The sequence below is a fragment of the Pseudomonas sp. SAS7 genome (genome assembly GCF_052112345.1).
GTDB lineage: Bacteria > Pseudomonadota > Gammaproteobacteria > Pseudomonadales > Pseudomonadaceae > Aquipseudomonas > Aquipseudomonas putida_Q.
The window spans coordinates 112,409-170,079 of record NZ_JBEGGO010000011.1; the positions used below are offsets into that span (position 1 = coordinate 112,409).

General features: G+C 61.1%; 50 protein-coding genes (1 of these 50 cut by a window edge). 39 read left to right on the top strand and 11 right to left on the bottom strand.

Annotated elements, in window-relative coordinates:
• Window positions 1–403 carry the 5' end (the start) of an amino acid permease gene (locus tag ABI582_RS18670; RefSeq protein ID WP_338744811.1) on the bottom strand. 1,010 nt of this gene lie to the left of the window's left edge, so 403 of the gene's 1,413 nt are visible here — the first part of the coding sequence; the start codon lies at window positions 401–403; its stop codon lies off the left edge, out of view.
• 310 nt (window positions 404–713) lie between these two features.
• Window positions 714–1,238: a hypothetical protein gene (locus ABI582_RS18675; RefSeq protein WP_338747525.1), complete on the bottom strand. Its 525-nt coding sequence runs from the start codon at window positions 1,236–1,238 to the stop codon at window positions 714–716.
• Window positions 1,239–1,453: 215 nt separating this feature from the next.
• Between ABI582_RS18675 and ABI582_RS18680 the strand changes: the two genes are divergently transcribed.
• Window positions 1,454–2,452 (top strand): sensor domain-containing diguanylate cyclase, encoded by a 999-nt coding sequence (locus ABI582_RS18680; RefSeq protein ID WP_442119902.1) that lies wholly within the window; start codon window positions 1,454–1,456, stop codon window positions 2,450–2,452.
• A gap of 229 nt (window positions 2,453–2,681) precedes the next feature.
• On the opposite strand, the gene lpdA is transcribed toward ABI582_RS18680, so the two are convergent.
• The 4 genes from lpdA to ABI582_RS18700 are packed head-to-tail and all read right to left on the bottom strand — an operon-like array spanning window position 2,682 to window position 7,628.
• Entirely contained in the window at window positions 2,682–4,061 is a 1,380-nt protein-coding gene (gene lpdA / locus ABI582_RS18685; RefSeq protein WP_442119903.1) for a dihydrolipoyl dehydrogenase, read from the bottom strand.
• 2 nt (window positions 4,062–4,063) lie between these two features.
• Complete coding sequence (locus ABI582_RS18690; RefSeq protein ID WP_338744808.1) at window positions 4,064–5,335, bottom strand: dihydrolipoamide acetyltransferase family protein; 1,272 nt, start codon at window positions 5,333–5,335, stop codon at window positions 4,064–4,066.
• Window positions 5,336–6,394, bottom strand: a complete 1,059-nt coding sequence (locus ABI582_RS18695) for an alpha-ketoacid dehydrogenase subunit beta (RefSeq protein WP_016488476.1) — start codon at window positions 6,392–6,394, stop codon at window positions 5,336–5,338.
• Between the two features lies 1 nt (window position 6,395).
• The gene (locus ABI582_RS18700) at window positions 6,396–7,628 is read right to left on the bottom strand and encodes a 3-methyl-2-oxobutanoate dehydrogenase (2-methylpropanoyl-transferring) subunit alpha (protein ID WP_016498508.1); all 1,233 of its coding nucleotides are present in this window, start codon (window positions 7,626–7,628) and stop codon (window positions 6,396–6,398) included.
• 198 nt (window positions 7,629–7,826) lie between these two features.
• Here ABI582_RS18700 and bkdR point away from each other — a divergent pair, with 198 nt between their 5' ends.
• The 3 genes from bkdR to ABI582_RS18715 all read left to right on the top strand — a co-directional run bounded on the left by bkdR (window position 7,827) and on the right by ABI582_RS18715 (window position 11,299).
• Window positions 7,827–8,312, top strand: coding sequence for a Bkd operon transcriptional regulator BkdR (bkdR, locus tag ABI582_RS18705; RefSeq protein WP_012273540.1), 486 nt, complete (start codon window positions 7,827–7,829; stop codon window positions 8,310–8,312).
• 275 nt (window positions 8,313–8,587) lie between these two features.
• Window positions 8,588–9,829: a glutamine synthetase family protein gene (locus tag ABI582_RS18710; protein ID WP_442119947.1), complete on the top strand. Its 1,242-nt coding sequence runs from the start codon at window positions 8,588–8,590 to the stop codon at window positions 9,827–9,829.
• 129 nt (window positions 9,830–9,958) lie between these two features.
• A complete protein-coding gene (locus ABI582_RS18715; RefSeq protein ID WP_338744805.1) occupies window positions 9,959–11,299 on the top strand; it encodes an MFS transporter in 1,341 nt (446 codons plus the stop codon).
• A gap of 65 nt (window positions 11,300–11,364) precedes the next feature.
• Here ABI582_RS18715 and ABI582_RS18720 read toward each other — a convergent pair whose 3' ends face one another.
• The 5 genes from ABI582_RS18720 to flgA form a co-directional block, all read right to left on the bottom strand.
• Entirely contained in the window at window positions 11,365–11,928 is a 564-nt protein-coding gene (locus ABI582_RS18720; RefSeq protein ID WP_338744804.1) for a hypothetical protein, read from the bottom strand.
• Window positions 11,929–12,041: 113 nt separating this feature from the next.
• The gene (locus ABI582_RS18725) at window positions 12,042–12,785 is read right to left on the bottom strand and encodes a flagellar brake protein (RefSeq protein WP_338744803.1); all 744 of its coding nucleotides are present in this window, start codon (window positions 12,783–12,785) and stop codon (window positions 12,042–12,044) included.
• Between the two features lie 79 nt (window positions 12,786–12,864).
• Entirely contained in the window at window positions 12,865–13,332 is a 468-nt protein-coding gene (locus ABI582_RS18730) for a flagella synthesis protein FlgN (RefSeq protein ID WP_019471387.1), read from the bottom strand.
• A 49-nt stretch (window positions 13,333–13,381) separates the two neighbouring features.
• Complete coding sequence (gene flgM / locus ABI582_RS18735; RefSeq protein WP_338744802.1) at window positions 13,382–13,696, bottom strand: flagellar biosynthesis anti-sigma factor FlgM; 315 nt, start codon at window positions 13,694–13,696, stop codon at window positions 13,382–13,384.
• 162 nt (window positions 13,697–13,858) lie between these two features.
• A complete protein-coding gene (gene flgA / locus ABI582_RS18740) occupies window positions 13,859–14,611 on the bottom strand; it encodes a flagellar basal body P-ring formation chaperone FlgA (protein WP_041167646.1) in 753 nt (250 codons plus the stop codon).
• A 77-nt stretch (window positions 14,612–14,688) separates the two neighbouring features.
• Here flgA and ABI582_RS18745 point away from each other — a divergent pair, with 77 nt between their 5' ends.
• The 35 genes from ABI582_RS18745 (at window position 14,689) to ABI582_RS18915 (ending at window position 57,597) form a co-directional block, all read left to right on the top strand.
• Window positions 14,689–15,618 (top strand): chemotaxis protein CheV, encoded by a 930-nt coding sequence (locus tag ABI582_RS18745; RefSeq protein ID WP_258653544.1) that lies wholly within the window; start codon window positions 14,689–14,691, stop codon window positions 15,616–15,618.
• A gap of 50 nt (window positions 15,619–15,668) precedes the next feature.
• Window positions 15,669–16,496 carry a protein-glutamate O-methyltransferase CheR gene (cheR, locus tag ABI582_RS18750; protein WP_426811030.1) on the top strand — a complete coding sequence of 276 codons (828 nt, stop codon included), beginning with the start codon at window positions 15,669–15,671 and terminating at the stop codon, window positions 16,494–16,496.
• 508 nt (window positions 16,497–17,004) lie between these two features.
• Entirely contained in the window at window positions 17,005–17,415 is a 411-nt protein-coding gene (flgB, locus tag ABI582_RS18755) for a flagellar basal body rod protein FlgB (protein ID WP_016498517.1), read from the top strand.
• A gap of 2 nt (window positions 17,416–17,417) precedes the next feature.
• Entirely contained in the window at window positions 17,418–17,861 is a 444-nt protein-coding gene (gene flgC, locus ABI582_RS18760) for a flagellar basal body rod protein FlgC (RefSeq protein ID WP_026034446.1), read from the top strand.
• A gap of 12 nt (window positions 17,862–17,873) precedes the next feature.
• On the top strand, window positions 17,874–18,575 hold the full coding sequence (gene flgD / locus ABI582_RS18765; protein WP_059394769.1) for a flagellar hook assembly protein FlgD: 702 nt from the start codon (window positions 17,874–17,876) through the stop codon (window positions 18,573–18,575).
• Window positions 18,576–18,603: 28 nt separating this feature from the next.
• Entirely contained in the window at window positions 18,604–19,926 is a 1,323-nt protein-coding gene (flgE, locus tag ABI582_RS18770; protein ID WP_338744799.1) for a flagellar hook protein FlgE, read from the top strand.
• A gap of 132 nt (window positions 19,927–20,058) precedes the next feature.
• Window positions 20,059–20,241: a hypothetical protein gene (locus ABI582_RS18775; protein ID WP_338744798.1), complete on the top strand. Its 183-nt coding sequence runs from the start codon at window positions 20,059–20,061 to the stop codon at window positions 20,239–20,241.
• A 160-nt stretch (window positions 20,242–20,401) separates the two neighbouring features.
• Window positions 20,402–21,142 carry a flagellar basal body rod protein FlgF gene (locus tag ABI582_RS18780; protein WP_442119904.1) on the top strand — a complete coding sequence of 247 codons (741 nt, stop codon included), beginning with the start codon at window positions 20,402–20,404 and terminating at the stop codon, window positions 21,140–21,142.
• Between the two features lie 47 nt (window positions 21,143–21,189).
• Entirely contained in the window at window positions 21,190–21,975 is a 786-nt protein-coding gene (gene flgG, locus ABI582_RS18785; protein ID WP_012273525.1) for a flagellar basal-body rod protein FlgG, read from the top strand.
• A 36-nt stretch (window positions 21,976–22,011) separates the two neighbouring features.
• Window positions 22,012–22,707 carry a flagellar basal body L-ring protein FlgH gene (flgH, locus tag ABI582_RS18790; RefSeq protein ID WP_016488460.1) on the top strand — a complete coding sequence of 232 codons (696 nt, stop codon included), beginning with the start codon at window positions 22,012–22,014 and terminating at the stop codon, window positions 22,705–22,707.
• A gap of 12 nt (window positions 22,708–22,719) precedes the next feature.
• The gene (locus tag ABI582_RS18795) at window positions 22,720–23,829 is read left to right on the top strand and encodes a flagellar basal body P-ring protein FlgI (protein WP_025753854.1); all 1,110 of its coding nucleotides are present in this window, start codon (window positions 22,720–22,722) and stop codon (window positions 23,827–23,829) included.
• 11 nt (window positions 23,830–23,840) lie between these two features.
• Window positions 23,841–24,995, top strand: coding sequence for a flagellar assembly peptidoglycan hydrolase FlgJ (flgJ, locus tag ABI582_RS18800; RefSeq protein WP_442119905.1), 1,155 nt, complete (start codon window positions 23,841–23,843; stop codon window positions 24,993–24,995).
• A gap of 12 nt (window positions 24,996–25,007) precedes the next feature.
• The gene (gene flgK / locus ABI582_RS18805; RefSeq protein WP_442119906.1) at window positions 25,008–27,050 is read left to right on the top strand and encodes a flagellar hook-associated protein FlgK; all 2,043 of its coding nucleotides are present in this window, start codon (window positions 25,008–25,010) and stop codon (window positions 27,048–27,050) included.
• A gap of 13 nt (window positions 27,051–27,063) precedes the next feature.
• Window positions 27,064–28,626, top strand: coding sequence for a flagellar hook-associated protein 3 (locus tag ABI582_RS18810; protein ID WP_442119907.1), 1,563 nt, complete (start codon window positions 27,064–27,066; stop codon window positions 28,624–28,626).
• A 379-nt stretch (window positions 28,627–29,005) separates the two neighbouring features.
• Window positions 29,006–29,935 carry a ketoacyl-ACP synthase III gene (locus ABI582_RS18815; protein ID WP_012273519.1) on the top strand — a complete coding sequence of 310 codons (930 nt, stop codon included), beginning with the start codon at window positions 29,006–29,008 and terminating at the stop codon, window positions 29,933–29,935.
• A 552-nt stretch (window positions 29,936–30,487) separates the two neighbouring features.
• Window positions 30,488–31,912 (top strand): flagellin N-terminal helical domain-containing protein, encoded by a 1,425-nt coding sequence (locus ABI582_RS18820; protein WP_442119948.1) that lies wholly within the window; start codon window positions 30,488–30,490, stop codon window positions 31,910–31,912.
• Window positions 31,913–31,988: 76 nt separating this feature from the next.
• Entirely contained in the window at window positions 31,989–32,345 is a 357-nt protein-coding gene (locus ABI582_RS18825; RefSeq protein WP_442119908.1) for a flagellar protein FlaG, read from the top strand.
• Window positions 32,346–32,428: 83 nt separating this feature from the next.
• Window positions 32,429–33,817: a flagellar filament capping protein FliD gene (gene fliD, locus ABI582_RS18830; RefSeq protein WP_442119909.1), complete on the top strand. Its 1,389-nt coding sequence runs from the start codon at window positions 32,429–32,431 to the stop codon at window positions 33,815–33,817.
• A gap of 127 nt (window positions 33,818–33,944) precedes the next feature.
• Window positions 33,945–34,346 carry a flagellar export chaperone FliS gene (gene fliS, locus ABI582_RS18835; RefSeq protein ID WP_442119910.1) on the top strand — a complete coding sequence of 134 codons (402 nt, stop codon included), beginning with the start codon at window positions 33,945–33,947 and terminating at the stop codon, window positions 34,344–34,346.
• Complete coding sequence (locus tag ABI582_RS18840; RefSeq protein WP_442119911.1) at window positions 34,315–34,656, top strand: flagellar protein FliT; 342 nt, start codon at window positions 34,315–34,317, stop codon at window positions 34,654–34,656. Before fliS ends, ABI582_RS18840 begins: the two co-directional genes overlap by 32 nt.
• 168 nt (window positions 34,657–34,824) lie before the next feature.
• The gene (gene fleQ, locus ABI582_RS18845; RefSeq protein WP_442119912.1) at window positions 34,825–36,300 is read left to right on the top strand and encodes a transcriptional regulator FleQ; all 1,476 of its coding nucleotides are present in this window, start codon (window positions 34,825–34,827) and stop codon (window positions 36,298–36,300) included.
• 332 nt (window positions 36,301–36,632) lie between these two features.
• Window positions 36,633–37,403 carry a glucose-1-phosphate cytidylyltransferase gene (gene rfbF / locus ABI582_RS18850; protein ID WP_442119913.1) on the top strand — a complete coding sequence of 257 codons (771 nt, stop codon included), beginning with the start codon at window positions 36,633–36,635 and terminating at the stop codon, window positions 37,401–37,403.
• Window positions 37,394–38,461: a CDP-glucose 4,6-dehydratase gene (rfbG, locus tag ABI582_RS18855; protein WP_442119949.1), complete on the top strand. Its 1,068-nt coding sequence runs from the start codon at window positions 37,394–37,396 to the stop codon at window positions 38,459–38,461. The genes rfbF and rfbG overlap by 10 nt, the downstream gene beginning before the upstream one ends.
• Complete coding sequence (gene rfbH, locus ABI582_RS18860) at window positions 38,454–39,776, top strand: lipopolysaccharide biosynthesis protein RfbH (protein WP_442119914.1); 1,323 nt, start codon at window positions 38,454–38,456, stop codon at window positions 39,774–39,776. The genes rfbG and rfbH overlap by 8 nt, the downstream gene beginning before the upstream one ends.
• Window positions 39,776–40,015: a hypothetical protein gene (locus tag ABI582_RS18865; protein WP_442119915.1), complete on the top strand. Its 240-nt coding sequence runs from the start codon at window positions 39,776–39,778 to the stop codon at window positions 40,013–40,015. The genes rfbH and ABI582_RS18865 overlap by 1 nt, the downstream gene beginning before the upstream one ends.
• The gene (locus tag ABI582_RS18870; protein WP_442119916.1) at window positions 40,012–41,910 is read left to right on the top strand and encodes an N-acetylneuraminate synthase family protein; all 1,899 of its coding nucleotides are present in this window, start codon (window positions 40,012–40,014) and stop codon (window positions 41,908–41,910) included. The genes ABI582_RS18865 and ABI582_RS18870 overlap by 4 nt, the downstream gene beginning before the upstream one ends.
• Before the next feature lie 26 nt (window positions 41,911–41,936).
• Entirely contained in the window at window positions 41,937–43,742 is a 1,806-nt protein-coding gene (locus tag ABI582_RS18875; RefSeq protein ID WP_442119917.1) for a thiamine pyrophosphate-binding protein, read from the top strand.
• Window positions 43,743–43,875: 133 nt separating this feature from the next.
• Complete coding sequence (locus ABI582_RS18880; RefSeq protein ID WP_442119918.1) at window positions 43,876–44,856, top strand: hypothetical protein; 981 nt, start codon at window positions 43,876–43,878, stop codon at window positions 44,854–44,856.
• On the top strand, window positions 44,844–46,133 hold the full coding sequence (locus ABI582_RS18885) for a hypothetical protein (protein ID WP_442119919.1): 1,290 nt from the start codon (window positions 44,844–44,846) through the stop codon (window positions 46,131–46,133). The genes ABI582_RS18880 and ABI582_RS18885 overlap by 13 nt, the downstream gene beginning before the upstream one ends.
• Window positions 46,133–47,047: a hypothetical protein gene (locus ABI582_RS18890; RefSeq protein ID WP_442119920.1), complete on the top strand. Its 915-nt coding sequence runs from the start codon at window positions 46,133–46,135 to the stop codon at window positions 47,045–47,047. The genes ABI582_RS18885 and ABI582_RS18890 overlap by 1 nt, the downstream gene beginning before the upstream one ends.
• An 86-nt stretch (window positions 47,048–47,133) precedes the next feature.
• Complete coding sequence (locus ABI582_RS18895; RefSeq protein ID WP_442119921.1) at window positions 47,134–48,453, top strand: FkbM family methyltransferase; 1,320 nt, start codon at window positions 47,134–47,136, stop codon at window positions 48,451–48,453.
• Window positions 48,454–48,545: 92 nt separating this feature from the next.
• Window positions 48,546–49,607 carry an NAD-dependent epimerase/dehydratase family protein gene (locus ABI582_RS18900; RefSeq protein ID WP_442119922.1) on the top strand — a complete coding sequence of 354 codons (1,062 nt, stop codon included), beginning with the start codon at window positions 48,546–48,548 and terminating at the stop codon, window positions 49,605–49,607.
• Between the two features lie 100 nt (window positions 49,608–49,707).
• On the top strand, window positions 49,708–54,813 hold the full coding sequence (locus ABI582_RS18905; RefSeq protein ID WP_442119923.1) for a glycosyltransferase: 5,106 nt from the start codon (window positions 49,708–49,710) through the stop codon (window positions 54,811–54,813).
• Between the two features lie 211 nt (window positions 54,814–55,024).
• Complete coding sequence (locus ABI582_RS18910) at window positions 55,025–56,242, top strand: sensor histidine kinase (protein WP_442119924.1); 1,218 nt, start codon at window positions 55,025–55,027, stop codon at window positions 56,240–56,242.
• Complete coding sequence (locus tag ABI582_RS18915; protein WP_442119925.1) at window positions 56,242–57,597, top strand: sigma-54-dependent transcriptional regulator; 1,356 nt, start codon at window positions 56,242–56,244, stop codon at window positions 57,595–57,597. Before ABI582_RS18910 ends, ABI582_RS18915 begins: the two co-directional genes overlap by 1 nt.
• Window positions 57,598–57,671: the final 74 nt, after the last annotated feature.

The window sequence follows — 57,671 nt, forward strand, 5'->3', positions numbered from 1 at the left end:
CCATCAGTGTCACCAGCATCAGGAAGGCGCCTGCCCAGATCGGCAGCCAGGGTAGAAAGTCATGCAGGATGGCGCCTAGCAGCACTGCTTCGAGGGTGATGGTCATCATTGACTTGAACCAGTACAGCCAGCCGACTGCAAAACCTGCCCAGTCGCCGAGCCAGGTGTTGGCGTAGGTCGAGAATGACCCGGCATCCGGGTTGCGGCAGGCCATTTCGCCGAGCATGAACATGACCAGGGTGACCACCAGGCCACCGATGAAATACGACAGGATGGCCGCAGGCCCTGCCGATGCGATCAGTGAGCCTGAACCCATGAACAGGCCTGCGCCGATCACCCCGCCCAGCGCGATCATGGTGATGTGCCGCTGCTTGAGGCTTTGCTTCAAACCGTTGGATTGCATTTCCTTGTCCTCTCTTATTGTTGGAGGGATCCGACAACGTCCCCCAACGCAGGCATCGTCATGCGCCTGCGTCCACGCGTGGCAAATAGCTACCAGCCTGCCACCCTGGACAATAAGGCCAAGGACCTCAAACGAATTCTCTGCACAACATCCTGCCGATTTTTCCTAAGGCCGGTGATAGCGCCGGTAACGGTGCAGTTGAGGAAACCTGCACCATCTGAGCATCGACACCGCCGGACACCTTCAAAACGGTAAGGTTGGGGAGCCTTGGACGAACCGCAGCGCTACCTCATCGACCGCCGCCGCTCTTTCATACTGTGCCGGCCGCTTGTTGCTCTTCATCCAGTCCACCGTCCATCTTCGCGACCTGTTCTTGCGCTTTCTCCTCGATCTTGCGCTCGATGTCTTCTTTCATGCGCTGGGCGATCAATTCGTCGACCTTTGCTTTCACTTCTGGCGGCAGGGCGTCGTACTCTTCTTTGGTCAGGCCTATTTCAAGCAGCAATTTTTCCTTGATCATCTCGCCGGGTGACTTGGACATGAAGTCGTGAAATTCCTGCCGGGCAGTCTTGGGCGGCACTTGTTCTCCGATCACCTGGTCGGTAGTCGCAGAACCCAGGTTTTGCAGCATCACCTTGAATTTGGCAAAGGCTTCCTCACGAGCATCCTCAGCGTTTTGCTGAGCGGTATTGCCTTGCTGCTGTTGGGTTGCCGTGTTGGCGGTGGTTATTGGCGTGGGGGCTGGCGCAGTCTCGGCCACCGTCTGCTCATCGTTGGCGTGCGGAGGCTGCTGGAGCGTGGGCTGCCAGCTGACGCCGTTAGGGGCAATTATCATGTTTCCTCCTTGGAAATCTTGTGGGCAGGTACCAAGCGCAAAAACCATGCCAGCGCTGTGCCGGTCGAAATCAGGCCTTTGGCGCTATTTCGGTTGCGCGCTGGCGGGCATATGCTTGCCCGTCAAAGGCATGATCTTGCCGCCTGCGGCAATTACCACCACTGTCGGCAGCCCCTTGACCGGAGCGCAGTTGCTGGGCATCAGGGAGAGCGTCCATGAATCAGGAAACCAGGCCGGCCCCCGCCGGCTTCAGTGAACAGCAATTGCACACCTTGTTCGAGTTGATCAGCGATGGCATCTGGGACTGGAATGCCAATACCGGCTACGTCTATCGAAACCCGGGCTGGTACGCCATGCTCGGCTACGCCAGCCATTCAATGGCCAATTCGGTGCTCACCTGGGAAAGCGTGATCCATCCAGAGGACTACCCGCGGGTAATGGCGCATTTCGAGGCGTATATCAATCAGCGCAATGGGCGCTACCTCATCGAATACCGCTGTCGTTGCCAGGATGGCAGCTATCTGTGGATCGAAGACAGCGGCTACATAATTGCGCATAACCAGGACGGTTCGGTGGCGCGCATGCTCGGTGCGCACCGTAATATCGACGCCGGCAAACGCCGGGTGGCGCAACTGGAACAGAAGAACCAGTCGCTTGAGTGCCAGGTGGCCGAGCGCACGCGCGAGCTGTCCTGGGTGAACCAGCAGTTGCAGCGGCAACTGGACGAAAACCGCGAGTTGGCCGAGCGCGATGCATTGACCCGCATTGCCAACCGCTATCGGTTGGAAAAGGCCTTGCAGCTGGAGTGCGAACGGGCCCAGCGCTTCCGCCAGCCGTTGTCGCTGATCGCCATGGACATGGATGACTTCAAGCCGATCAACGACCGCTACGGCCATGCCCGTGGCGATGCGGCGCTGGTGCGGGTGGCCGAAAACCTGCATACCTGCCTGCGCGAGCTCGACTTGTTGGCGCGCTGGGGTGGCGATGAGTTCGTCATCGTGCTGCCGCAGACCACGCTGGGTGAGGCGCTGGATGTGACGGCGGGCTTGCGCCAGGTGATGGAGCAACTGGAGCCGGTGGGCGATTGCCGGCTGACCATGAGCTATGGCGTTGTGCAATGGCAGGAAGGGGAGGACCAGCATGCGCTGCTGGCGCGTGCCGACAAGGCGCTGTACCGGGCCAAGGCGGCCGGCAAGAATGCCATAGCCCAATAGCCTGGCGCGGTCCCTTGTAGGAGCGGCCTTGTGTCGCGATAGGGCTGCAAAGCAGCCCCAGCAATATCAGCTGTGGTGCAGAGATCCTGGGGCCGCTTCGCAGCCCTATCGCGACACAAGGCCGCTCCTACAAGGGATCGCGCAGGTGATAGGGATCAGCGCCTGAATGAAAAAAGACCCGCGGCGCCTCTCGGCGCAGCGGGCCAAATCGGCCTTGGCCGCTTCAGTGTCAGATATGCAGGGCGTGGCCCAGGGCGCGCAATGCCGCTTCCTGTACCGCCTCACCCAGCGTCGGGTGGGCGTGAATGGTACCGGCTACATCCTCCAGGCAGGCGCCCATCTCCAGCGATTGGGCAAACGCCGTGGACAGTTCGGAAACCGCCACGCCAACGGCTTGCCAGCCCAGAATCAGGTGGTTGTCCCGCCGTGCCACCACGCGCACGAAACCGCTTTTCGATTCCAGGCTCATGGCGCGGCCGTTGGCGGCAAACGGGAACTGCGCGACGATGCAGTCCAGCCCTTGCTGGCTGGCTTGCTCCGGGGTTTTACCGACCACCACCACTTCCGGGTCGGTGAAGCACACCGCAGCAATCGCGGCAGGCTCGAAGCGGCGTGCCTTGCCAGCGATGATTTCGGCAACCATCTCGCCCTGGGCCATGGCCCGGTGCGCCAGCATTGGTTCGCCGGCCACGTCGCCGATGGCCCACACGTTGTGCATGCTGGTCTGGCAGCGCGCGTCGATGGCAATGGCGGCGCCGTTCATTTTCAGGTCCAGGCATTCCAGGTTGAAGCCTTGGGTGCGCGGCCGGCGGCCCACGGCCACCAGCACCTGATCGGCTTCCAGGCGCAGTTGCCCGCCCTTGCCGTCGTTGGCCAGCAGGCAACCGTTTTCGTAACCTTCGACGCTGTGGCCAAGGTGCAGGGCAATGCCCAGCTTCTTCAACGACTCGGCCACCGGGGCGGTCAATTCGCTGTCGTAGGTCGGCAGGATGCGCTCACGCGCTTCTACCACGCTGACCTGCGCGCCCAGTTTGCGGTAGGCAATGCCCAGCTCCAGGCCGATATAGCCACCGCCCACCACTACCAGGTGCTGCGGCAGGGCTTTCGGTGCCAGCGCTTCGGTCGAGGAAATCACTGGTCCACCCAGCGGCAGCATCGGCAGTTCGACACTGCTGGAACCGGTGGCGAGCAACAGGTGCTCGCACTGGATACGCTGGCCATCAACTTCGACCTGCTTGCCATCGAGCACCTTCGCCCAGCCGTGAATCACCGTGACCCCGTGCTTTTTCAGCAGGGCGGCCACCCCGGTGGTCAGGCGGTCAACGATGCCGTCCTTCCAGGCCACGCTCTGGCCGATGTCCAGGCGCGGCGAGGTAACGCTGATGCCCAGTTCCGACGGCCCGGCGAAGCGCGAGGTCTGGTGAAACTGCTCGGCCACATGGATCAGCGCCTTGGACGGAATGCAGCCGATATTCAGGCAGGTACCGCCCAGTGCCTGGCCTTCCACCAGCACTGTAGGAATGCCCAGTTGCCCGGCGCGGATGGCGGCCACGTAGCCGCCAGGGCCACCGCCGATGATCAACAGGGTAGTCTGGATAGTCTGTTGCATGCTTACTCCACGAACAGGCAGGCAGGTTGTTCGAGCAGGCCACGCACGGCCTGGATGAACAGTGCGGCGTCCATGCCGTCGACCACGCGGTGGTCGAACGAGCTGGACAGGTTCATCATCTTGCGCACGACGATCTGGCCGTCGATCACCACCGGCCGCTCAACCATGCGGTTGACGCCGACAATCGCCACTTCCGGGGTATTGACCACCGGCGTGCTGACGATGCCACCGAGGGCGCCCAGGCTGGTCAGGGTAATGGTCGAGCCCGACAACTCTTCACGGTTGGCCTTGTTGCTGCGTGCAGCGTTGGCCAGGCGGGAAATCTCGCCGGCATTGGCCCACAGGCTGCCCGCTTCGGCATGGCGCAGCACGGGCACCATCAGGCCGTTGTCACCCTGGGTGGCGATGCCCACATGCACCGCGCCATGGCGGGTGATGATCTGCGCTTCGTCGTCGTAGGTGGCGTTGATCTGCGGGAAGTCACGCAGCGCCACGACCAGGGCACGCACCAGGAACGGCAGCAGGGTCAGCTTGCCGCGGCTGTCGCCGTACTTGCTGTTGAGCTGCTGGCGCAGGGCTTCCAGGGCGGTGACGTCGATTTCTTCCACATAACTGAAGTGCGCGACCCGGCGCTTGGCGTCCTGCATGCGCTGGGCGATCTTGCGGCGCAGGCCGATCACCGGCAACTGCTCGCTGTCGCTGCGCTTGGCATAGCCATTGGGGGCTTGCCCGGCGGCGCTCTGCGGCTTGCTCATGAAGGCGTCGAGGTCTTCGTGCAGGATGCGCCCGGCCGGGCCGCTGCCATGCACGTAACGCAGTTCGATACCGGTATCCAGCGCGCGTTTGCGCACGGCTGGCGAGGCCAGCGGCTTGTCGCCCGGCTGGCGCGCCACGATGGGCGCCGGCTCATGGTTGGCGGGTGCCTGGTACGCAGCGGGTTTGACGTCTTTCTGCGGTTCTGGCTTGGCTGCAGCAGGGGCCGCTGGCGTTTCTATCTGTTTGGCCTGTGGCACATCCACATGGTTGCCGCTGCCTTCCACTTCGATGCGGATCAGCTCGCTGCCGACCGCCATTACTTCACCTGGCTGGCCACCCAGGGCCAGCACTTTGCCGCTGACCGGCGAAGGGATTTCCACGGTAGCTTTGTCGGTCATGACGTCGGCCACCACCTGGTCCTCGGCGATCATGTCGCCGACCTTGACGAACCATTCCACCAACTCGACCTGCGCGATGCCTTCGCCAATGTCCGGCATCTTGATGACGTGCGTGCCCATTCAGACCTCCATGACCTTTTTCAATGCCGCACCTACCCGCGAAGGCCCTGGGAAATACGCCCATTCCTGCGCGTGAGGGTAGGGGGTGTCCCAACCGGTGACGCGCTCGATGGGCGCCTCCAGGTGGTGGAAGCAGTGCTCCTGCACCAGCGACACCAGTTCGGCACCGAAGCCGCAGGTACGGGTGGCTTCATGCACCACCACGCAGCGGCCGGTCTTTTTCACCGACTCGACGATGGTGTCCAGGTCCAGCGGCCACAGGCTGCGCAGGTCGATCACTTCGGCATCGACGCCGCTTTCTTCGGCGGCCACCTGGGCCACGTACACCGTGGTGCCGTAGGTGAGCACGGTCACGTCATTGCCGGGGCGGGTAATGGCGGCCTTGTCCAGCGGCACGGTGTAGTAACCGTCGGGCACGGCGCTGTGCGGGTGCTTCGACCACGGCGTTACCGGGCGGTCGTGGTGGCCGTCGAACGGGCCGTTGTACAGGCGCTTGGGCTCAAGGAAGATCACCGGGTCGTCGCATTCGATCGAGGCAATCAGCAGGCCTTTGGCGTCGTACGGGTTGGACGGCATGACGGTGCGCAGGCCGCACACCTGGGTGAACATCGCTTCCGGGCTCTGGCTGTGCGTCTGGCCACCATAGATGCCACCGCCGCACGGCATGCGCAGGGTCAGCGGGGCGATGAACTCGCCGGCCGAACGGTAACGCAGGCGCGCCATTTCCGAGACGATCTGGTCGGAGGCGGGGTAGAAGTAGTCGGCGAACTGGATCTCCACGACCGGGCGCAGGCCGTAGGCGCCCATGCCCACGGCGGTACCGACGATGCCGCTTTCGGAGATCGGCGCGTCGAACACGCGGGATTTGCCGTACTTGTTCTGCAGGCCTTCGGTGCAGCGGAACACGCCGCCGAAGTAACCGACGTCCTGGCCGTAGACAACCACATTGTCGTCGCGCTCAAGCATGACATCCATGGCCGAGCGCAGGGCCTGGATCATGGTCATGGTAGTGGTGGCCATGGCGGTTTCCGGGTTGATGCTGTTGTTGTGATCGTTCATCTCAAACCCCCAGTTCCTGGCGTTGACGGCGCAGGTGGTCGGGCATTTCCTTGTACACGTCCTCGAACATCGAGGCGGCGCTCGGGATGTGGCCGTTGGCCAGGGTGCCGTACTGCTCGGCTTCTTTCTGCGCGGCAATCACAGCAGCCTCGAACTCGGCCGTGGTGGCCTGGTGTTCTTCTTCGGACCAATGGCCGATCTTGATCAGGTGCTGCTTCAGGCGGACGATCGGGTCGCCCAGCGGGAAGTGGCTCCAGTCATCGGCGGGGCGGTACTTGGACGGGTCGTCCGAGGTCGAGTGCGGGCCGGCGCGGTAGGTGACCCACTCGATCAGGCTAGGGCCCAGGCCGCGGCGGGCGCGTTCGGCGGCCCAGCGCGAGGCGGCGTACACGGCGACGAAGTCATTGCCGTCAACCCGCAGCGAGGCAATGCCGCAACCTACACCACGGCCGGCGAAGGTGGTCGACTCGCCACCGGCGATGGCCTGGAAGGTAGAAATGGCCCACTGGTTGTTGACCACGTTGAGGATCACCGGGGCGCGGTATACGTGGGCAAAGGTGAGGGCGGTGTGGAAGTCTGACTCGGCCGTGGCGCCGTCGCCGATCCACGCCGAGGCGATCTTGGTATCGCCCTTGATCGCCGAAGCCATGGCCCAGCCGACCGCCTGCACGAACTGGGTCGCCAGGTTGCCGCTGATGGTGAAGAAGCCAGCCTCGCGTACCGAATACATGATCGGCAACTGGCGGCCCTTCAGCGGGTCGCGCTCGTTGGACAGCAGCTGGCAGATCATCTCCACCAGCGACACGTCGCGGGCCATCAGGATGCTTTGCTGGCGGTAGGTCGGGAAGCACATGTCGGTGCGGTTCAGCGCCAGCGCCTGGCCGCTGCCGATGGCTTCTTCGCCCAGGCTCTGCATGTAGAAGGACATCTTCTTCTGGCGCTGGGCAACCACCATGCGGCTGTCGAAGATCCGCGTCTTGAGCATGGCGCGCATGCCTTGGCGCAGGATTTGCGGGTCAATGTCTTCGGCCCACGGGCCTTGGGCATCGCCCTGCTCATCGAGCACGCGGACCAGGCTGTAGGACAGGTCGGCGGTGTCGGCAGCATCGACATCCACAGGGGGTTTACGGGCTTGACCTGCATCGTTGAGGCGCAGGTAGGAAAAATCGGTCTGGCAGCCTGGCCGGCCGGTGGGCTCGGGCACATGCAAACGCAGGGGGGCGTACTCGTTCATGCTTTTTACGCTCGCTCGGGTATTTGTTTTTGTGAGCTCTGAAGCGGCCGCCGCTGAATACCGGCTTGTGACTGGTAGGTCAGCGTCATCTACATCTTAGTGGCCCGGCAGGAGAATTTTTCTCTCAAGTTGATTGCCTTTGCCGAGCGGTGCAGATAAACATTCCGCATAAACAAAAAAAACCGGTGATTTTGTCTCATGCGCAAACTCGATCGTACCGATATCGGCATTCTCAACAGCCTGCAGGAAAACGCCCGCATCACCAACGCCGAGCTGGCACGCTCGGTCAACCTGTCGCCCACGCCCTGTTTCAACCGGGTGCGGGCCATGGAGGAACTGGGGGTAATCCGCCAGCAGGTGACGTTGCTTTCACCCGAAGCGCTTGGGCTGGATGTAAATGTGTTCATCCATGTCAGCCTGGAAAAGCAGGTGGAGCAGTCGCTGCACCGCTTCGAGGAGGAAATTGCCGAAAGGCCAGAGGTAATGGAGTGCTATCTGATGACCGGGGACCCGGATTACCTGTTGCGGGTACTGCTGCCGAGTATCCAGGCGCTGGAGCGGTTTCTCGATTACCTGACGCGGTTGCCGGGGGTGGCCAATATCCGCTCGAGTTTTGCCTTGAAGCAGGTACGGTACAAGACGGCTCTGCCGTTGCCGGCCAATGGCATGACCTTGCGGGAATAGCTGGCTCATGTACCAGCCTCTTCGCGGGTGAACCCGCTCCCACAGGGACCCCACAAGTCTTGAAGACTATGCAGTACCTGTGGGAGCGGGTTTACCCGCGAAGAGGCCAGTACAGGTGTTTAAAGCGGGTGCTTGATATTTTAAACACCCCCAGCCTATGTTGTTGTCAGCGCACAACAACAAGGACAAGCGTCATGAGCACCGCTCAGCTTCAGGGCATCGATGAAATCGAATGCGTCACCCCCGACCTCAATGGCGTCCCGCGCGGCAAGGTGATGACCGCCGAAGGCTTTCTGGAAGGCCGCCGCCTGCAAATGGCCCGGGGGGTGTTGCTGCAATGCATCATGGGCGGCTACCCGCCGGCGAAGTTCTACGGCAGCGACGACGGCGACCTGGCGTTGGTGGCCGAACCCAGCCAGGTCCATCGCCTGCCCTGGAGCAGCGACGGCCGCGCCCTGGCCATCTGCGATGCCATTGAACTGGATGGCCGGCCCTCGGCACTGTCCACCCGTGGCCAGCTCAAGGCGGTGATCGCCCGCTACGCGGCCCTGGGGTTGGCGCCCGTGGTGGCGACCGAACTCGAATTCTTTGTTTTTGCCCCCAACAGCGACCCGCAGCAGCCGTTCCAGCCACCCGTTGGCAGCGATGGCCGTCGCGAGCTTGGCCATTCGGCGTTCAGTGTCAGTTCCAACAATGGCCTGCGCCCGTTCTTCAAAGAGGTGTACCACTGCATGGCCGCGCTCGGCCTGCCGCGCGATACGTTCATGCATGAAATGGGCGTCAGCCAGTTCGAGATCAACCTGCTGCACGGCGACCCGCTGGTGCTGGCTGACCAGACCTTCCTGTTCAAGCACCTGCTCAAGGAAGTGGCGCTCAAGCATGGGCTGACCGTGGTGTGCATGGCCAAGCCGCTGTCGCGTACGCCTGGCAGCTCCATGCATATTCACCAGAGCCTGGTCGAGGCCGGCAGCGGGCGTAACGTGTTCAGCGACGAGCAGGGCCAGCCGACCGACATCTTCTACCATTTCATCGGCGGCCTGCAGGCGTGCATGGCCGACTTCACCGCGCTGTTCGCGCCCAACGTCAATTCCTATCAGCGCCTGTGCCACCCCTATGCCTCGCCAAACAATGCCTGCTGGTCCGAGGACAACCGCGCTGCCGGCCTGCGCATTCCGGCCAGTGCGCCGGCAGCGCGGCGGGTCGAAAACCGTTTGCCCGGTGCCGACACCAACCCATACCTGGCCATCGCCGCCAGCCTGGCTGCCGGGCTGCACGGTATCGAGCAGCGCCTGCAACCTTCCCCGGCCATTCAGGGCGAGTTTGAAGTGCCCGAGCACCTGAGCCTGCCGTGTACCCTGCATGCCGCCCTTGAACGGCTCAAGCGCAGCGCGCTGGCACGGGAACTGTTCGGCAGCGAGTTCATCGAAGGCTACATCGCCAGCAAGACCCTGGAGCTGACTGATTTCTTCGACGAGATCACCCCGTGGGAGCGCCGGGTGCTGGCGGCACAGGCCTGATCGCGACACCATCTGCACCGGGCACGCCCTGGTAGCGCTATTTCGCTGCCGAGGGCCTGCGCGACGCGGTTTTTGCCCTTATGCTTCTACCACCCAACCGTCACCAGACCAGGGAGCTTCTCGGTACGTATGCGAAATGTATGGAAGCCGTTTCAGTCGTTGTATTTCGCCGCGCTGATGATGTTGATCGGTTCGGGCCTGCTCAGTACCTACCTGGCCCTGCGCCTGGCGGCCGACCATGTCGACAGCCTGTGGGTGGGTGCGTTGATGGCGGCCAACTACTTTGGCCTGGCCGTCGGCGGCAAGGTCGGCCACCGGCTGATCGGCCGGGTCGGGCACATTCGCGCCTATGCCACTTGCGCCGGTATCGTCGGTGCGGCGGTGCTGGGGCATGGGCTGACCAATTGGCTACCGGCCTGGGTCGGGCTGCGGATGATCGTCGGCCTGGGCATGATGTGCCAATACATGGTCATCGAGAGCTGGCTCAACGAGCAGGCCGATGTGAAACACCGCGGTGCGGTGTTCAGCGGCTACATGATCGCCTCGTACCTGGGGCTGGTGCTCGGCCAGCTGATCCTTGTGGTGCACCCTGAGCTTGGCCCGGAGCTGCTGATGCTGGTGGCGATGTGCTTTGCCCTGTGCCTGGTGCCCGTGGCAATGACCCGGCGCATTCACCCGGCGCCCTTGCGCCCGGCACCGATGGAGCCGAAGTTCTTCATCAAGCGCGTGCCGCAGTCGCTCAGCACGGTATTGGGCTCGGGGTTGATCGTCGGCTCGTTCTACGGCCTGGCGCCTTTGTATGCCTCAAGCCAGGGGATGGCGACCGAGCAGATCGGTCTGTTCATGGGTAGCTGTATTTTTGCCGGCCTGCTGGTGCAGTGGCCGCTGGGCTGGTTGTCTGACCGTTACGACCGGGCGGTGCTGATCCGCAGCGTGGCAATAGGCCTGGCGCTGGCGGCTGCGCCCTTGGCGATACTGCCCAGTGTGCCGCTGGAGATGCTGTTCGGTATCGGCTTCCTGATTTCGTTGCTGCAGTTCTGCCTGTACCCGCTGGCGGTGGCGTTTTCCAACGACCACGTGGAAAGCGAGCGGCGGGTGTCGCTGACGGCCATGCTGCTGGTGACCTATGGCGTGGGCGCGTGCATCGGGCCACTGGCGGCGGGCGTGCTGATGAAGGTGCTGGGCCCGCAGATGCTGTATGCGTTCTTCGTGTTCTTCGCCCTGGTGCTGGTATGGCGCATTCGGCCGAAAGCGGTTACCGGGCTGCACCAGGTGCAGGATGCACCGCTGGGCCACGTGGCGATGCCGGCGGCCGGCTCGCCCTTGTCGGCAGCGCTGGACCCGCGGGTGGATGAGCAGACCGTGCAGGACGTGATGCAGACCCCCGTGGCGGCAGAAGACACGGAAGCCGATCAGGCATCGGCTGAACGCGAGGTGATGCCGCCCGCCGAGGTAGACAGGTCGGCTTGACCCTGATGCCCACCGTCCATGCACTGCCTGCCATGCAGCGGTGGGCGTAAGTCATGACTTGGCAGTCATGCTAGCCTGATGTTGCGTAACGAGAATGTCAGTATTTCGCCCTCACGGTTCCCGGCATGGAAGTACCAGGTGTCGCTTGGTGAAGAATAGATGTTCGATACCCTGTAGCCTTGGGCGTCGCGCAGGTAGAAGTCGACCGCTTCGGCGCTGGCAAGCTCGCCGTCCCATTCCTGCAACGTTTCGATCTTCCAGAAGTTCGAGCCTTGGAGACGGTCCAGTAGCCTTGGAGGGTCGAGCAGATCAGTGGCTGCGCCAATGAGGTTGGTGCCATACAACCCGAGCCAGCCGTCGAGACCTTGCTCAAGCCGCGCCCAGCCATCGCTGGCTGGGCTCCTGCACTTGATCTGATAGTGAATGCGGTCGGCCGTCTCTTCGAGGTACTCAAACTTGAATACGATCGGCTCGAACCCGTTACCGGGGCGCCCCTTCCTGGCGCATAGCCACCCATCCTGGGTCAACTCGTTGAAGACCGAGCCAAGGGTAGGGATGAGATGCGTATCTGCTATCCCAACTTGGCCGTAGCTGCAATGCAGCTCAGCGATGAAATCGGAACGAATCATAAGGTTGCTACTCCTGGAGCGCCTCAGGGCAGGGCGCGTCCTGGAGACAGTAACGGCTCAGGGTAAGGAGAAGCAGCAGGAAGCGTTTCTGGTTACCGGCCAGGCCGGAAGGGTCAGTAGTCGTCCTTGTCGAACCGCCGCGCCTCACGCTGTAGCTGGTACACAAAGCTCTCGATCTTGCGCTGAGCCTGCCCGCTCAGGTTATGGAAGCGCACGCCAGCGAAGGTGGTGTTGATGTGCTCTTCATAGTGCAGGTGACGCAACTCGACCATGGTGTCCACCAGGCCCAGCGGGTTGCCCGCCTTGAAGCGCTCGTACACCTGGCCCAGTTGCAGGCGGCTTTCTACATCGCCTTCAAACCGCAGTTTGCAGCCGGTGGCCGAGATATCCAGCAGCTTGCCACGCAAGGCGCCGTTACCCTTCAGGTGGGTGCCATCGAGGATGATGTCGACCAGTTGCGACAGCTTCAGGGCGGCGCGGAAGGCGTTGCGGCGCTGGTGGTAGGTCACCTCTTGCGGCATGGCGCCGCTGTAGCAGCGGTGGCCGTCGACTTCGCTGATCTTCAGCGCGTGGTTGCATTCCCAGGCGATGCGCACGCCATCGTGGAAGCCCTCAACGCGGAAGTGCTCGCCGTTTTCGATGAATTTTTCACCGTCGCGCGGGATCATCTCGTCCAGTGCCAGCGTGTTGCTTTCACGGTCCACGTGCACCACGTAACTCTGGAAACGCTGGCTGCGGTCATGGAAGGTGATGATCAGGGGGTCGTGGCTTTCCTGCAGTTGCCGCAAGTTGGCCGCAATCTCCAAGGGGGTGTTCAGCACCTTTGGCGGTTGCGGGGCTTCGGTTTCATTGAACACGGCTTATCGTTCTCCAGGCAAAAGCGACACACGCAAGTAACGGCATTTTGCCAGTATGTTCCGTGCCTTGATAGAAAAATCACACTTGGCTGAGGGCCCGTGGCTTGGCCAGCAGCGAGGTGCTGCCGCGGCTGTCGTAGAGCGACGGCGAGTCGCCGCCCATGAGGATTCTGATCTGGTTGTTGGTGACGTGTTGCTGCACCTGGATGATCCGGCCGTTGGTCTGGTTGACCTGCTGGCAGTCATCCATCAGTTTCGACAGCATGTCCAGCCGCTGCAGCATCGCCTCGCCATGGGGCGATTGGGCAGCTACCGCTTGCACGCCAGTGCGATCGGCACTCAGGCCCAGGCTGCCGAGCAACTGGCTGCGGCGCTGGCCATGCTGCTCGAGCAAGATGATCAGCGACTGCTTGCGCGCCAGAATCTGTTCCAGCAGCGGCATGTCGCGGCCATGCAGGGCGATCGCTTCTTTATTCAGAAGGTCGAGCAGTTCCTGCATCGGGGCAATGTCATCTTCGATCAGTTGCAGCAAGGTGGTGTCGTGCATGGCTAACTCTTGGCTTTTCTAGCGTCCGTGAAGTCAGCGCGCCGAACGGTCAGCGCTGGGCTTCGAAATCGAGCAGTTTGCTGGCGATCTTGCCGGCATCGACCTGATAGCTGCCGTCGGCGATTGCCTGTTTCAACTGGGCCACACGGGCACTGTTGACGACTGGCTCGTCGCGCAGCTTGTCGCTGATCTTCTGCAACTGCTGTGCCTCTTGGCTGAGGTGTACCGCTTCTCCGCTGGCGCTGGTGCTGGTGGCCGCTTCCTGGCTGGCGGCCGGTTTTTCGGCGCTGCCGGGCGCGCTGTTGCCGCGCACGCCGCCCGTGACGGACGGAGAGTTATTCAAACGACTGAAGTCGATGACCATGATCAGGAACCTCTGGGTATTTGGACGCTTGCCTTGTTTTCGGCCAACCCGAAAGAAACTTTAGGCACAAATGCTTGGCCGCCTGTCAGCAAGCTCGCCAACCCGTTCTCTGACACAGTTTAGGAAAAGCGGTTCCTCACTGCCAGCGCAATCTGTGGCTGGCTACATGCTCACCTCGACCTGGCCCGGGCCAGTCACCCTGGCCTTGACCACCCGCTTGGAATTCAGGTTGCGTACCCGTATCTGTTCGCTCAGGCCGCCCTTGCTCAGGGCCTCGCCCGGCATGCGCACGCTCAGGCTGCCACTGCGGGCGATGATCACCACCTGGTCGCCCTTGCGCACCACCTCGGCCTGCTCCAGATGCTGCGGAGTGAGTACCTGATCGATGACCGTGGGGCGCAGCATCTTCATGCCCACCGCCTGGTCCAGTTCGGTCAGAAAACCCTGGCCAAGGGTGCCGACATCGCGCTCGCGCAGGGCCACGTCGCCTTCGCCCACCGTGTTATCGCGCTTGAGTGGGCGGGTGACCACCACCACGTCGCGGAACAACCGCACCGTGGCCGGGACAAACACCGTCCACGGGGCCGCACTGTCGCAGCGCACCCGTACCGTTACCCGGCCAAGTGGCAGGGAAGGGCTTTCCAGCGAGGCGTCCAGCTGCTGGCTGCACAACGGCATGCGCAGGCGTGGGTCCAGCGGGTTGACCTGGATTTCATAGCGGCCGGGGGTCTGGGTGGTGGCCAGGTAATCTTCTACGGTGAATTCAAGAAACCCTTGGGTGACACCGATAAGCTGTTCAGGCAAGGTGAGCGCGTCCGCTACCGTGCGAACGCCGGGCGCCAGCAGGCACAGCGTGGCCAGCGAGCCAGTCAGCAGGCGCGTCAATCGTCGGAAAAATGTCGTTTTCGTATGCATGACGCTCAAAAAAGCAAAGCCCGTGCCGACTCGTAACCTGAGTTGCAACGAAAGGCTGAAAGATTAAGGAGTCTGGCATGGCGGGTGTTATGGATTCGGTCAACCAGCGCACGCAGCTGGTGGGGCAGAATCGCCTGGAATTGCTGCTGTTCCGCCTCAACGGCGAACAGCTTTACGGCATCAACGTGTTCAAGGTCAGGGAAGTGCTGCAATGCCCTGCGCTGACCCTGCTGCCCAAGGCGCACCCTGTGGTGCGTGGCGTTGCCAACATTCGCGGAGCGACCATCCCGATCCTCGACTTGTCGATGGCCACCGGGTTGCGGCCACTGCAGGAAGAAACACGCAACAGCTTCGTGATCATTACCGAGTACAACACCAAGACCCAGGGTTTCCTGGTGCACTCGGTGGAGCGCATCGTCAACATGAACTGGGAAGAGATCCACCCGCCACCCAAGGGCACCGGCCGTGACCACTACCTGACCGCGGTCACCCGGGTAGATAACCGCATGGTCGAAATCATCGACGTGGAGAAGGTGCTGGCCGAGGTTTCGCCGTCGTCCGAATCGGTGTCGGCCGGCGTGATCGATGCCGAGACGCAGGACAAGGCCGTGTTGATGCGGGTGCTGACCGTCGACGATTCGTCGGTGGCGCGCAAACAGGTCAGCCGCTGCCTGCAGACCGTGGGGGTGGAAGTCGTGGCACTCAATGATGGCCGTCAGGCCCTGAACTACCTGCGTCAGCTGGTGGATGAGGGCAAAAAGCCGGAAGAAGAGTTCCTTATGATGATCTCGGACATTGAAATGCCGGAAATGGACGGCTATACGCTAACGGCGGAGATCCGCAGCGACCCGCGCATGCAAAAATTGCACATCTGCCTGCATACTTCGCTTTCCGGGGTGTTCAACCAGGCAATGGTCAAGAAGGTCGGCGCCGATGACTTCCTGGCCAAGTTCAAGCCGGACGACCTGGCCCAGCGGGTGGTCGACCGGATCAAGGCAGCGCATTGAAGCAGCCGGGGCAAGCCCCCGGCACCAGTGATTGAAAAGAGGCGGCAGTAGTGTCTACGGGTAATTTGGATTTCGAACAGTTCCGGGTATTCCTGGAGAAAGCCTGTGGCATCCTGCTGGGCGAAAATAAGCAGTACCTGGTTTCCAGCCGTCTCAACAAGCTGATGGAACAACAGGGCATCAAGAGCCTGGGCGAGCTGGTGCAGCGCATCCAGGCCCAGCCGCGCAGTGGTTTGCGCGAGCAGGTGGTCGATGCCATGACCACCAACGAGACCCTGTGGTTTCGCGATACCTACCCGTTCGAAGTGCTGAAGAACAAGGTGATCCCCGAGTTCATCCGCAACAACCCCGGCCAGCGCCTGCGCATGTGGTCGGCGGCCTGTTCGTCGGGGCAGGAACCGTATTCCATCTCGATGGCCATCGACGAGTTCGAGCGCAGCAACCTTGGCCAGTTGAAGATGGGTGCGCAGATCGTTGCCACCGACCTGTCCGGCACCATGCTCACCAACTGCAAGACCGGTGAGTATGACAGCCTGGCCATTGCCCGCGGCCTGTCCCAGGAGCGCTTGCAGCGCTACTTCGACCCCAAGGGGCCGGGGCGCTGGGCGGTCAAACCGGCGATTCGCAGCCGCGTGGAGTTTCGCTCGTTCAACTTGCTGGACAGCTATGCCAGCCTGGGCAAGTTCGACATCGTGTTCTGCCGCAACGTGTTGATCTACTTCTCGGCACAGGTGAAGCGCGACATCCTGCTGCGCATTCACAGCACGCTGAAGCCAGGTGGCTATCTGTTTCTTGGTGCCTCGGAGGCGCTGAACGGGTTGCCGGACCATTACCAGATGGTCCAGTGCAGCCCGGGGATCATCTACCAGGCCAAGTAAGGTATGTCTTGAGGTGGGCGGCGTTTGTGAGATCGAGCGCCGCCCGCGCGGCGCATCGCGAGCTGCGCTCGCTCCTACGTTTGTTTCGGGCCAATTATTCCTGGGGGAATTGCGCGCGAACGCCTTGGTGCATGGCGCGAAATTGCGTCGAACGAACAAAACGGTCGCGCGCGCCTGTCACAGGCGTTACTGGCCCGAAACAGACGTAGGAGCGAGCGCAGCTCGCGATGCGCCGCGCGGGCGGCGCTCGATCCTCCAGGCGAAACACGTCTATCGCCAACCACGTCTATCGCCAAACAATGACGTCAATTTTTTGGTTTGCCGCTTTTGCCGCCCGGCAATTGCCGCTTTCGCCGCCCAGGGCGGAAGGCCTTTGCCGCTTTTCTGGCATCACCCTGACAGCACTGTGCCTCGTAGCCCCGTATTTGTGGGCTTTGCATGGGTTGGCACAGCCCTTGCTATACCTTGCTCAACGAAATTCCGGTCAACCTCTGAAGGTTTCCCCGACATGAGCATCAGCTTCGACAAGGCGCTTGGTATTCACGAAAAGGCCATGGGCTTCCGCGCCCAGCGCGCCGAAGTGCTGGCCAACAACATCGCCAACGCCGACACGCCCAATTACAAGGCGCGTGACATGGACTTTGCCTCTGTGCTCGCCGCCGAAAGCGACAAGCAGCAGAGCGGCCGCTTCGCCATGGACCGCACCAATAGCCGTCACATCGAAGCCGAAGGCCTCGCCATCGCGGCCGACGATACCCTCAAGTACCGCACGCCGCTGCAGCCATCGATTGACCAGAACACCGTGGACGCGCAGATCGAGCAATCGAACTACACCGAAAACGCCATTGGCTTCCAGGCCAGCTTCACCTTGCTCAACAGCAAATTCAAAGGGCTGGTATCGGCCCTGCGGGGAGAATGACCATGTCCCTTTCCAGTGTCTTCAACATTGCCGGTAGCGGCATGAGCGCGCAGAACACGCGCCTGAACACCGTGGCTTCCAACATTGCCAACGCCGAAACCGTCTCTTCGAGCATCGACCAGACGTACCGTGCCCGCCACCCGGTGTTCGCCACCACCTTCCAGGATGCGCAAGCCGGCGGCAGCCAGTCGCTGTTCGAAGACCAGGGCGAAGCAGGGCAGGGGGTCCAGGTAAAAGGCATCGTCGAGGACCAGAGCACCCTGGAAGCACGCTACGAGCCAAACCACCCGGCGGCGAACAAGGACGGCTACGTCTACTACCCGAACGTCAATGTGGTCGAGGAGATGGCAGACATGATCTCCGCCAGTCGTGCGTTCCAGACCAACGCCGAGCTGATGAATACGGCCAAGAGCATGATGCAGAAAGTCCTGACCCTCGGGCAGTGATAGGAAACCGACATGACCACTACCAACTCCACCTCTGACGTCGGCAGCGCGTACTTGACCTCGCTGCAACAGCAGAGGTCGAAGACCGACAGCAGCACCGGCGCTGCCGGCAGTGCGCTGGGCAAAGATGCCTTCTTGCAGTTGCTGGTTACCCAGATGAAGAACCAGAACCCGCTCGATCCGCAGGAAAACGGCGAGTTCGTGGCGCAGCTGGCGCAGTTCAGCAGCCTCGAGAGCATGCAGTCGCTCAACGATTCGGTGACTTATATCGCGGCAGGGCTGCAGTCCTCGCAGGCGCTGCAGGCTTCGTCGCTGGTCGGGCGCAATGTGATTGTCCAGACCGACAAGGCCGTGGTCGACACCAGCAAGGATATGAAAGGCACGGTCAACCTGACGTCGTCGAGCACCGCCACCTCGGTGGGCATCTACGACAAGGACGACAAGCTGGTGCGCACCCTCGACCTGGGTACCCAGAAAGCCGGCAAGGTCGACTTTACCTGGAATGGCCTGAACGACGACGGCGAAGCAGCGCCAGCCGGTACCTACACCTTCAAGGCTACTGCCTCGATCGATGGCAAGGCCACGGCCATGACCACCAACCTGCCGGCCTCGGTTACCAGTGTGACCATGGGTACCAACGGTTCGGAGATGACACTCAACCTGGCCGGGCTGGGCAGTGTCGCGCTTTCCAAAATCCAAAGCATCGGCATCTAGGGCCTGAGCAAAACGACAGGAGTTACACATGTCTTTCAATACCGGCCTTAGCGGCCTCTATGCAGCGAACAAGGCCCTGAACGTTACCGGCAACAACATTGCCAACGTTGCCACGACCGGTTTCAAGTCGTCGCGCGCCGAGTTCGCCGACCAGTACTCCAACTCCATTCGCGGCACCAGTGCCGGCAAGAACGTGGTGGGCACCGGCGTGAAGACTGCCGCCGTGTCGCAGATGTTCACCCCGGGCAACATCAATGGCACTGGCCAGGCGCTGGACATGGCCATCGATGGCAACGGTTTCTTCGTGATGAACGACAACGGCTCGAAGATCTACACCCGCGCCGGTGCCTTCTACAGCGACAAGGACGGCTACGTGGTCAGCTCGTCGGGCGCCAACCTGCAAGGTTATGCGGTGGATGCCAACGGCAAGATCGTCCAGGGCGTGCTGACCAACCTGCAGATCGACACCTCGAACCTGACGCCGAACCCGACCGGGCGCATTTCCGAGAACGTCAACCTCAACTCCACGGCGACTGCACCCACCCAGACGCCATTCGATCCGACCAACACCAGCACCTACAACTACACGTTCAATACCGACGTGTACGACAGCCAGGGTAACGCGCACCAGCTGAACCAGTACTTCGTCAAGGATGCCACCAGCAACTCCTGGACCATGTACACCACCATCGACGGGCGCAACCCGGCCAACCCGGCCTCGACCACGCCGCTGGCCAACAATCTGCCGTTCAAGTCTGACGGCACGCTAGATTCTGCCTCGATGACGGCAGGTCCGGTGGCCGGTGGCATGACCATCGCGGCCAACAAGACCTTCACCCTCGACAACTGGATCCCGGCACAGAAGAATGCCGCCGGTGTATGGAGCGCCAACGGCGCTACCGCCAACGTCGCCGGGGTCAACCTGGACATGCTCGGTACCACCCAGTACAACGCAGCCTCGGCCACCACCGCCAAGAGCCAGGACGGCTTTGCCACGGGTGAGCTGTCGGGCCTGACCATCGACGAAAGCGGCAACATGTTTGCCAACTTCACCAACGGCCAGGACAAGGTGATCGGCCAGGTGGCTATCGCCAACTTTGCCAACCTGCAGGGCCTGACCCCGATTGGTGGTACCAACTGGAAAGAGTCTTACGCCTCGGGCGTGCCGGTGATCGGCGCCCCGGACACCGGGACCTTGGGCCAGATTACCGGCGGTGCACTGGAGGACTCCAACGTCGACCTGACCGGCGAGCTGGTCAACCTGATCAAGGCGCAGAGCAACTACCAGGCAAACGCCAAGACCATTTCCACCGAAAGCACCATCATGCAGACCATCATCCAGATGACCTGATGGCCGTGGGGCTGCTTTGCAGTCCGTCGCGACACAAGTCCGCTCTTACAGGAGATCGCATTTCCCTGTAGGAGCGGCCTTGTGCCGCGATGGGCCGCAAAGCGGCCCCAGATTCTCGAAGGTTCCCCCTCCATGCAACGGCTAATGCTCACCGCCCTCCTGGCCATGGCCTTGCCGCTCTCGGCCGCTCCCGCCCCGTTCTACCAATGGCAAAGCCTGGCCACCGGCCGCTACCTGTGCTCTGCCAACAACCCGGGCGAGGGCTGGGTACGCCATTCCGGCCCTTACAATAACGCCGCTTGCCGCACCTTCTGAGCAAGCCCTTGCCGCAGGCGGCAAACTTCCGCCGACAAACTGACGTTTGTTGCCTGTTGCCGCGCTGAAGCCCCCGTAAACAGGCGGTTTCAGACTTGGTTCGATTATTGCTTCGAACCTGCCCAGTGACAGCGCGGCAGCGACGCGCAGAGGAGATACTGTGGACAAGTTGCTTTATGTGGCCATGACCGGCGCCAGCCAGAACGCGCTGGCGCAGAAGGCCCACGCCAACAACCTGGCGAACATTTCCACCAACGGTTTTCACCGCGACCTGGAGCAGGCCCGGTCGATGCCGGTGTTCGGCGACAGCTTTCCGGCGCGTGCCTTTGCCATGACCGAGCGCCCGGCCACCGACTTCAGCGAAGGCCCGATGGTCGAGACTGGTCGTGACCTGGATGTTGCCGTGACCGGCAAGGGCTTCATCGCCGTGCAGGCACCGGACGGCAGCGAAGCCTACGTGCGTACCGGTAGCCTGAACATCGACGCCCTTGGCGTGCTGCGTGCCGGCAACGGCATGCCGGTGATCGGCAACGGTGGCCCGATCGCCATCCCGCCAGAACAGAAGGTTGAGGTGGGCGCCGACGGCACCCTCAGCATTCGCTCCATGGGCGAAGACCCGCGGGTGATGGCCGAGGTCGACCGTATCAAGCTGGTCAACCCGGACACCAAAGGCCTGGTAAAAGGCCCCGACGGTCTGATTCACACCACCTCCGGCCAGCCGGCCGACGCCGACGTCAACGTACGGGTGGTAGCGGGCTTCCTGGAAGGTAGCAACGTCAACGCTGTCGAGGAAATGACCTCGGTGCTGGCGCTGTCCCGCCAGTTCGAACTGCACGTCAAGATGATGAACACGGCCAAGGAAGGCGACGAAGCCATGGCTCGGGTTTTGCAAATCGGCTAATCACTTTTGAACGGGTGCCGTAAAACAGGCGCACGAGGAGAAACTACATGCTTCCGGCTCTTTGGGTCGCTAAAACCGGCCTGTCCGCCCAGGACACCAACCTGACGGTCATTTCCAACAACCTGGCCAACGTTTCCACCACCGGCTTCAAGCGTGATCGCGCCGAGTTCGCAGACCTGCTCTACCAGATCAAGCGTCAGCCTGGCGCGCAGTCGACCCAGGACAGCGAGTTGCCTTCGGGCCTGCAGGTGGGTACCGGTGTGCGCATTGTCGGTACGCAAAAAAGCTTCGTCGCTGGTAGCCTGCAAACCACCGAGAACCCGCTGGACATGGCGGTCAACGGCCGTGGCTTCTTCCAGATCCTGCAGCCGGATGGCACCGTGTCGTACACCCGTGACGGCACCTTCCACTTGAACTCCGACGGCCAGATCGTCACCGCCAACGGCTACGCCCTGGAGCCTGCCGTGGTCGTGCCGAACGACGCGCAAACCTTCACCGTGGGCCAGGATGGCACCGTGTCGATCACCACGGCCGGCAACCCTGCAGCGCAGGTGATCGGCAACATCCAGACCGCCGACTTCATCAACCCGGCTGGCCTGCAGGCCATCGGCGACAACCTGTTCCTGGAAACTGCCGCCAGTGGCGCGCCGCAAGTCGGCACCCCGGGCCTGAACGGTTTCGGTACGACCCAGCAGCAGACCCTGGAAAACTCCAACGTCAGCACCGTGGAAGAGCTGGTGAACATGATCACCACCCAGCGCGCCTACGAGATGAACTCCAAGGTCATCTCCACCGCCGACCAGATGCTGTCGTTCGTGACCCAACAGCTCTAAGCCCTGTCGCTTCGTTACACCCGTGAGGTATGCACCATGAATCGTCTGTTGTCCGTGTTCGCCCTGGGGGGGGCGGTGTTGCTGGCAGGTTGCGTCGGCCCGACGCCCAAGCCCAACGACCCGTACTACGCGCCGGTACTGCCGCGCACCCCGTTGCCGGCAGCGGCCAACAACGGTTCCATCTACCAGGCCGGTTTCGAGCAGAACCTGTACAGCGACCGCAAGGCGTTCCGGGTGGGTGACATCATCACCATCACCCTCAACGAGAAAACCTCGGCCAGCAAGAACGCAGGTTCGCAGATCCAGAAGAACAGCAAGGCCGACATCGGCCTGACCTCGCTGTTCGGCAGCACACCGAACACCAACAACCCTTTTGGCGGCGGTGACCTGTCGCTGGAGGCCGGCTACAACGGCGAACGTGCCACCAAGGGCGACAGCAAGGCTACCCAGGGCAACACCCTGACCGGTTCGATTACCGTGACCGTGGCCGAAGTGCTGCCCAACGGCATCATTGCCGTGCGCGGCGAGAAGTGGCTGACCCTGAACACCGGCGAAGAGCTGGTGCGCATTGCCGGCATGATCCGCGCCGATGACATCGCCACCGACAACACCGTGCCGTCCACCCGTGTGGCCGACGCGCGCATCACTTATTCCGGTACCGGTTCGTTCGCCGATGCCAGCCAGCCCGGGTGGCTGGACCGCTTCTTCATCAGCCCGCTTTGGCCTTTCTGAGTACGGATGACCATGTTCAACGTGAGGCAGCTGATTGCCGCAACCCTGCTCCTGTCCTGTGCCTTCGGTGCCCAGGCAGAGCGCTTGAAGGACATCGCCAGCATTTCTGGCGTGCGTTCCAACCAGTTGATCGGTTACGGCCTGGTGGTGGGGCTGAACGGCACGGGTGACCAGACCACCCAGACACCGTTCACCCTGCAAACTTTCAACAACATGCTGTCGCAGTTCGGCATCAAGGTGCCGGCCGGCTCCGGCAACGTGCAGCTGAAGAACGTCGCGGCGGTGTCGGTGCATGCCGACCTGCCGGCGTTCGCCAAGCCCGGCCAGGTGGTGGACATTACCGTGTCGTCGATCGGTAACTCCAAGAGCCTGCGTGGCGGCAGCCTGCTGATGACCCCGCTAAAGGGTATCGACGGCAACGTCTACGCCATCGCCCAGGGCAACCTGGTGGTGGGGGGCTTTGACGCCGAAGGCCGTGACGGCTCGAAGATTACCGTCAACGTTCCGTCGGCCGGTCGTATCCCGGGCGGCGCCAGTGTCGAGCGGGCCGTGCCGAGCGGCTTCAACCAGGGCAACACCTTGACCCTGAACCTCAACCGCCCCGACTTCACTACCGCCAAACGCATCGTCGACAAGGTCAACGACCTGCTCGGCCCCGGTGTGGCCCAGGCCGTGGACGGTGGTTCGGTGCGGGTCAGTGCGCCGATGGACCCCAGCCAGCGCGTGGATTACCTGTCGATCCTGGAAAACCTCGAAATCGACCCGGGCCAGGCGGTGGCCAAGGTCATCATCAACTCGCGTACCGGTACCATCGTCATCGGCCAGAACGTCAAGGTGTCGCCGGCAGCGGTCACCCACGGCAGCCTGACCGTGACCATTACCGAAGACCCGATCGTCAGCCAGCCGGGGGCGTTTTCCAATGGCCAGACGGCCGTGGTGCCACGCTCTCGGGTAAACGCCGAGCAGGAAGCCAAGCCGATGTTCAAGTTCGGCCCGGGCACCACGCTGGATGAGATCGTCCGTGCGGTGAACCAGGTGGGCGCAGCGCCCGGCGACCTGATGGCCATTCTCGAAGCCCTGAAACAGGCCGGCGCGTTGCAGGCCGACCTGATCGTGATCTGAGGACGGCGCGCATGAACATCAAAAGCCAGGTTTCCGGCAGTGCCGACAGCGGCGCGTACACCGACCTCAACCGCCTGAGTGCCCTCAAGCACGGTGACCGCGACAGCGAAGCCAACGTGCGCAAGGTGGCCCAGGAGTTCGAGTCGCTGTTCATCAGCGAAATGCTCAAGGCCTCGCGCAAGGCTAGCGACGTGCTGGCCGATGACAACCCGATGAACACCGAAACGGTCAAGCAGTACCGCGACATGTACGACCAGCAACTGGCCGTGAGCATGTCCCGCGAAGGTGGCGGTATCGGTCTGCAGGATGTGCTGGTGCGCCAGCTGACCAAGGGCCGCAGTGCGTCGATCAACACCAGCCCGTTCCCGCGTGCCGACGGCAGTGGCCCGGCGCTGTGGGGCAACAAGGTGGCAGAGCCGGTGCATGCCACGGACTCGGCCGCCACCCGCAACGACGTCGCCGCGCTCAACTCGCGGCGCCTGGCCTTGCCGAGCAAGCTTACCGACCGCCTGCTGGCCGGCATCGTGCCATCGGCCGCCACGGCCAATAACGCCGCCGTGCCGGCCCGTGACGGCCAGCAAGTGGCCAAGGCCTTCGCCGTGCCGGACAACGGCCTGCGCATTGTTGGCCGCGCCGTGGCCCAGCCGCCGCTGGCGCCGAACAAGGCCTTTACCGACAGTGACGAATTCGTCGCCACCATGCTGCCGATGGCCGAGCAAGCGGCCAAGCGCATTGGTATCGACCCACGCTACCTGGTGGCCCAGGCCGCGCTGGAAACCGGCTGGGGCAAATCGGTGATGCGCAATACCGATGGCAGCAGCAGCCACAACCTGTTCGGCATCAAGGCCACCGGCAACTGGCAGGGTGAGCAGGCGCGGGCGATCACCAGCGAGTTCCGCGATGGCCAGTTCGTCAAGGAAACCGCGGCGTTTCGCAGCTATGACTCGTACCAGGACAGCTTCCACGACCTGGTGAACCTGCTGCAGGGCAATTCTCGCTATCAAGATGCGCTGGACTCGGCCGATAACCCTGAGCAGTTTGCAAGAGAGCTGCAGAAGGCAGGTTATGCGACCGACCCGGGCTATGCGAAGAAGATCATCAGCATCGCCCAGCAAATGCAGTCAACCCCGCAATACGCCATGGCTGGCAGAACCACGAATCTATAAAAGGACTAAATCATGTCGAGCCTGATTTCCATCGGCCTGAGTGGCCTGAGTGCCAGCCAGGCGGCCTTGTCGGTAACCAGTAACAACATCGCCAACGCCGCGACCAGTGGCTACTCGCGCCAGCAGACGGTTCAGGCGGCAGGGCCCTCGCACAACATCGGCGCGGGGTTCCTGGGTACTGGTACCACGCTGGCGGACGTGCGCCGCATCTACAGCTCGTATCTGGACAACCAGCTGCAGACCGCTACCTCGCTGCAGGCGGACTCGGTTGCCTTCCAGGACCAGATCACCAGCATCGACAAGCTGCTGGCCGACCGTGATACCGGCATCAGCTCGGTCCTTACCGCGTTCTTCTCGGCCCTGCAGACGGCGGCGGCCAAGCCCGGTGACGTTGCCTCCCGGCAGCTGTTGCTGACCCAGGCGCAAACCCTGAGCAACCGTTTCAACGCGGTGAGCACTCAGCTGACCCAGCAGAACGAAACGATCAACTCCCAGCTCGACACCATGGCTGGCCAGGTCAACAAGCTCACCGCCAGCATCGCCGAGTACAACAAGCAGATCGCGGCGGCCTCGGGCACCGGCAACACGCCCAACAGCCTGCTGGATGCGCGCAGCGAAGCAGTGCGCCAGCTCAACGAGCTGGTCGGCGTGACCGTACAGGAACGTGACGGCAACTACGACGTGTACCTGGGCAGCGGCCAGTCGCTGGTTACCGGCAACAAGGCCAACACCTTGTCGGTGCAGCCGGGTGCTGCCGACAAGAGCCAGGCCAGCCTGCGCATCAACTATGAGTCGTTCAGCTCCGACGTGACCTCGGTGGTGACTGGTGGTGCGATCGGCGGCCTGCTGCGTTACCGCCAGGACGTGCTGATACCGTCCATGAACGAGCTGGGCCGTGTCGCCCTGGTGGTGTCGGACAGCATCAACAGCCAGCTGGGGCAGGGCCTGGATGCCAATGGCCAGTTTGGCAGCTCGCTGTTCTCCAGCATCAACAGCGCCACTGCCGTTGCCCAGCGCAGCCTGGCTTCGTCGAACAACAGCACCGGCTCCGGCAACCTGGACGTGACCATCGCCAACAGCGGTGCGTTGACCACCTACGACTACGAGGTGAAGTTCACCAGCGCCAACCAGTACAGCGTGCGCCGCTCCGACGGCACCGACATGGGCAGCTTCGACCTCAGCACCGACCCGGCGCCGGTGATCGACGGCTTCAGCCTGTCGCTGAAAGGCGGTGGCCTGGCGGCCGGCGACAGCTTCAAGGTGATCCCTACCCGTGCGGCGGCCGGCAGCATCACCACCACCCTGACCGATGCCAACAAGCTGGCCTTCGCCGGGCCGATCAGTGCCACTTCGGGTAGCGGCAACAGCGGCACCGGGACCATCACCCAGCCTACGCTGGGCGAATCGCTGGATATCTATGGCGGTGCCGACACTGCACTGATCCAGCAGTCGATTCGCGACTCGATGCCGGTGCGCGTAGTGTTCGACGCCGCCAGTGGTGGCTCCCAGGGCTACAAGCTGTTCGATGCCAAGGGCACCCAGATCGGCACCGGCAGCGTGGTGCCGGGTACCGACAACAAGCTGTCGGTGGCTGTGCCAATGCTGGATGCTGCCGGGCAGCCGATTCTCGATGGCAGCGGCAACCCGCGCACGTTCAGCGTCGAGACCACCATCGGCGGCAGCCCGGCAGCCAATGACAGCTTTACCCTGTCGTTCAATGCCGACGGCAAGGCCGACAACCGCAACGCCACGGCGCTGCTGGGCCTGCAGACCAAGGCGACGGTGAACACCGGTTCCGGCGGTGGCACCAGCTTCACGTCGGCCTATGCCTCGCTGGTCGAGCGCGTGGGCGCCAAGGCCAACCAGGCGACCATCGACACCACGGCGACCGAGGCGGTACTCAAGTCCGCCAGCGAAAGCCGCAGCGCGGTGTCTGGCGTCAACCTCGATGACGAGGCGGCCAGCCTGGTGAAATTCCAGCACTACTACACGGCTTCGTCGCAGATCATCAAGGCGGCGCAAGAAACCTTCAGCACCCTGATCAATGCCTTGTAAGGAGTAGACTCTCGTGCGTATTTCCACTGCTCAGTTCTATGAGGCCAGCGCCAGTAGCTACTCCAAGAACTTCTCCGCCATGAACAAGACCAACGATCAGGTCACGTCGGGTATTCGCATCCAGACCGCGGCCGATGACCCGGTCGGCGCGGCGCGTCTGCTGCTGCTGCAACAGCAGCAGTCGCTGCTGGACCAGTACAGCGGCAACATCAACACGGTGAGCAATGCCCTGCTGCAGGAGGAGAGCGTGCTCTCCACCATCAACGACGCCATGCAGCGCGCCAGCGAGCTGGCGATCCGTGCTGGCGGCCCTGGGGTTACCGACTCTGACCGTGTGGCCATCAGTACCGAGCTGAAAGAGATCGAGGCGAACATCTTCGGCCTGCTCAACTCGCGCGATGCCAACGGCGACTACATGTTCGGCGGCTCCAAGAGCACCACGCCACCCTATGTGCGCAACTCCGACGGCACCTACAGCTACAACGGTGACCAGACCCAGCTGAGCCTGCAGGTGTCCGACACCCTGAATCTGGCCACCAACGACACCGGCTTCACCATCTTCGATTCCGCCAGCAACAAGAGCCGCACGCAGTCGACCCTGGTGGTGCCCGCCACTGACGATGGCGTGGTCGGGGTATCGTCTGGCCTGATGACCTCGAGTACCAGCTACAACAACAGCTTTACTGCCGGCCAGCCGTACAAGCTGACCTTCACCAGTGCGACCCAGTACACCATCACCGATGCAAGTGGCAGGGACATCACCTCTGAAACCGCCACCAACGGTACCTTCGACAGCAAGACCGAAGGCGCCAACCGCATTGCCCTGCGTGGCGTCGAGTTTGAAATCACCGTTACCGTGGAGGAGGGCGCCGATGCCGACGCCGCGGTGGCAGGGCGCGAGTTTTCCCTGGAGGCGCGCCCGGACTCGTTCAACACCACCCGCAACGCCAGCAACACCTCCAGCGCCCAGGTCACCAGCGGCACCGTGTCCGACGAAGCGGCTTATCGCAGCACCTTCCCCAGTAACGGGGCTGTGATCAAGTTTACCGGGCCTGGCGCCTACGAGCTCTACGCCCAGCCCCTGACGGCTGACAGCAAGGCAGTAGCCACGGGCACCTACACCGCACCAGCCTTGACGGTGGCGGGTGTCACGTATCAGGTGAGCGGTTCGCCGGAGGCGGGTGACCAGTTCGCGGTTACCGCCAATACGCACCAGAACCAGAACGTTCTGGAAACCCTCAGCCAGTTGCGTGCTGCGCTGGATACGCCGGTAACGGGTGTAGGCCAGGCCAATGCGCTGAAGGATGCGGCGGCCTCGGCAATCGCCAACCTGGCCAGTGCCCGTGAGCAGGTCGATATCACCCGTGGTTCGATCGGCGCCCGGGGCAATTCGCTGGAGATCCAGCGCCAGGAGAACACCAGCCTGGGCTTGGCCAACAAGACCACCCAGAACGCCATCGGTAACACCGACATGTCGCAGGCGGCCATCACTTTGACCTTGCAGCAGGCCATGCTGGAGGCCTCACAGCTGGCCTTCTCGCGCATTTCGCAGCTGAGCCTGTTCAACAAGCTCTGATCTGTCTTGCTGAAACCGGGGCCGCTTTGCGCCCCTTCGCGGGCTTGCCCGCTCCCACAGCGATTGCGCGGGCCTCAGGCGCACGCAAAACCTGTGGGAGCGGGCAAGCCCGCGAAGGGGCGTAAAGCGGCCCCGTCCTTTTCATGTCCGCGAAAATTCTGGTTTCTCACGCCCTTGGCACGGCTTTCGTAGCATTTCAATGTGACCAATGAGTCAAAACGATCATCTTCCCTGTATTCTATGCAGCAGCTGTTGCAGCATTTTGTTACCGGTGCGCAGGTGAGCCCTGCCTTCAACCTCTGGCGGTGACGCGCCCCGGTATTTGGCGCCCTCAATTCATCGAGTGGTGGTCTTTGGCTGTTTTCATTGGGAAGCCAGAATGATTGGCATCAAAAGCATTGCGAGTTACGTGCCTACCGCTGGCCTGGACAACTACGTCCAGGGTGCGAAGTTCGGCAAGGACGAAGAGTTCATGTTCGGCAAGATCGGCGCGTCGTTCCTGCCGCGCAAGGCCGAAGAGCAAGAAACCTCCGACCTGTGCGTAGAAGCCGCCCGGGCCCTGTTTGCCAGCAACCCTGACCTTGACCCGCAGTCGATCGACGCGCTGATCGTGGTCACCCAGAACGGTGACGAAGAAGGCCTGCCGCACACTGCGGCCATCGTCCAGAGCAAGCTTGGCCTGTCTACCCGCGTGGCGGCGTTCGACGTGTCGCTGGGTTGCTCCGGCTATGTGTATGGCCTGTACGCGATCAAAGGCTTCATGGAAGCGGCAGGGCTGAAAAACGGCCTGCTGATCACGGCCGACCCGTATTCGAAGATCGTCGACCCGGAAGACCGCAACACCACCATGCTGTTCGGCGATGCCGCCACAGCCACCTGGATGGGTGAAGACGCGGTCTGGAACCTGGGCCAGGCGCGATTTGGCACTGACGGCTCCGGTGCCGAGCACCTGAAAGTCACTGACGGCAAGTTCTTCATGAACGGCCGCCAAGTGTTTAACTTCGCCCTGGTCAAGGTGCCGGCGCACCTGCACGAGCTGCTGGATGCCAGCGGCCTGAAGTCTTCGGATATCGACGCGTTCTGCATCCACCAGGGCAGTGCGGCGATTGTCGACGCCGTGGCCCGGCGCTTCGAAGAGCAGCACCCGGAGAAGTTCGTCAAGGACATGCTGGAAACCGGCAATACCGTGTCTTCCAGTGTGCCGCTGCTGCTGCAGAAGCACATGCTCGACGGCAGCTGGAAGCGTGTGGCGATCAGCGGCTTTGGCGTAGGCCTGTCGTGGGGCTCGGCCATCCTGTACCGCGACTGATCTCCCTGTACCCCCAAAAAGCGCCCGGCGGCCCCGCCCGGCGCTTTTTTTGTTTGTGGGTTGGGTGTGTTTGTCGTGGGATTTTAGTGGCTGTGAGATCGAGCGCCGCCCGCGCGGCGCATCGCGAGCTGCGCTCGCTCCTACGTTTGTTTCGGGCCCGTCAGTCCTGGGGGATTTGCGCGCGTACGCCTTGGCGCATGGCGCGATATCGCTCCGTACAAACCAGGCGGTCGCGCGCGCCTGCCACAGGCGTTACTGGCCCGAAACAAACGTAGGAGCAAGCGCAGCTCGCGATGCGCCGCGCGGGCGGCGCTCGATCTCCGCCCCATCACAAAACCCAAGCCAGATCCTGGCCATCCCCCAATTGTTGACGCCAATAAACCGCCCTTAACCCCTTGATTTCTCAGGGCTGGCCCCATGCCAGCATTTTTTTTTCGAAAAACCCCTCAAGCATCCCGCGCACCCGACGATAACTATTACGAAGGTTCTCTAGGCCAGTCCGGCGGTTGCCAAGGCCGGAAGCCGCAGTACCCATCCAACGAGGATTTCGTCATGGCTTTAACTGTAAACACCAACATTGCGTCGATCACCACCCAGGGCAACCTGACCAAGGCTAGCAACGCTCAGACCACTTCGATGCAGCGTCTGTCCTCGGGTCTGCGTATCAACAGCGCTAAAGACGACGCTGCCGGCCTGCAGATCGCCAACCGTCTGACCAGCCAGATCAATGGCCTGGGCCAGGCTGTGAAGAACGCCAACGACGGTATCTCGATCGCCCAGACCGCTGAAGGTGCAATGCAGGCTTCGACCGACATCCTGCAGAAAATGCGTACCCTGGCCCTGTCCTCGGCTACTGGCTCCCTGAGCGCCGACGACCGTAAGTCGAACAACGACGAATACCAGGCTCTGACCGCTGAGCTGAACCGTATTTCGGATACCACTACTTTCGGTGGCCAGAAGCTGCTGGATGGTTCGTACGGCACCAAGGCTATTCAGGTGGGTGCAAATGCCAACGAAACCATCAACCTGTCGTTGGACAACGTTGCTGCAAGCAACATCGGTTCGCAACAGATCAAATCCAAGGCAATCGCTCCAAGTGCATCTGGTGTCGCCAGTGGCAGCATCACTGTTACAGGTAACGGCCAATCCAAGGGTGTTTCGTACGCTGCCGGCGCTTCGGCCAAGGAAATTGCGAGTGCTCTGAATGGTTCGATCGGTGGCCTGACTGCCAGCGCGAGTACCGAAGTTAAACTTGAGGTTGGTGCAACCACTCCGTCTAACTTCAAGCTGGCTGTTGGTAATAGCGGCACTGTCGACTTTGTCGGTGTTACTGACTTGGCGAGCTTGGCTGATCAGCTGAAATCTAACGCTGCGAAATTGGGCATCAGTGTCAACTACGACGAGTCCAACAAAAGCCTAAGCGTGAAGTCGGATTCTGGCGAAAACCTGGTGTTTTCCGGTGCTGACACGAATGCTCAAGCGAACATTAAAGTTGGTGCCAAAGATGGTTCCGGCGTTACAGCTACCCCTGCGGCACTTGGTGCTGCTGCAGTCGTGGTTACCGGCCAGATTTCGCTGGATTCGGCTAAGGGTTATTCTCTGAGCGATGCTGGTACCGGCGTATCTAATCTGTTCTCCGGTGCGACCGTTTCGTCCACCAAAGTCACTATTGCCAAAACCGATGTCACAGACGCAACCAACGCCCAGAATGCTCTGGCTGTCATCGACAAGGCCATCGGCTCCATCGACAGCGTCCGTTCGGGTCTGGGTGCTACCCAGAACCGTCTGCAAACCACTGTCGACAACCTGCAGAACATCCAGAAGAACTCTACCGCTGCCCGTTCCACCGTGCAGGACGTGGACTTCGCTTCGGAAACTGCCGAGCTGACCAAGCAGCAGACGCTGCAGCAGGCTTCGACTGCGATCCTGTCGCAGGCTAACCAGCTGCCGTCTTCGGTCCTGAAACTGCTTCAGTAATTCAGGCGCCTGAGTAAAGGGTGAAAGGGTGCGTTTACGTGCCCTTTCACCCTTTTTGACATGAGGAGTTCGAAACATGGACATGAGTGTCAAGCTGAGCCAGGTGTATCCGTCGGTGTTACCCCAGGCGCCAGTAGCTGATCGGGAGCGGGACCCGGCAGTGCCTGCCAAGGTGCAGGACGTTGCGGCCCCCGATGACAAGCCGCACTCGCGCGAAGACCTGGAAAAAGCAGTGGGCGAGATTCGTGATTTCGTCCAGTCGAGCCAGCGTCAGCTGGATTTTTCCATTGATGATTCAACCGGTCGGGTCGTGGTCAAGGTCATTGCCACCCAGTCCGGTGAGGTGATCCGGCAGCTTCCGTCGGAAACTGCGCTGAAATTGGCGCAGAGCCTCAGTGAAGCCAGCAGCCTGCTGTTCGATGATCAGGCATAGGCTGGCATGATTTTTGTTGCTGTCGACTATTTGATGGATTTATCCGCCAAGGATCCGGCAGCTACTGAACAAGGAGAGCAATGATGGCAGGTACAACAGTCAGCGGTATTGGCTCGGGCATCGATACCCAGGCGATCGTCGATTCCCTGGTGGCCGCGCAGAAAGCGCCGAAGCAGGCGCAGATCAATACCCAAACACTGAAGGCAACCACCACGTTGTCCTCTATCGGCAAGATTCAGTCGGCCCTGGATGCCTTTCGCGGCGCCTTGACCAACATGACGGACAACAACAGTTTCGGTGGCCTTAGCCTGAAATCTTCGGATGAGAAGGTTGCAACCGTAACCATGGGTACCGGGGCTGCCAACGGCTCGTTCAAGTTGATTGTCGACAAGCTGGCGACAGCGTCGAAGGTTTCGACCAAGGTTTACGCAAATGGTGCGGGTTCGGTGGTCAATGCCGGTAGCACCCCGACCACCTTAAGCATCAGTCAGAGTGGTCAGAAATACGATCTAAGTGTTCCTCCTGGTGCAACGCTGCAGCAGGTTCGCGATAATATCAATAGCCAGTTCGGTGTGGCGGGTCTGAGCGCCAACGTGCTGACGGATGCTACTGGTTCCCGCCTGATTATTACCTCTACCAAAATGGGTTTAGGGTCTGACATTACCCTTTCGGGCAATTCGGGTATAGATACTGGCTATACTGTTGTCGAAAAGCCGGCGGACGCTGAGTACACGTTGGACGGTGTCGCGATGAAGTCGAAGACTAACGATATCACTGATGCCGTCAGCGGTCTGAACATCAAGCTGGTAGGCGTTTCACCGACCAATGCTACAAGTGGTGAGGTCACGGCGACCGTTCTCTCGTTGACTACCAGTTCTACGACTTTGAAATCCGGCCTGAAGGGTTTCATTGATACTTATAATGCCTTGCTGACGGTCATGAATGCCGAAACAAAGGTCACCAAGAATGCCGATGGCACCATGACTGCTGCGGCGCTGACCGGTGATGCCACGATGCGTACGTTGATGTCCTCCATTCGTGAAGAGCTCAATGCGGTATCGGGCAACGGTACCTTGAAGTCGCTCGCTGCCTTTGGTGTCACATCCGCCCAGGATGGCGGTGCGCTGAGCCTGGATGACAAGAAGTGGGACAAGGTTGCCTCCACCAACGCGGCGGACCTGACCAGTATCTTCAATGGCAAAGACGGCCTGTTGGCGCGCCTGCAGAAAGTGACCGAGCCGTTCGCCAAGGCCAGCACCGGCACCCTGGCCGAGCGCTCCAAAGTCCTGAGTGAAAGCCTGACAAAGCTCAAGAGCGAGCAGGATACCCTGGACACCCGGATGGAAGCCCTGCAGAAGAGCCTGCAGGACAAGTACAACAACATGGATACGCTGGTCACCCAGTTGCGCCAGCAGCAGAATTCCGTGCTGAGTACCCTGAATGCGCTGAACAAGTCGAGCAGTGACGATTAAACCGTGAACATTGCATGAAGTCCGGGCATGATGCCCGGCTTCATGTCATCGGCCGGTAAAGTTTTTCACCGCCTGCCCGATACAAGGAATATCTCTCCCTTAAGCCTGCCCGTCACGAGGTCGCAAGATGAATCCCATGAGAGCCCTTCGTCAGTACCAGAAGGTCAATTCCCATGCCCAGATTTCCGAAGCCACACCGCACCGCCTGGTGCAGATGCTGATGGAAGGTGGCCTCGATCGCATGGCTCAGGCCAAGGGTGCCATGGCGCGTGGCGACATCGCGGAAAAGGGCCTGATGCTCGGCAAGGCGATCGACATCATCATCGGCTTGCGTGATGGCCTGCAGCCTGAAAAGAGCGAAAACCCGGAGTACGTCGAAAAACTCGACGCCCTTTATGTCTACATGACCAATCGCCTGATGCAGGCCAATCTCGACAACGATGCCGGCATTATCGACGAAGTTGCCCAGCTGCTGATTACCGTGAAAAGTGGTTGGGATGGCATTGCCGACGCCCAGCCTGCCGGCTGACGGCAAGGAGATTACCGTGACCGCACTGCAACGCCTTGATGACACCTGTGATGCTCTGGTCGGCGCCCTGAGCGAGCGTGACTGGGAAGCCATTGCCAAGCTGGATGTGGCGTGCCGCGCCTGCATTGACGAGGTGCTGGAAACCTACGCGGTTGACCAGGCGTTGCTGCGCGAGAAGCTGGAAGGGGTGCTGCTGGTCTACCGCAACCTGATCGACGTGACAACCGGTGAACGCCAGGCAATTGCCGAAGAGATGATGCAGATCAACCAAGCGAAAAATGCTTCGAAGGTTTACCATCTGTTCAGTTAAGATGCGCACAACTTGACAAAAGGCGCCATAAATTTGACTGTGTGGGCCTTTTTGACTTTACTAGTGTCTGTTCTCGAATTCCAGACGTCCGAACACTGACCATTCAGTCGGAATGATGTCGAGCATGCCCCTGCAGGGCGGCGATATGACTAGGGAAGTTGCTATTGCATGTGGCGTGAAACCAAGATTCTGCTGATCGATGACGACAGCGCGCGCCGCCGCGATCTGGCGGTGGTGCTTAATTTCCTCGGTGAAGAAAACCTCGCTTGCTCGAGCCATGACTGGCAGCAAGCGGTCGAGTCGTTGTCTTCGAGCCGTGAAATATTGTGCGTGCTCATCGGCAGCGTAGAGGCTCCGGGCAATCTCCTTGGGCTCGTTAAGACAGTGGCCGGGTGGGATGAGTTCCTTCCGGTGCTGCTATTAGGTGAAATTTCTTCTGCGGAGTTCCCGGAAGACCTTCGCCGCCGGGTGCTTTCCAACCTGGAAATGCCTCCAAGCTACAGCCAGTTGCTGGATTCACTGCACCGTGCCCAGGTCTATCGCGAGATGTACGACCAGGCGCGCGAGCGCGGCCGTCAGCGCGAGCCTAACCTGTTCCGCAGCCTGGTCGGCACCAGTCGTGCCATCCAGCACGTGCGGCAGATGATGCAGCAGGTGGCCGATACCGACGCCAGCGTGCTGATCCTGGGTGAGTCGGGCACCGGCAAGGAAGTGGTGGCGCGCAACCTGCACTACCATTCCAAGCGCCGCGAAGCGCCGTTTGTACCCGTCAACTGTGGCGCGATCCCGGCCGAGCTGCTGGAAAGCGAACTGTTCGGCCACGAGAAGGGTGCCTTTACCGGGGCGATCACCAGCCGCGCCGGGCGTTTCGAGCTGGCCAACGGCGGTACCCTGTTCCTCGACGAAATTGGCGACATGCCGTTGCCGATGCAGGTCAAGCTGCTGCGTGTGCTGCAGGAGCGTACCTTCGAGCGTGTGGGTAGCAACAAGACCCAGAGCATCGACGTGCGCATCATCGCCGCAACGCACAAGAACCTCGAGACCATGATCGAGGACGGCACCTTCCGCGAAGACCTGTACTACCGCCTGAACGTGTTCCCCATCGAGATGGCGCCGCTGCGTGAGCGGGTGGAAGACATCCCGTTGCTGATGAACGAGCTTATCTCGCGCATGGAGCACGAGAAGCGTGGCTCCATCCGCTTCAACTCGGCGTCGATCATGTCGTTGTGCCGCCACGGCTGGCCGGGCAACGTGCGCGAGCTGGCCAACCTGGTCGAGCGCATGGCGATCATGCACCCGTACGGGGTGATTGGCGTGTCCGAGCTGCCGAAAAAATTCCGCTACGTCGACGACGAAGACGAGCAGATGGTCGACAGCCTGCGCAGCGATCTGGAAGAACGCGTGGCCATCAACGGTCACACGCCAAACTTCAGCAACCCTGCGATGCTGCCACCTGAAGGCCTGGACCTGAAGGACTACCTCGGTAGCCTGGAGCAGGGCCTGATCCAGCAGGCGCTGGACGATGCCAACGGTATCGTTGCCCGCGCGGCTGAACGTTTGCGTATTCGTCGTACCACCCTGGTCGAGAAAATGCGCAAGTACGGCATGAGCCGCCAAGGTGGCGAGGACCAGGCGGAGGATTGACGCCTGGTAGTGCGCCTGAAATGGCCTCTTCGCGTGTAAACCCGCTCCCACAGGAATGGCGCAAGTTTTGAGTATTGCGCGACACCTGTGGGAGCGGGTTTACCCGCGAAGAGGCCGGCAAATTTCCCTCCATTCTTTCTTCTTCCCCGCTCGCTAGCCGGTCAGGGCCGGCGCCGGCACGGGTTGAGCCTTCTTTGAAAGCCCCAGTAACAACACTGATTCCGCAGCGAGTCCGACCCTAAAGCAGGCATGCGTTTTGCTTTGCCTAGCATAAAGGGCCAAGGGCCAGTTTTTTGTCGCCGCCCCTCCGACCAATGCGGACCAACAGTACAATGAAAGCAGTCATTCTGGCCGGTGGGCTGGGCACACGCATCAGCGAAGAATCTCACCTGCGCCCCAAGCCGATGATCGAGATAGGCGGCAAGCCGATCATCTGGCACATCATGAAGATCTACTCGCACTACGGAATTAACGACTTCGTCATTTGCCTGGGCTACAAGGGCTATGTGATCAAGGAGTACTTCGCCAACTACTTCCTGCACATGTCGGACGTGACCTTCGACATGGCCGAAAACCGCATGGATATCCATAACCGCCACGCCGAGCCATGGCGGGTGACCCTGGTGGATACCGGTGAAAACACAGCCACCGGTGGCCGCCTGAAGCGTGTTCGCGATTACGTGGGCGATGAAACCTTCTGCCTCACTTACGGCGACGGTGTGTCCGACGTCGATATTCCGCGCCTGATCGAATTCCACCGCCAGCACGGCAAGATGGCCACGGTTACCGCTGTACAGCCGCCGGGTCGCTATGGCGCCTTGGACGTGCACGGCGAGCAGGTGCGTGGCTTTCAGGAAAAGCCGGCGGGCGACGGTGCCTGGATCAATGGCGGCTTCTTCGTGCTTGAACCGGCCGTGCTCGAATACATCCAGGGCGATGCCACCACCTGGGAAGACGAGCCCTTGCGCCGTCTGGCCGAAGACGGCCAGCTGATGAGCCACTTGCACCGTGGCTTCTGGCAGCCGATGGATACCCTGCGTGATCGCAAGCTGCTTGAAACCCACTGGAAAAACGGCGACGCAGCATGGCAGCTATGGCGTTGAGCCCGGCATTCTGGGCGGGCCGCCGAGTCCTGCTGACCGGGCATACCGGTTTCAAGGGCGGCTGGCTGGCCGTGTGGCTGCGCCAGCTTGGCGCCGAGCTGCGCGGTTTCGCCTTGCCTGCCGCCACCACGCCATCGCTGTGGCAGGTTGCGCAACTGCAACAGCAGATTCCAGGTGATTTCGCCGATATCCGTGATGCCTCGGCCCTGGCCCGTGCCCTGCAGGATTTCCAACCCGAGCTGGTGCTGCACCTGGCAGCTCAGCCGCTGGTGCGCGAGTCCTTCCGTGCACCAGGCGACACCTACGCCACCAACGTCATGGGTACGCTCAACCTGCTGGAAGCGGTGCGTGCCACGCCCTCGGTACGTGCGGTGCTGGTGGTAACCACTGACAAGTGCTACGACAACCGCGAGTGGCCCTGGCCCTACCGCGAGCAGGATGCCCTGGGCGGCTTCGACCCCTATAGCAGCAGCAAGGCCTGCGTCGAACTGCTGTGCGCCAGCTACCGCGACTCGTACCTGCGCTCCGCCGGCGTGGCCCTGGCCACGGCACGTGCTGGCAACGTTCTGGGTGGCGGGGACTGGTCTGCCGAGCGCTTGCTGCCGGATATCTTTCGCGCCTGGCAAGACGGTGAAGAAGTGATCTTGCGCTATCCCCATGCGACGCGCCCCTGGCAGCACGTGCTCGACCCGCTGATGGGCTACCTGCAGCTGGCGCAGGGTTTGTTTACTGATGCCGAGCAGCACGCCACAGCCTGGAACTTCGGCCCTGACAGTGCAGGGTTGGCCAGCGTGGGCGAGATCGTCCGGCGCTTTGCCGAGCGCTGGCCAGGCGAGGCCCGCTGGTCGGTGGCCGGCGATGCCCAGCCGCACGAGGCCGGCCTGCTGGCGCTGGACTCCAGCAAGGCGCGGCAGCTGCTTGGCTGGGCGCCACGCTGGTCGCTGGATGACACCCTTGAACATACCCTGGACTGGCATCTGGCCTGGCGCGCAGGGCGTGACATGAACATCGTTACCCGCGAGCAGATCGCGGTTCACCAAGGCGGAACCCATGAGTGACAGTACGGCGCAGCAGTTGCGCCAACAGATTGCCGAGCTGGTCGGGCGCTATGCCGAGCTGCAGATGGCGCCCAAACCCTTCGTGGCGGGGCAGAGCAGCGTTCCGCCTTCGGGCAAGGTGATCGGTGCCGGCGAGCTGCAGGCAATGACCGAGGCCGTGCTGGATGGCTGGCTGACGACCGGCCGCTTCAACGAGGCGTTCGAGAAGCGCCTGGCCAAGTACCTAGGGCGTCGTTGCGTCCTTACCACCAACTCTGGCTCGTCGGCCAACCTGCTGGCGTTTTCCGCGCTGACTTCGCCACGCCTCGGCGACCGGGCGATCAAGCCGGGTGACGAGGTGATCGGCGTTGCTGCCGGCTTCCCGACCACCGTCAACCCGATCCTGCAGTTCGGCGCGGTACCGGTGTTCGTCGATATCGAGATGGGCACCTACAACATCGACCCGGCGCTGATCGAAGCGGCCATCGGCCCGAAGACCAAGGCCATCATGCTGGCGCATACCCTGGGCAACCCCTTCGACCTCAGCGTTGTTCGCGCCCTGTGCGACAAGTACGGCCTGTGGCTGATCGAAGACTGCTGCGATGCCCTGGGTTCCACTTACCAGGGCCGCATGGTTGGCGGCTTTGGCGATATCGGCACCCTCAGCTTCTACCCGGCGCACCACATCACCATGGGCGAGGGCGGCGCAGTGTTTACCGATTCACCGTTGCTCAAGCGCATCATCGAATCGTTCCGCGACTGGGGCCGCGATTGCTACTGCGCGCCGGGCGAGGACAACACCTGCAGCAAGCGCTTCTGCTGGCAAATGGGTGACCTGCCGCAAGGTTACGACCACAAGTACACCTACTCGCACCTGGGCTACAACCTGAAGATCACCGACATGCAGGCCGCCTGCGCGCTGGCGCAGATGGACCGGGTTGATGATTTCGTGGCCGCGCGCAAACGCAACTTCACGTGGCTCAGCGAGCGCCTGGCCGGTTGTGCGGACCAACTGATCCTGCCGCAGGCCACCCGCGACAGTGACCCTTCCTGGTTCGGTTATCCGATCACCCTGCGAGATGGCTGCGGCATCAATCGCGTCGAGCTGGTGCGCTACCTGGATGAACAGGGCGTGGGCACGCGCTTGCTGTTTGCCGGCAACCTGACCCGCCAGCCCTACATGCAGGGGCTGAACTACCGGGTTTCCGGCGAATTGCCGGTCACCGACAAGATCATGAACGACACGTTCTGGATCGGCCTGTGGCCGGGCTTGAGCGATGACCACCTGGAACATGCAGCGCGCTGCCTGGAAACCTACCTGCAGAGGCTGCGCTGATGCGCTTCTGCTCGGCAATCAGCCATGGTCGTTTCGATGACATTTACGCCGCCGTGGTTGCCGCTGGCTCGCTCGGCGGCAAGCTGCTGAGCGCCGGTGGCGCTGGTTTCTTCCTGTTCTACGTACAACCCCAGCATCCCCAGTTTGTGGTGCATGCGGTGCGCGCACTGGGCTGCCAGGCTCAAGGCTTTCGCTTCGAGTCCTGCGGTGTAACTTCCTGGCGGACGAAAATCCAATGACCCCAATTATTCTCGACGGCATCGCCCTGGGTGGCGACCGTGTCTACGTCATCGCCGAAGCCGGCAACAACCACAACGGCTCGCTGGCATTAGCCAGGCAACTGGTTGACGCCGCCATTGCGGCAGGCGCCGACTGCGTCAAGTTCCAGCTGCGTAACCGCGAGGCGCTGTACCGGCGCAAGGCCGACGGCTCGCGTGCCGAAGACCTCGGTGTGGAGTACATTCAGGACCTGCTGGACAAGGTCGAACTGAGCCTCGACGAGCACCGCCAGGTGCGCGCCTACTGTGCTGAGAAGGGCATCACTTATCTGTGCACCCCCTGGGATGAACCTAGCGTCGATGCCCTGGCCCAGTTCGACGTGGCGGCCCTGAAAATTGCCTCGGCGGACTTGTGCAACCCCTACCTCATCGCCAAGGCCGCCAGCCTGGGCAAGCCGCTGATCCTGTCTACCGGCATGTCGTTCGAGCACGAAATCATCCGTGCCATCGAACAGCTCAACGCGCTGGGCACGCCCTTCGCGCTGCTGCACTGCAACAGCGCCTATCCGGCACCGGAAGCTGATATCCAGCTCGGCTACCTGCGTCGCCTGCAGGAGCTGCATGGCCTGGTCGGCTATTCCGGCCATGAGCGCGGTATTGCCATCACCCTCGGCGCTGTGGCCTTGGGCGCCCGGTTGGTGGAGCGCCACATTACCCTGGATCGCAACATGGAAGGCCCGGATCACTTGGCCAGCCTGGAACCCACCGAATTCCGCCAGTTGGTGGACGGCATCCGCCAACTGGAACTGGCGCTGCCCTGGCAAGGGCCTGGGCGCCATGCCAGCCAGGGTGAGTTGCTGAACCGCGAGAACCTCGGTAAGAGCGTGATCGCTGCCCGCGATATCCCCCATGGCGCGGTGCTGGAGCAGGGCATGCTGCGCATCGCCAGCCCAGGCCAGGGCCTGCCGCCGTACCGGCTGCCAGAACTGCTGGGCAAGCCTGCCCACCGCGACATTGCCCAGGGCGACTTCCTTTTTGAAAGTGACCTGCAGGAACAGCAAACCGAGCAGAAGCTGGCATTCGACATGCCGATTCGCTGGGGTGTGCCGGTGCGCTACCACGACTTCCTCGACTACCGTCGGCGCATCGAGCCGGACCTGTTCGAATTCCACCTGTCGTACCGCGACCTCAGCCTGAAACCGCAGCCGTTCCTGGCCGAGGTGCATTGCTCGCGCCTGGTGGTCCACGCCCCGGAACTGTTCGAGAACAGCGAGCTGCTGGATCTGGTTGCGGACGATCCGGCCTACCGTCGGCGCTCCATCGACAACCTGCAGCGCGTGGTCGATGCGACCCTGCAGATCGGCGAGTTCTTCCCTGGGGCTGATGCCCGGCTGATCGTCGCCAACATCGGCGGTTTCTCCGCCGACGCGCCGCGCCCGCTGGCCATGCGGCCCGAACTCTACGAGCGCTTCCATGAAGCCTGCCGCCAGGTGGGTTTTGCCGGTACCGAGCTGATCCCGCAGAACATGCCGCCGTTTCCTTGGCATTTCGGCGGCCAGCGCCACCAGAACATTTTCATGATGCCCGACGAACTGGCGGCGCAGGCCCGCGAGCACGGCCTGCGCTTGTGCCTGGACCTGTCGCACCTGCAGATGACCTGCTTCCACTTCGGCCTCGACTTCCAGGCCGCGCTGGCGCTGCTGCTGCCGCATTCGGCGCACCTGCACGTGGCCGATGCCAAGGGTACCAACGGCGAAGGCGTAGTGATGGGTACCGGCGACATCGACTGGCCGGCCACCTGGGCGCAGATTCGCAATCATCCCGAGGTCAGCTTCATTCCTGAAGTCTGGCAAGGGCACAAGGATCATGGTGCCGGCTTCTGGTCGGCGCTGCAGTTTTTGACGCGGCTTGCTTAAGTGCCGGTTTCGAGAGGGTATTCAAGGTGACACAGACTGTCCGTGTAGCAGATTACATCATGGAGCGCCTGGCGCGTCTGGGCGTGGGGCAGGTCTACTTTCTGCCGGGCGGCGGTGCGATGCACCTCAATGACGCCCTGGGGCGCCACCCCGATCTGGAGCCGGTGCTGTGCCTGCACGAGCAGGCGGCGGCTATTGCCGCCGAAGCAGCCGGCAAGCTCACGGGTGGCCCGGCAGCATGCATGACGACCTGTGGCCCAGGTGCGACCAATACGGTTACGGCAGTGTTGGGTGCCTGGCTGGACTCAACGCCGGTGTTCTTCGTTTCTGGCCAGGTCAAGAGTGCCGACCTTAAAGCCGGTACCGGCCTGCGCATGCTGGGCGTTCAGGAAGCCGACATCGTGTCGATTGTCGAGCCGATCACCAAGGCGGCTTTCACCCTGACCGATCCCGAGGCGGTCGCCGAAGTCTTCGACCAGCTCGAACATGCCGCGCTCAGCGGGCGCCGAGGCCCGGTATGGCTGGATGTACCGCTGGACGTTCAGGCTGTCCGGATTGACCCGGCGACCTTGCGCCGGGCGCAGCGCCCCGTGGCTGCGGAGCAACCCGACATCCGTGCGGCGGTCGAGCAAACCGTGAGTTTGCTGCGCCAGGCCAAGCGCCCAGGCATCATCGCCGGCAGTGGTATTCGCATGGCGGGTGCGGTTGATGCATTCAACCAGTTGATCGAAGCCGCAGGCGTACCGGTCATGCCCACCTGGCTAGCCATGGACATCATCGAGGACGAGCACCCGCTCTATGGCGGCCGTCCAGGCTCCATAGCACCGCGCTGGGCCAACTTTGCGCTGCAGAACTGCGACCTGCTGATCGTGCTTGGTTCGCGCCTGGATATGGCGCTGACTGCCTACAACCATGCTCACTTCGCACCTTATGCGAAGAAAGTTGTGGTGGATATCGATCCGGCGGAAATCGCCAAGTTGCAGATGCCCATCGAGGTCTCCGTCGTCTCGGATGTGAAACCGTTCATTGAAGCCTTGGCTGCACAGATTTCCCGTGATCGCCTGCCGTCCTACGCCGACTGGGTGGCGCGCATTGCGCAATGGCGCAAGCAATACCCGCTGCTGCAGAGCGAACACGCCGACGACAGTCAGGGCGTGAGCATGTACTACTTCACGGACCAGCTGTCCTCGCTGCTCACTGAAGGTGACGTAATCGCGCCGGGCAGCTCTGGGTTCGCCTGCGAGTTGTTCCTGCTCAATCTGCGGCTCAAGAAGGGCCAGCGTTGCTTCCACAATCGTGGCACAGGGTCGATGGGCTTTGGCATCCCTTCGGCAATTGGCGCGTGTCTGGCCTCTGGCCGCCAGCGGACTATATGTGTTGAAGGCGATGGCGGTTTGCAGTTGAACATCCAGGAGTTGGCAACCCTGGCCACTCAGAAGCTGCCGGTTAAATGCTTCGTCATCAACAATCAAGGCTACGCCTCGATTCGTGCGTCGCAAAGTGCCCATTTCAAACTGCTGGTGGGTGCCGATGCCAGCAGCGGCCTGCAGCTGCCGGACTTGGTGCAACTGGCCAGTGCATATGGTGTGGAATATGCGCGCATCGAGTCGCATACCAATCTGGAGGCCAGCCTGCAGGCTGTGCTGGACCGCGATGGCCCGGTGCTTTGCGAAGTGCTGGTTCACGTCGAGGAGCCAAGGGTGCCGCGCGTCATGACCTCTATTGACGAAAACGGCAAACCGGTAACTGGCGCTCTGGAAGACTTGTACCCGTTCCTCAGCAGAGGGGAGCTGGCACAGCACATGTCTGTTTCGCTGGATCCTCAGGGATGAAGGTGTACGAAATTGTGCGTCAAAGCGCGCTGCTCGGCATCAGTTGTGAAACATCATTCGTTTTCCGCAGCTCGATGATTTTCATCAGCGAAACGCGTAGCGATTGTTTGCAAGGAAATTGGACGTGCGAACTATGAATAAAATTTTCACGGCAGACGATCCTATCGTTATTTATGGTGGCGGCCAGATAGGTGTTGGTTTATGCCGGCGCTTGATGCAGGGCGGTGTGAAGGTTCACGCTATCATTGACCGCAACCCGGAAGGCGTAACGAATGCGCCCGTGCCGGTGATGGCCGTGGAGGAGTGCATTCTAAGGAGCGGAAATTCCCCGGTTTTCGTCGCCATAGGAAATGGCCTTGCCCACCCCCAGATTGCGCATGCCTTGCGAAGTATCGGATATACGAAGGTGTTGCACCTGCCCGTATTTCTTCGTGGAGAAAAGGCGGCGGCCATGACGCGGGCGTGGAACGCATTTTACTCTGGTGATTATGCAGTACCGTTTTCCAGCTTTGACGAGCTGTATGCCGTGCGTGCGGGCGACTATCTATTGAGTACGCTGTCAGATTATGTGACCGCCATCGTGCATAAGGATTATGTGTATACCGCGAGGCGATGCTACGAAGGGGTAGTGCACGATTACGCTGACTACTTCAAGTGGCAAGATCAAGGGCAGGATGTTATGGATAGGACGACTAACGTCCCTTTGGGTGATCCGGTCGTTGAAGCGTTAATTCCGTATGATGCCTTTTTCACCAAGGCGCAGTTGGATTTTTATCGCGCGAAAACATTTTTTGATATGGGGGACTATTATCGCGAGGCTGCGTCTGTCGCGGTGTTTGATGTCGGTTCGCATCGTTTCAACATCCTCGATGGCTCTCATCGCGCCTTCTATTTGGAGCGTCAGGGTTTTTACGGCATTCCGCTTAAAATGAAGCGGACGGAGTGGGAGGCTTATTTTAGAGAGCTGCAGGCGCAAGCGCTGATGGATTATTGCAGGCATCTGCAAACGCTTCCTGTACTCGTCAAGCATCCTGCTTTTATGTCATTCCCCGTAGTCGAGCGTGAGCCCGACGCTGAGTTTATGCGCCTGCTCAAGGGGGTATGCCCGTTTTGATCTGGACTGCCGAGACGCCGATAGTTCTTTACGGTGCCGCCCATCGTGGGACGATGGTTTCGCGTTATCTGAGGGCTAGCTGCAATGTCACAGGCTTTATTGACAAGCGTGCTGCCGAAATAGAGCGTCACGAGGGGCTGCCGGTCACAAGTGTCGGGCATGCAGACAAATCTGCACTCGTGATCATTTGTGTAAACAATATTTTTGAGCACGAAAGCATTGCGCTTGGCTTGGCCGCAGAGGGGTTCGAACGGGTCATTTTTTGCCCGGTGAATGGGTCCAACATGTCGTGGCGATCTGCTGAAGACCGGGCGCAGATGGCAAAGCTTCATAACCATATCATTGACGAACAGCTGACCTTGCCCGTTGAGATCCCTGCATTGAGAGGGCTTTTTCATCCGGACTACAAGGATGATGCGCTCATCAGTGACGCGTCGGGGGACGTGCTGGCGTGGATACCGGCCTTGTTGGTCTGTGCACGCCGTAACGGGAATGGCCTGTTCCAGGACAGTCCGGTGTTTACCCTGTTCCCCTACCTGGAGCTGTTCAAGTGGTTTGACGGTGAGGCGGGCGCAACACCGGACCACTACATGGACCTTTACTGTCGCAACGCGGCTGATCAATTTGGTATCGCGCAAACGGCCGCGTGGGTGGATAACGTGCTGAGAAGCCGTAGGCAGGTGTATGAGCGCATGCGGCAAACGGAATCTATCGATCCCTTGTTCTTCTTGAACCATGCGGTGAAGGCGGACTGGAACAGTGAAGAAAACCACTTCAACATGGACAGCGGCAAACACCGTGCCGCCTTCCAGATTCATCGCAAGCGATCACTGGTTCCGCTCAAGCTGTCGAGTGCGGACTATGAGGCCTACCTTAATCGCCCCGCTTTGAAAGCGCTGATTGACTGCATGGTGCGATCAGGTATCGCTGAATTGCCCTATCCAGTAATGCACTCGTATCTTCTGAGAGCGCCGTATCGGGCAGAAAGTGCCTACTATGAGACGTTGCTGAAGTTGTGCCGGGTGCTGGTACTGAGAAACTTCAGCGAAACCGGCAGGGTCAGCCTCCGCGGCATTCATCTGCGGGCAGAAAGTGCTGATCTCGAGCCGCTGGCACAGGCGTTTGCGCTGCTAGGTTGCTCGGTTTGCCATGCTTATCAAGAAAGCGAGTTTGACCGTGGCGTCAGGGATTTGTACCGCATATCCGATCGCTTCGCACGGTCGGCCGCTGCGCTCGAAGCGTATGACTTTTTACTGGATGAGTGGGTGGCTCGATAATGCGTGCGCAACTGATTGATGTGTGTGCGCAGCCTGACTTGCAGGCGCCGGTGGATGATGTTATCCAGCGAATGGAGCAGCACTGCCCGGTACGCGTTTTGTGCTATTCGCTGATGGGCTCTATTCCTCTTGGTATGGGGAATGCTTCGTCTGATTATGACCTGCTTGCGTTTTACGAGCCGCAGCGGGCAATCACCTCCAAGCAGTATGATGTTATCAATAACAAGACCCCGCTGCTGGGCGCAGAGCACATGGCAGGGCAGGTAAACTTGTTGCTTGCTGATATTGAACTGTGTGCTTTGAAATTTATGGATATGCCGGAGGCTGTATTTTCGCAGGCATACCCTCATCATCTTAACTCTCTGACCGTCCATGACGCCGCGTTCGATATCACTGTGGTGCCTGGTTGCAGCTCTCCCAAGGTTGCCTCGATTTTTTCCGATATGTTCTATTACGGCAACGGTGTGTTGACGGATCGCTTGGGTAGCGTGCGTGAAAATTTTGCAGAGATGAAAAACCTGCTTCGGGTCTATGACTTTTGCAAGCGCCGCTTCGTAACGACTTACGGCCGGCTTCAGCACTATCTTGTGGATGAGGGCAATGTCAGGCTACGTACCTACCTGCAAAGCATCAACGATATTTTGGCGATCGAGTATGCGCTTGACCGCCTCGACGTACCGCCGCCTGATGTTTCGGTCATGCTGAATTATCTCGATGATGCAAAGGTGTCGGGAATTGCGCGGCACTATGTCGATGTTAACGGCAGCACCACGTCTGCAAAAGAAAAGCTACTGATTGATCCGAACTTGACGTTGAATCAGTGGATCGCTGAGAGGCTGGAGCGTATCAGGCCGCGCTTGGCGGCACTGTACCCGCAGCGCACGGATGCACTGTTCGATATCGTTATCGAGTGACAAACGATTTTTTCAGGTGCTTGGTTTTATTTTATGTTGCGGGATGGCAGTTCGTGGCCATTCCAAACGGTTAGGCAGGTAATATGATGAATGCTGGCTTGTCCTCACTCGGCGCCAATTTTTCAGCGATGCAGAAGGGTTGCATCTATTCATTTGCACTTCCGTCTGGCGAGCGTTTGCCGGTTTGCTGGTCGGATGCGCCTCTGCGTGATGCTCAAGATCACATCGTGATCAGGCACCCGTCTCGGCTGGAGGCATTATCACGTCTGGATAATTACCCCAATATCAGGCGCTTGCTGGACTCGAACACTGGCCTGGCCGATTTGGCGGCGCTAAAGAAGCAGGCGCTCGGCTGGCTGAGTGAGGGGTTCTATATCTTTGGGGCCTTCAAGGTCGGTTTGCGATTGGCGCTTCACGCGCAAACGCTAGGCGTTGAGGTCAAAGGTTTTCTCGACAATGACCGGGCGAAGGAAGGCGGTTCAATGGAGGGGATCTCGATCGCTCACCCATCCAGCCTTTCTTTGGACAACGCGGTCGTCGTTGTCGCGAGTGGCAGGCATGGCAACGCCATTTCCAGGCAATTGGGTCAGGTGCCGGGGATTCGCCTGGTCAACATGCATGAATTTCTATACGCGCTGGATGGCGCGGGGCCTGGCCTGGGGTGCGAGAAGTTTTCCAGTTTTGCAGAGGCACCATTACGTGATCCCTGGCGGTTCATTTCTGCTTTTTTGTGCCTGGACGATGAGCCATCACGCAAGGTTTTTGAAGCATTGATCGGTATGCGCACACGCCTGTCAATTGCGTGTGCCGAGCAGGCCAAGTCGCCTTGGGATGAAGAGTATTTCGACAAGGCATTTGTACGGCCTGAACAGGCAGCGCGCTTTGTGGACGCTGGCGCGGCAGCGGGCGATACCCTGCATCGGCTGGAGAAACACTTTGGCCCGGTCGAGCAGGCCTGGCTGTTTGAACCCGAATTACCCGCTTACTACGAGGCGCTCAAGAGTGTCTCGGACCGGCCCAGTGTCTGGCTGTTCAACATGGGGCTGGACGAAGTGCCCAGCCGGGCCATCTATCAGCCAGAGCTTTCGTATGACATTGCTGGAGAATTAAGCAGTGATGTTCCCGCAAGCATCACCTCGTTCATTCAGGGTGTACCGCTGGATGCCGTGGTGCCGGGCAAGGTTGGCTTGTTCAAGCTCGACATCGAGGGCATGGAGGCATCTGCCTTGCGGGGCGCACGCATGATCATCGAGCGCGACAGGCCCGCGTTGGCAGTCTGTGCTTATCATCGTTCTGACGATTATTGGTGCTTGATCGATGAAGTGCAGTCCATTCGCAGCGATTACAAGGTGGGCATGCGCTTGTACGCGGACATTCTGGAAGACATTACCCTGTATTTCTATTAGGCCTGTGGCCAGGCGGCCATGCTTTGGGGGCGCCTGAACTGCTGCGGCGTCTCCACTCCCGCGTTTAACCTACCCATGAGTCCCTGACGCCAATGCCTGGATTTTCCTCGCTTTCACCCGTAATCAGAAATGCGTTGCTTGCCGTCCCCTCCACGCTTGGTTTGCACAACGCCCTCGCGGGGCAGCATGTGCTATTGACCGGTGGTACAGGTTTTTTTGGATCATGGTTGTTGGCGTTGTTTCAGCAACTAAACCTGCAAGGCGCAGGTGTGAATGTCACCGTTCTGTCACGCAACCCATCCCGATTTCTGGATGCGCAGCCTTGTTACCGTGAGTGCGCTTGGCTGCATTGGGTCTGTGGTGATGTGCGTGATCTGCTGACCGTTCCGGGTCAGCCTGTCAATCTGATTATTCATGCGGCAACCGAAACTTCCGCGGCTGCCCATGGCAAACCGTTGGAAATTTTCGACACCATCATGACCGGTGCGCGTCGGGTGCTCGACCTGGCAGTAAGGGATCAGGCGCGCGTGCTTTTTACTGGCTCCGGTGCACAGTACGGGGTTCTGCGGGGAGGAGCCGATGAGGTCGCCGGGGTCGCGGAAGGCTTCGCTAGCGCTTGTGTCAGCAACAGCGCGGTAAGTGCGTATGCCGAAGGTAAGCGAGCACAGGAAACCTTGGGCGCGATTTATGCACAGACGCATGGCATTGACGTAATCATGGCGCGCTGCTTCGCCTTTTCGGGGCCAGGTTTGCCGCTTGATGGCCACTTCGCGATTGGCAACTTTGTTCGTGACGCCCTGTTTGCGGATCAGGTGGTGATCCGCTCTTGTGGGACGGCGGTGCGTAGCTATTTGCACGGTGCAGATCTGGCTGCATGGCTGTTGGTGTTGCTGGCAAGAGGCAAATCCGGCGAGGCCTACAACGTTGGCTCCGATCAGGCGATCAGCATTGCCGATCTGGCGCGTCGGGTTGTTTCGCGAGTGGCTCAAGGAAAACAGGTGCGGATCATGGGGCGCCCCGAGGGTTCGGAGCGTTCCTTTTATGTACCGGATATCGGCCATGCCCGTGGGTTGGGGCTGGACGTCTGGACCAGCCTGGACCAATCGATCGACAGCATGGCTGCCTGGGCGAAATCCCTGGGTGAACGAAATTGAATTTCAACGAGGCTGCGTGTAAGCGAGGCCGTGACAGAGGGGATGCGTGATGGATTGGGCCTCAATTGCAGGCGGTAGTTGCCAGGGGAAGCCTTGGCGAGTGGGTATCGCCGGGGTTCAGCTAGGGCAGGAGCAGAAGGCTTTTCTTTTAAGCGATGAGCAATGGGAGAAGTTGCAGGCTCTATTTCCTCTTGGCCCATTGCAGACCTATGGTAATGCCAACGGTCTTGTCTTAGAGCGGGTGGTGGTAGCCGACGTCACTGGTCACTATGACGGTGTCCTCTTGATTGAGCAGGTTCATGCAGGCTCGCAAGTGCTGAGATTCTCGTCCGATACTCGACGCTATCTGATGCAGCTAGCCAGCTCTAGAGATGGCGCACAGCTATTCGAACAGTTTGATAGGGTATTTCTACCCTCGAAAGAGGCGTTCACCGGCCAGCGCTTGGTACGACTCAATCAGCCGCTGGAACTACCGCTTACAGAATTGAACCAGCGCCCTGCTTTTAGCGCAAAGGCCTGTGTGCTTGGGCGCGACGATGTCGAGCTGGATCGGGCGCACTTCGCATTGTGTGACGCTGAGCCCGAGTTATCTGATTGGCTGTCACCTCAGTGGCAATCTTGTCTCTTATCTGGCGCCGTTCCTGTGCATACCGCAGTCGCTGCGGTGCCCGCGTGGTTTCCGGCGGATTGCTATGTTGACGGTAGTGCATTTACCAATAAAACGGATTTGCTCGCCTTTCTTGATAGTATGGCCTGGCTCGACTACGAGACGCTAGCGAACCGCCTACGGTCTTTTCTCATGCAGGGCAGTGCGCGACCGGATGAGCGTATTTATCCTTACACCGTTGACATTTGGATCAATGCGTTAACTTCCGCTGTTGCACTGGATGCTGCTGAGGTGCGGGGTAATGCGCCGTTGTTGAGTGTGGTTATTCCGACATATAACTATGGTCGTTATGTAGGGCAGACAGTACGGTCCATTTTGAGTCAGGGTATTGAGAGCGTTGAAATTCTCGTTGTGGATAATGCCTCGACGGACAACACTCAATTGGTCATGGCGGAGTTTTCGTCTGATGCGCGGGTGCGCTATATGCGTAATCGGCGAAATATTGGAGCCGGAAACAGTTCGCATAATGGATTTTGGGCGGCCAAAGGGAAGTACATAATTTTATTCATGGCCGACGATTTTATGAATCCGGGTCATCTGCAGCGTCTCCTCCCATTGATGGAAACCAATCCGGAGGTCGCGGTAGCCTACAGTCCGATATGTTGGGTTGGCGAGCAGGGTGAGCCATTGGTGGGTCCTAGCCACCCAGGTCATCGTAGTGCTGATTATATTGGCGGGCGTAATGAGGTCGCGGACCTTTTGGTTTACGACAGCTATGTCACCCCCTCTGCGGCCATCATTCGGAGGGCTGCCTTTTTCAAAGCCTGGCGCCGTGATGTCAGAATTCGCGGGTCTGGTGATTGGCAGCTCATGGTTCAGCTGGCGGAGCTTTATCCCGACTTCGTCTTCACCACTGTTCCCGGTGTGAGCTACCGAGTTCATGCTGCACAGCATTCCCATGAGTTTTATGTCTCCTCCGCACCACTGGAAGGGCACACCTGTATTCTCGAAGGCGTATTTGAGCGTGGTAACGAAGGGCGGCTGAAAGGCTATGAACGCGAAGTTGCTGCGCACCTCAAGCGGCGACTGACACTTTATCCGCAAGAGCAGGATACCGGGCTGGGCAAACGGATTCGGCAATTGTGTGGGCGTCTGGAAGCCCTTGCGCAAGACGCCGAGAGAACGCTGTTCTCCATCATATTGACCACGTTTAACCGCCCGCAATTGCTCAAGGATGCGCTGAACAGCATTGCTCATCAGTCATTCAAGGACCTTGACGTCATTCTGGTCAACGATAACGGCGAGCCGGTCGAGTCGCTGCTGGCTGACTACGATTTCCCCATCACCTATATCCGCCAAGGCCGTAATCGCGGCCCTGCCGCGGCCCGTAATACCGCTTTGCACCTAGCCCGTGGTCGATATGTCGTGTACCTGGACGACGACGACCTGTACCTGCCTGACCATCTTGAAACATTGGCCAAAGCGCTGGGTACCCACCCCGACAGTGTGGTGTACACAGATGCAGTCTTCATTCAGGAAACGATTACGGCGGGCAAGCGGACCGAGGTGGCGCGTGAACAACGCTATCCACACGAGGCTTACTCCCGGGAGCGTTTGCTGGTAAACAACTACATCCCGATCAACACGTTTGCCTGCCCACGCGCGCTCGCACTGTCAGTGGGGGACTTCGATGAGTCGCTGGCAGGCTTGGAGGATTGGGATTTCCTCATGCGCCTGAGCGCGCGAAGCGCTTTCCATCATGTTCGCTGCGAGACGGTGGAAGTCCGTATGCGCCTGGATGACAGTGCGCCTGCACGACGTTCCGAGCAGGCACTGAAAGATTACCCAGCGCTTTATCGCGAGTTGTATGCCCGCCATGGCGACGTCGGCAGCGAAGAAGTAAGCCGCGGGCGTCAGCAAATGCTGGAGCATCTGGGTGGCAAGCCCAAGGCGTTGACGCTGCAAACCTGGCTGGCCGAACGCGTTCCGGATGCCATGCAGAGCCGCTTGATCGCTCAGCGTCTGCACGCGAATCATGGCGGCCCTGTGATCGGGGTAATCGTGGTGGGCGCTGACGGGCGCGCCGATGCATTGACAGCTTCTCTGCAAAGCCTGGGTAGCGATCACTGCCTTTATTCCACTTTGAAAATTTTGGCGCTGACGCCGGGCGAGGTCCCCGCCACTTCAGCGCAGGACAAGCTGCATTTCATGCGTTTGACCGATGCCAGCTTGAGCGATCAGCTGAACCTGGCTGTTCAGGCGGGTGAGTTCGACTGGTTCATGCTGGTAGAGGCGGGGAGTGAGTTCACTGCAAGCGGCTTGCTGATTGCCGCGCTTGACCTGTTGGCGGCGCCGGGCTGTCGGGCCGTTTATGGTGATGAGGGTTTGCGTTCCGATGGGGCAGAAATGGGCGCTGTGCTGCGCCCTGATCTCAACCTTGATCTACTGCTCAGTTTCCCAGCAAGCATGTCACGTCACTGGCTGTTCAACCGTCAGGTGTGGCTGGAAATGGGCGGCTTCCGCCAGGAAGCGGGCCAGGCGTTCGAGCTGGATTACATCCTGCGCCTGATCGAGTCTGCCGGTTTCGAAGGGCTGGGGCATATCAGCGAGCCGTTGTTGATCTGTGATGGCCCTTCGTTGCGCGACTGCCCGGACGAGCGCGGGGTCATTCAGCGCCATCTGCATGCACGCGGTTTTGCCCAGGCGCGCATCGGGTCTCGTCTGCCCGGGCGTTATGATCTGGACTATGGCGCCCCCGGCGACGCGCCGGTCAGCATCCTGATCCTGCTCCAGGGCAACAGCACCGAGCGGGTGCAGCGTTGCATGGAAACCATTCTGGAGAAGACAACCTATCGAAACTACGAGGTGCTGCTGCTGGCGCGTGATAATGCCGGCCCGTCAGTAAACGGGTGGCTCGACAACGTTGCCCGGCTTGGCACCGATGCCATTCGTTGCATGCGTTTCCCGGCTGGTATGGCGCCTGTGCAAATGCGCAACCAGGCCGCCGGGCAGGCCCGTGGTGATTTCCTGCTGTGGCTGGACGAAGGCGCTGCGGTGCTCGATAACGATTGGTTGCAGCAGATGCTCAACCACGGCATGCGCCAGGAAGTCGGCGTGGTGGGGGCCAAACTGGTGGCGGGGGACGCTACCATCAGCCATGCCGGTTTCGTGCTCGGCCTGAATGGCCCTGTTGGCGAAGCTTTTGCCGGTCAGCCGATGGACGCGTCCGGCTATCTGCAGCGCCTGCAAGTGGACCAGAACTATGTCGCAGTGAGCGGCAAGTGCCTGCTGGTGAACAAAAGCCTGTTCCTGGAGGCGGGCGGTTTCGACGAGGCCCCCGAGTTGCAGCGCTGGACGGATGTTGATCTGTGCCTACGCCTGCACCGTGGCGGCTACCTGAACGTGTGGACGCCGCGTGTTCAATTGCTGCTCAGTGAAGATGCGGTGACGCCCGCCACCGCCGCAGAAGAAGATGCCTTGTATGACCGCTGGCTGCCAGTACTGGCACGCGACGCGTTCCACAACCCGAACTTCTCGCTGTCTTCCAACAATGGCCTCGGCTTGGCGCCTTCCGAGCTTTGCTGGCGGCCGCTGTCGTCCTGGAAACCGCTGCCGACTATCCTGGCCCATGCGGGGGACGGGCAAGGTTGTGGCAACTATCGGGTCATCCAGCCGCTCGATGCCTTGCGGCGCGAAGGGCTGGCCGAGGGGCTGCTGTCATGGAATCACTTGGCGCTCACAGAGCTTGAGCGTTACCAGCCGGACAGCATCATCCTGCAGCGCCAGGTTGACGACGATCAGATTGAACACATGCGCCGGATGCATGCGTTTTCGCGGGCTTTCAAGGTTTATGAGCTGGACGACTATCTGCCTAATCTGCCGCTCAAGAGCGTGCACAGGGCGCATATGCCCAAAGATATTCTGCGCTCTATTCGTCATGGGTTGACCTACGTGGACCGCTTCGTCGTCTCCACGCAGCCGCTGGCCGAAGCCTTCGCCGGCCTGCATGACGATATCCGAGTGGTGCCCAACACGCTGGACACCCGCTACTGGAAAGGCCTCAGTGCCCTGCGCCGGCAGTCCCGCAAACCGCGTGTCGGCTGGGCGGGTGGGGCGAGCCACACGGGCGACCTGGAAGTGATCGCGGACGTGGTCAAGGAATTGGCCAACGAGGTGGAGTGGGTGTTCTTCGGGATGTGCCCGGACAAGCTGCGGCCTTATGTTCATGAGTTCCACGAGGGTGTTTCGATCGAGCAATACCCCGCGAAGCTGGCCAGCATGAACCTGGACCTGGCCCTGGCGCCCGTCGAGCAGAACCTGTTCAACGAGTGCAAGAGCAACCTGCGTTTGCTGGAGTACGGCGCCTGTGGTTTCCCGGTGATCGCCAGCGACCTGCGTTGCTACCAAGGCTACAGCGATTTGCCGGTCACACTGGTGAAGAACCGTTTCCGAGGCTGGGTAGATGCCATTCGCATGCACATCTCTGATCTGGATGCCACGGCGAAGGCGGGCGATGCCCTGCGCAATGCAGTGCTGGGCGGCTGGATGCTCGAAGGCGACAACCTGAGCAACTGGCGCAAGGCCTGGCTGCCGGACTGATACACGGCGGTCGCCTGTGCGGGCCTCTTCGCGGGTAAACCCGCTCCCACAGGTACAGCGCAGGCCCTGAGCTTTGCGCAGTCCCTGTGGGAGCGGGTTTACCCGCGAAGAGGCCCGCACAGGCAATAAAAACCCTCATCTCCGGCACGGCTATTGCTACACCGCTGGCAACACACCGTTTTTATGACGGTCAGCCACGCGAGAGAGCACGATGCCCCAGGCCGCCCACGTAACCCGAGCCCCCAATCAGCAGGGGCAGACCCCGGTCGAGCAGGACAGCCACCAGGGTATCGAGCAAGCCTTCGCCCTGTTCAACCAGGTGTCCAGCCAACTCAGCCAGTCCTACAGCCTGCTCGAAGCCCGGGTCAGTGAACTCAAGGGCGAGCTGGCCGTGGTCAGTGCCCAGCGCATCGAAGAACTGAGCGAAAAGGAACGCTTGGCCAACCGCCTGCAGAACCTGCTGGCCCTGCTACCCGGTGGGGTAATCGTGATCGATGGCCATGGCCTTGTACGTGAAGCCAACCCGGCTGCCTGCGAACTGCTCGGTGAACCGCTGATCGGCGAACTGTGGCGCCAGGTGATCGCCCGCAGCTTTGCGCCGCGCAAGGACGATGGCCATGAAATCTCGCTGCGCGACGGCCGCCGGCTGTCCATCGCCACCCGTTCGCTGGATGCCGAACCCGGCCAGCTGGTGCTGCTCAACGACCTGACTGAAACCCGTCGCCTGCAAGACCAGCTGGCCCGCCACGAGCGCCTGTCGTCGCTGGGGCGCATGGTCGCTTCGCTGGCGCATCAAATCCGCACGCCGCTGTCGGCCGCCATGCTCTACGCCAGCCACCTCGCTGACAGCGAGCAACAGCTGAGCCCGGAAACCCGCCAGCGTTTCGCCGGTACCTTGAAGGAGCGCCTGCACGAGCTGGAGCACCAGGTGCGCGACATGCTGGTGTTCGCCCGTGGCGAGTTGCCGCTGGGTGATCGTGTTACCCCAAAAGCCCTTTTCCAGGCCCTGCAGCAGGCGGCTCAGGCGCATGTGCAGGGGCACACCGTGCGGTGGCAGTGCGACAGCCATCTGGGTGAGCTGTTGTGCAACCGCGACACGCTGGTCGGCGCCTTGCTCAACCTGATCGAAAATGCCCTGCAGGCCAGCGACGGCCCAGCGCGCTTGAAGGTGCACCTGTTCCGTCGCGAGCGCACCCTGCATCTGTGTGTCAGTGACGCCGGCAGCGGTATCGCCGCCGAGTTGTTGGCGCGCCTTGGCGAGCCGTTCCTGACCACCAAGGCCACTGGCACCGGCCTCGGCCTGGCGGTGGTCAAGGCTGTGGTGCGTGCACACCAGGGCGCTATCAGCCTGCGTTCGAAGGTGGGCCGAGGCACCTGCGTGCGGGTAGAGCTGCCGTTGATCGACGGGCAATTGGCGGAGGGGGTGTAATGGCAATCAAGGTGCTGCTGGTCGAGGACGATCGCGTATTGCGCCAAGCGCTGGGCGATACCCTGGAAATCGGCGGTTTCGCCTACCAGGCAGTGGGCAGTGCCGAAGAAGCGCTGGAGGCGGTGGTGGATGATGCCTTCAGCCTGGTGGTCAGCGATGTGAACATGCCCGGTATGGACGGGCATCAGTTGTTGAGCCAGTTGCGCCGCCAGCAACCCCAGCTGCCGGTGCTGTTGATGACGGCGCACGCCGCCGTCGAGCGTGCCGTCGAGGCCATGCGCCAAGGTGCTGCCGACTATCTGGTCAAGCCGTTCGAGCCCAAGGCGCTGCTCAGCCTGGTCGAGCGGCATGCCGCCGGGCGGGTGTCCGCTGACGAGGGCCCGGTGGCCTGCGAGCCGGTCAGCCGCCAATTGCTGGAGCTGGCTGCGCGCGTGGCGCGCAGTGACTCGACCGTGCTGATTTCTGGTGAGTCCGGCACCGGCAAGGAAGTGCTGGCGCGCTACATTCACCAGCAGTCGCCGCGGGCGGCGCAGCCCTTCGTGGCCATCAACTGCGCGGCCATCCCCGACAACATGCTCGAAGCCACCCTGTTCGGCCATGAAAAGGGTGCTTTCACCGGTGCCATTGCCGCCCAGGCCGGCAAGTTCGAGCAGGCCGAAGGGGGCACCCTGCTGCTCGACGAAATCTCGGAAATGCCAATGGCCTTGCAGGCCAAGCTGTTGCGCGTGCTGCAGGAGCGCGAAGTGGAACGGGTGGGCGGGCGCAAGCCGATCAGCCTGGACATCCGCGTGCTGGCCACGACCAACCGCGACCTGGCCGGCGAAGTAGCGGCCGGGCGCTTCCGTGAAGACCTGTTCTACCGCCTGTCAGTGTTCCCCCTGGCTTGGTGTCCGTTGCGTGAGCGCCCAGGCGACATCCTGCAACTGGCCGAGCGCCTGCTGGCCCGCCACGCGGTCAAGATGAAACACGCCCCGGTGCGCCTGTCGCCGCAGGCCCGGGCCTGCCTGCAGGCCTATGCCTGGCCGGGCAACGTGCGCGAACTGGACAACGCGCTTCAGCGGGCGTTGATCCTGCAGCAGGGTGGTGTGATCGAGGCGGCGGATTTTTGTCTGGCAGGCGCCATTCCCTTGTCGGCTGGCATAGAGCCATTACCTGAAGTAGCGGCCGAGGCCAGCGGGCTGGGCGATGACATGCGCCGCCATGAGTACCAGATGATCATCGAGACCCTGCGCGCCGAGCGCGGTCGGCGCAAAGAGGCGGCCGAGCGCCTGGGCATCAGCCCGCGCACCTTGCGTTACAAGCTGGCGCAGATGCGCGATGCCGGGTTCGACGTCGAGGCCAGCCTGTTCGGCTGACGAACACCGCACCTGGCAGCAGGCGCGACCCCCTGTAGGAGCGGCCTTGTGCCGCGAAAGGGTCGCGAAGCGGC

What these genes read in the sequence shown, in the direction of transcription:
- ABI582_RS18675 (WP_338747525.1), bottom strand. Translation starts at nt 1,238, where the DNA reads ATGATAATTGCCCCTAACGGCGTCAGCTGGCAGCCCACGCTCCAGCAG.
- ABI582_RS18680 (WP_442119902.1), top strand. Translation starts at nt 1,454, where the DNA reads ATGAATCAGGAAACCAGGCCGGCCCCCGCCGGCTTCAGTGAACAGCAA.
- lpdA (WP_442119903.1), bottom strand. Translation starts at nt 4,061, where the DNA reads ATGCAACAGACTATCCAGACTACCCTGTTGATCATCGGCGGTGGCCCT.
- ABI582_RS18690 (WP_338744808.1), bottom strand. Translation starts at nt 5,335, where the DNA reads ATGGGCACGCACGTCATCAAGATGCCGGACATTGGCGAAGGCATCGCG.
- ABI582_RS18695 (WP_016488476.1), bottom strand. Translation starts at nt 6,394, where the DNA reads ATGAACGATCACAACAACAGCATCAACCCGGAAACCGCCATGGCCACC.
- ABI582_RS18700 (WP_016498508.1), bottom strand. Translation starts at nt 7,628, where the DNA reads ATGAACGAGTACGCCCCCCTGCGTTTGCATGTGCCCGAGCCCACCGGC.
- bkdR (WP_012273540.1), top strand. Translation starts at nt 7,827, where the DNA reads ATGCGCAAACTCGATCGTACCGATATCGGCATTCTCAACAGCCTGCAG.
- ABI582_RS18710 (WP_442119947.1), top strand. Translation starts at nt 8,588, where the DNA reads ATGACCGCCGAAGGCTTTCTGGAAGGCCGCCGCCTGCAAATGGCCCGG.
- ABI582_RS18715 (WP_338744805.1), top strand. Translation starts at nt 9,959, where the DNA reads ATGCGAAATGTATGGAAGCCGTTTCAGTCGTTGTATTTCGCCGCGCTG.
- ABI582_RS18720 (WP_338744804.1), bottom strand. Translation starts at nt 11,928, where the DNA reads ATGATTCGTTCCGATTTCATCGCTGAGCTGCATTGCAGCTACGGCCAA.
- ABI582_RS18730 (WP_019471387.1), bottom strand. Translation starts at nt 13,332, where the DNA reads ATGCACGACACCACCTTGCTGCAACTGATCGAAGATGACATTGCCCCG.
- flgM (WP_338744802.1), bottom strand. Translation starts at nt 13,696, where the DNA reads ATGGTCATCGACTTCAGTCGTTTGAATAACTCTCCGTCCGTCACGGGC.
- flgA (WP_041167646.1), bottom strand. Translation starts at nt 14,611, where the DNA reads ATGCATACGAAAACGACATTTTTCCGACGATTGACGCGCCTGCTGACT.
- ABI582_RS18745 (WP_258653544.1), top strand. Translation starts at nt 14,689, where the DNA reads ATGGCGGGTGTTATGGATTCGGTCAACCAGCGCACGCAGCTGGTGGGG.
- flgB (WP_016498517.1), top strand. Translation starts at nt 17,005, where the DNA reads ATGAGCATCAGCTTCGACAAGGCGCTTGGTATTCACGAAAAGGCCATG.
- flgC (WP_026034446.1), top strand. Translation starts at nt 17,418, where the DNA reads ATGTCCCTTTCCAGTGTCTTCAACATTGCCGGTAGCGGCATGAGCGCG.
- flgD (WP_059394769.1), top strand. Translation starts at nt 17,874, where the DNA reads ATGACCACTACCAACTCCACCTCTGACGTCGGCAGCGCGTACTTGACC.
- flgE (WP_338744799.1), top strand. Translation starts at nt 18,604, where the DNA reads ATGTCTTTCAATACCGGCCTTAGCGGCCTCTATGCAGCGAACAAGGCC.
- ABI582_RS18775 (WP_338744798.1), top strand. Translation starts at nt 20,059, where the DNA reads ATGCAACGGCTAATGCTCACCGCCCTCCTGGCCATGGCCTTGCCGCTC.
- flgG (WP_012273525.1), top strand. Translation starts at nt 21,190, where the DNA reads ATGCTTCCGGCTCTTTGGGTCGCTAAAACCGGCCTGTCCGCCCAGGAC.
- flgH (WP_016488460.1), top strand. Translation starts at nt 22,012, where the DNA reads ATGAATCGTCTGTTGTCCGTGTTCGCCCTGGGGGGGGCGGTGTTGCTG.
- ABI582_RS18795 (WP_025753854.1), top strand. Translation starts at nt 22,720, where the DNA reads ATGTTCAACGTGAGGCAGCTGATTGCCGCAACCCTGCTCCTGTCCTGT.
- flgJ (WP_442119905.1), top strand. Translation starts at nt 23,841, where the DNA reads ATGAACATCAAAAGCCAGGTTTCCGGCAGTGCCGACAGCGGCGCGTAC.
- flgK (WP_442119906.1), top strand. Translation starts at nt 25,008, where the DNA reads ATGTCGAGCCTGATTTCCATCGGCCTGAGTGGCCTGAGTGCCAGCCAG.
- ABI582_RS18815 (WP_012273519.1), top strand. Translation starts at nt 29,006, where the DNA reads ATGATTGGCATCAAAAGCATTGCGAGTTACGTGCCTACCGCTGGCCTG.
- ABI582_RS18820 (WP_442119948.1), top strand. Translation starts at nt 30,488, where the DNA reads ATGGCTTTAACTGTAAACACCAACATTGCGTCGATCACCACCCAGGGC.
- ABI582_RS18825 (WP_442119908.1), top strand. Translation starts at nt 31,989, where the DNA reads ATGGACATGAGTGTCAAGCTGAGCCAGGTGTATCCGTCGGTGTTACCC.
- fliD (WP_442119909.1), top strand. Translation starts at nt 32,429, where the DNA reads ATGGCAGGTACAACAGTCAGCGGTATTGGCTCGGGCATCGATACCCAG.
- fliS (WP_442119910.1), top strand. Translation starts at nt 33,945, where the DNA reads ATGAATCCCATGAGAGCCCTTCGTCAGTACCAGAAGGTCAATTCCCAT.
- ABI582_RS18840 (WP_442119911.1), top strand. Translation starts at nt 34,315, where the DNA reads ATGGCATTGCCGACGCCCAGCCTGCCGGCTGACGGCAAGGAGATTACC.
- fleQ (WP_442119912.1), top strand. Translation starts at nt 34,825, where the DNA reads ATGTGGCGTGAAACCAAGATTCTGCTGATCGATGACGACAGCGCGCGC.
- rfbF (WP_442119913.1), top strand. Translation starts at nt 36,633, where the DNA reads ATGAAAGCAGTCATTCTGGCCGGTGGGCTGGGCACACGCATCAGCGAA.
- rfbG (WP_442119949.1), top strand. Translation starts at nt 37,394, where the DNA reads ATGGCGTTGAGCCCGGCATTCTGGGCGGGCCGCCGAGTCCTGCTGACC.
- rfbH (WP_442119914.1), top strand. Translation starts at nt 38,454, where the DNA reads ATGAGTGACAGTACGGCGCAGCAGTTGCGCCAACAGATTGCCGAGCTG.
- ABI582_RS18865 (WP_442119915.1), top strand. Translation starts at nt 39,776, where the DNA reads ATGCGCTTCTGCTCGGCAATCAGCCATGGTCGTTTCGATGACATTTAC.
- ABI582_RS18870 (WP_442119916.1), top strand. Translation starts at nt 40,012, where the DNA reads ATGACCCCAATTATTCTCGACGGCATCGCCCTGGGTGGCGACCGTGTC.
- ABI582_RS18880 (WP_442119918.1), top strand. Translation starts at nt 43,876, where the DNA reads ATGAATAAAATTTTCACGGCAGACGATCCTATCGTTATTTATGGTGGC.
- ABI582_RS18885 (WP_442119919.1), top strand. Translation starts at nt 44,844, where the DNA reads ATGCCCGTTTTGATCTGGACTGCCGAGACGCCGATAGTTCTTTACGGT.
- ABI582_RS18890 (WP_442119920.1), top strand. Translation starts at nt 46,133, where the DNA reads ATGCGTGCGCAACTGATTGATGTGTGTGCGCAGCCTGACTTGCAGGCG.
- ABI582_RS18895 (WP_442119921.1), top strand. Translation starts at nt 47,134, where the DNA reads ATGAATGCTGGCTTGTCCTCACTCGGCGCCAATTTTTCAGCGATGCAG.
- ABI582_RS18900 (WP_442119922.1), top strand. Translation starts at nt 48,546, where the DNA reads ATGCCTGGATTTTCCTCGCTTTCACCCGTAATCAGAAATGCGTTGCTT.
- ABI582_RS18910 (WP_442119924.1), top strand. Translation starts at nt 55,025, where the DNA reads ATGCCCCAGGCCGCCCACGTAACCCGAGCCCCCAATCAGCAGGGGCAG.
- ABI582_RS18915 (WP_442119925.1), top strand. Translation starts at nt 56,242, where the DNA reads ATGGCAATCAAGGTGCTGCTGGTCGAGGACGATCGCGTATTGCGCCAA.